Below are 57,671 nucleotides of genomic sequence, written 5' to 3'. Positions count from 1 at the left end.
TCGCTGCGTTGGTGGCGGTGCGGTTGAACCCGCAATCTCGTCCATGGCTGTTGTTCGGTCATTGTGGCGCCGAGCCGGGGCATCGGCATGTGCTGGAAGCGCTGGGTGCTGAACCGCTACTGGATCTCGGTTTGCGCCTGGGCGAGGGCAGTGGTGCAGCGTTGGCCGTGCCGTTGCTGCGTCTGGCCTGCGACCTCCATGGCCAGATGGCGACTTTCGCCGAAGCCGCCGTTGCGGACCGTCCGGCATGACCTTGCGGCTTGATCTGTTGCGTCACGGGGAAACCGAACTCGGCGGCGGCTTGCGCGGCAGTCTCGACGATGCGTTGACTGACACGGGCTGGGCGCAGATGCGCGGGGCCGTCATCGAACAAGGTCCGTGGGACCGTCTGGTCAGTTCGCCGTTGCAGCGTTGCGCGCGGTTTGCCAACGAACTCGGTGCGCAATTGGGTTTGCCGGTGCAGCTGGAAAAAGATCTGCAGGAGCTGCATTTCGGTGCCTGGGAAGGGCAAAGTGCCTTGGCGCTGATGGAGACCGACGCCCAAGCGTTGGGCCAGTTCTGGGCTGACCCTTATTCGTTCACGCCGCCTCAGGGCGAGCCCGTCGTGGACTTTTCGGCGCGGGTATTGGCGGCAGTCCAGCGTCTGCACGCGACTTATGCGGGGGAGCGGGTGTTGTTGATCAGTCACGGAGGCGTCATGCGTTTGTTGCTGGCTCAGGCCCGGGGACTACCGCGCGAGCAATTGCTCAATGTTGAAGTCGGGCACGGCGCGTTGTTTTCGCTGGCGGTCGAGGCAGACGGTTTGTTTCGGGAAGCGATCTGAAGATGCTGCCCTTCTGGATTGCCTTGCAGTTCCTGAGCAGCCTGCCGATTCGTCTGCCGGGCATGCCGGCACTGCAGGAACTCGGGCGGTCGCTGCTTTTCTATCCGCTGGTGGGCCTGCTGTTTGGTGTGATTTTGTGGGCGATGAGCGGGCTTTTGCTCGGTACGCCACTGTTGCTTCACGCCGCATTGTTGCTGACGATTTGGGTGTCGCTCAGCGGCGCTTTACACCTCGATGGCCTTGCTGACAGCGCCGACGCATGGCTCGGAGGATTCGGTGATCGAGAGCGCACCCTGACGATCATGAAGGACCCGCGAAGCGGGCCGATTGCCGTGGTGACAATGGTGCTGGTGTTGCTGCTCAAGTTCGCTGCGTTGCTGGCATTGATCGAACAGCATCAAGGCATTGTCCTGATCATCGTTCCGCTGATAGGTCGCGCCGCATTGCTCGGGTTGTTCCTGACCACGCCTTATGTGCGTGCAGGCGGATTGGGGCAGGCGCTGGCCGATCATTTGCCCCGGTTGGCCGGTAAGCGTGTGCTGGCGCTCAGTGCGTTGGCCTGCGTACTGATTGCGGGTTTGAGTGGCGTTGTTGCGGTGGTGCTGGCTGCGCTGGTGTTTGTCTGGCTGCGACAGGTGATGTTGCGGCGATTGGGTGGGGCGACGGGGGATACGGCGGGAGCGATGCTGGAGCTGCTTGAGGTCGCAGTGTTGGTCGGCATGGTGTTGATCTGAGACTGACGTGCTGGCCGTTTTGTAGGCACTGTCGGGTGAAACGAGGTTGGGGTCTTTCTATCCCAACCTCATGTGTAACTTGATTTAACTGACTCGCGGGTATATACACGCATCATGCTCGACTCCCAATGTTTATGTATCAACCTGCGTCGCGCCGCTCGTGGCGTCAGCAGGCATTACGACGGCGCTCTCGATGGCTTCGGGATCAACGTCGCCCAGTATTCTCTTCTGTGCAATCTGCAGCGCCTCGATCAGCCGAGTATTTCCACTTTGGCTGAAGCCATGGGCCTTGATCGCAGCACGTTGGGGCGCAACCTTCGGGTGCTCGAGGGGGAAGGCCTGGTGATGCTGGTTGAGGGCGAGGACATGCGCAATCGCATCGTCCGGCTCACCGATGCCGGGGCTGAGCGCCTCGCAGCGGCCCTTCCGGCCTGGGAAGCGGCACAGCAGCGACTGGTTGATCGTCTGGGCGCCGAGAAGCGTGAAGTCTTGCTGAAATTGCTGGATGAACTGGCTTGAGGCCAGTTTGTTCAGTCTTAAGCGGGTATATACCCGCGACCGGAGAACAAGAATGACATCGATGTGGCGTACGTGTGGTTGGGTTCTGTTGGGGAGTGCGCTGATCCTGGCGTTATCGCTGGGCGTGCGGCACGGCTTCGGGCTGTTTCTCGCGCCGATGAGTGCCGAGTTCGGCTGGGGGCGTGAAACGTTCGCCTTCGCCATTGCCTTGCAGAATTTGATCTGGGGGCTCGCGCAGCCTTTCACCGGCGCCCTGGCTGATCGGTTTGGTGCGGCGAAGGTGGTGCTCATCGGCGGCATTTTGTACGCGGTGGGTCTGGTGTGCATGGGGCTGTCCGACTCGGCAGTGACCTTGTCCCTGAGTGCCGGGTTACTGATTGGTATCGGTCTCTCGGGCACGTCTTTCTCGGTGATTCTCGGCGTGGTCGGGCGCGCGGTGCCACCAGAGAAGCGCAGTATGGGCATGGGCATCGCCAGTGCTGCCGGCTCCTTCGGTCAGTTCGCCATGTTGCCGGGTACCCTCGGATTGATCGGCTGGCTTGGCTGGTCCGCGGCATTGTTGGTGCTGGGGCTGCTGGTGGCGCTGATCGTGCCGCTGGTGAGCATGCTCAAGGACAAACCGCTGCCGACGTTGGGTCATGAGCAAAGCCTCACTGAAGCGCTCCGCGAGGCCTGTTCCCATTCCGGTTTCTGGCTATTGGCGTTTGGCTTTTTTGTCTGTGGTTTCCAGGTCGTATTCATCGGCGTGCACCTGCCGGCCTATCTGGTGGACCAGCACCTGCCTGCCACCGTCGGCACTACGGTGTTGGCGCTCATCGGGCTGTTCAATATTTTCGGTACCTACACTGCCGGATGGCTGGGTGGACGGATGTCCAAACCCCGTTTGCTGACCGGTTTGTACCTGTTGCGGGCCGTGGTGATCGGGCTGTTCCTGTGGGCGCCGGTGACCACGACGTCCGCGTACCTGTTCGGCATGGCGATGGGGTTTCTGTGGCTGTCGACCGTTCCGTTGACCAACGGCACCGTGGCCACCTTGTTTGGTGTGCGAAACCTGTCCATGCTCGGAGGGATTGTTTTCCTCTTTCACCAATTGGGCTCCTTCCTCGGAGGCTGGTTGGGCGGGGTGGTGTATGACCGGACCGGGAGCTATGACTTGATCTGGCAGGTAGCGATTCTCTTGAGCCTGTTGGCTGCAGCGCTGAATTGGCCCGTACGTGAGCAGCCGGTGGCGCGCCTGCAAACCCAGCTGAGTGCGCTATGAACAGGCTCTGGCCACGCATACTCCTGGTGGGCGCTGGCGCGTTGCTGCTGGCACTGGTGTGGTGGGGTTGGCATCAGGGTGGGCTGGCGCTGATGCAGTTGGGCATGGGCGCTTGCTAGCAGGGCGTCAGGACGAGTAACTTCGTCCTGACGATCTTCTCAAGGATGCACGGTTATGCAGATGCGCTGGCTTGCAGTTCCCGCGTTACTGGTTGCGTTTTGTGGTGTGGCCCAAGCGGCGGAATGTCCGGAACTGTTGCAAGGTTCGTTGCCGAAACTGCGTGCCAAGGAATCAATCGACCTGTGCCAGCGCTTTGCCGGCAAGCCGTTGGTGGTGGTCAATACCGCGAGCTTTTGTGGGTTCGCCCCGCAATTCAAAAGCCTTGAGGCGTTGAATCAGCGTTACAAGGCGCAAGGCCTGGAGGTAATCGGCGTTCCTTCCAATGACTTCAAGCAAGAGTCCAAGGACGGTGCCGAGACCGCCAAGGTCTGCTACGTGAATTACGGCGTGACGTTCACCATGACCGAACCGCAGAACGTCCGTGGCGCCGATGCGACTCATCTGTTCAAAGTGCTCGCCGAACAGACCAGCGCCCCGAAGTGGAATTTCTACAAGTATGTGGTCGATCGCCAAGGCAAGGTGATCGCCAATTTCTCCAGCCTGACCAAGCCCGATGATCCGGAATTCATTGCCGCCGTGGAGAAAGCCCTGGCTTCGCAACCCTGATTGCCACCCACTAAAAAGCCCCGCCTCTGAACCAGAGAGCGGGGCTTTTTTGATTCAGGTAGGCGAGCCGTTCAGGTTCGCCGTGAATCATCAGAAACGGTAGGTTGCACCCACACCGAAACCGTTCGCCCAGTTTTCGTACTTGGCGTTGTAAGTCTGGCCACGGTCGTTGCTGTTGTTGACCTTGACCGCCTCTTCACGCAGGTACGAGTACGCCACGTCGATGGTCAGGTCGTCGGTCGGGCTCCAGCCAGCGCCCAGGCTGAAAATCTTGCGATCGCCAGTCGGGATGCGTGGGGAGCGGTCTTCGTTGTTGGTCGGTGCCTGGTCGAAGGACAGGCCGGTACGCAGTACCCATTGCTTGTTCAACTGGTAGGACGCGCCGATGGCGTGAGCCCAGGTGTCGTGCCAGTTCTGTTCTTCGGTGATGGTCCCGAATTGACCATTGAGGACCGCTGGAACGCCGCTGTTTTCAACGGTGATCTCTTTCAGGCGGCTCCAGCGAGTCCAGGTGCTGCCTGCGTAGAGGGTCCACTGGTCATCCAGCTTGTGCGTGACCGAGAAGTCCACCGACTCAGGCGTCGTCAGGTCCAGGGAGGCATCGTACTTCTGGCTAGGGTTCTGACCGATCAGGCCCAGGACGTTGTAATTGACCTTGGTGTTGCCTTCGAGCTTGTACTTCACTTTCGAGTGGTAAGTCAGGCCGAGGCGGGTGCTGTCGGTGGCTTGAACCAGCACGCCGATGTTGTAGCCCAGCGCGGTGTCGTCACCCTTGATCTTGACTTCGCCATCTGGCGCGGCCTGGGTGATCGACAGGTTCGATTCCAGCTTGCCGTCGATACGGTTGATGGTCGGACCGAAACCGATGGACACCTTGTCGTTGAAGGCGTAGCTGACAGTCGGTTGCAGGGTCACGATTTTAACGTCGCTCTTGCTGCCGAAGTAACGGCCAGCGAAGCCTTGCTCATAGTCGGTCACCAGGCCGAACGGAGCGTAGATGCCCACACCGACTGCCCAATGGTCGTCGATTGGCTTGACGTAGTAGCCCATAGGTACGGCGATGAAGGGCACCATGTCGCCTTTGTTGCTGCCGCTGTTCGGGCTGGAGCTGGCGTTGCTGATATCGGTGTGTGCGTCGAGCATTGCAGCGCCGCCGGTGACTTGTTCGCGCTTGATGCGCGACATGCCGGCAGGGTTGCCAAAAATGGTGCTTGCGTCATCGGCAGAGGAAGATCGCCCGGCAAAACCTGTACCCATCCCGCTGATACTTTGTTCGTTGATGGCAAAGCCAGCTGCAAAGATCTGGGTGGATGCCAAGGTAACGGCGAGGCTAAGGGTGGTTTTGAGCATTACTTTTTTCATTATTAGAACTCCTGGTGATCACCGGGGCGAAAATTACCAACATTTTCGTCCCAGCGCTATAGGCTGTATCGCTTGAGTTAGAGCGGTTTTGTAGGACAATCCGACCGGATTCGCGACCTGTTGTGCGATCTTTTGAAATGGGCGGATCAGCAGGCGACCTGATTCAAAGTTGAAACACAGGTTTGCCAGGCGCAGGTGAAGTCTCTCAGACGGCCTTGGGGCTGGAAGGTCTGGCGCCAGATTCGGGCCATTCCCAGCAGGTCGTCTGCTTCGGGGAGCGAGGTGTTTTGTTCTTCGACCAGCAGCCAGGCGATGGCAGTGGCGTAACGCAGGTTGACGGTCAATTCCAGGTGCGGGCTGCTCAGGAAAGCGTGTTGACTCGCCAATCCTCTTACCAGGCTGGCGCGTTCCGGATCCAGAGCCAGGTAATGGTCCCAGAGCGCCTGATGACGGGGTTCGGCGATTCGGTAGAGGCCATGGCCGCGGCGGTCATGAAGGGCGGATCCAAGGGCAGACTGGCTGGCGGCTATGCCCAGCAACAGGGATTCGGCAGTTGCGCTATGACGTCCGAGGTAGAGCAGGGTCGGACGGATCACATAACGGCACAGTTCGCTGGCAGCGATACCCATAAAGCCCTCGAAACATGAAGTGGGCGGCGATGCCTGAAGGGGCCTTGGCAGCAGTGAGTCGACTCAGGCTCGCCGGAAGCGGATCACGCCGCTTGAGTTGAAGTGTAGTGTCATATTCGCGCTGTAAAGGACTGTTTTTAAAATATTTCCGGCGGCGAGTTATAACCGTTATATCGGTTAGTACTTAGGCCCAGGCGGCAGAAAGGGAAATATCAGGCAATAAAAAGCCCCGCTATTGAAGCAGGGCTTTTGAGGTTTTCAGCCTTTCTGGCGTATCAGGCAACCAGTGCCTGACGAGTACGATCGATCACGGCCTGCAGCGGTTCTGCGCTGGAGTATTGATCGGGGTACAGGCGTTCGCTGTGACGAGCGATGCCGTGTTCGTTCACCAGAGTGAAGCTGAAGCAGCCTTTGCGAGCGGCCATGATCAGGCAGTTCATTGGTGCAAAAGCGTTGGTTAAGGTGCGAATTGCATCTTGGGTGTGGATTTGAGTAGTCATTATTGGGTGTTCCTACAAGCGACACGGATAAGAGCCGTGCAAAATTAAAACGTTCCAGTGACGACGACCACCGTTGGTCGAACGAAGAACCCGACTGGAACAAAGCAGCCAGTTTGAAGCGCTGATAATTGGCGCGCTTGGGCTGGCAGGTAGGTACTTAGGAGGGCAGGCAACACATCAAGGGCAAAGGTTCTGGGCCCGGGGTGAAGATCCTGATCAATTTGCAGGCTGGTTCGGTCAGAGTAAGTGAGCTTGGCAACACCCTTTGCTTTTGATTCAAAGGCTGTGTTGACACAAGGTTTACCTGGAAACCATCGAGGTGGTCGATCCCGCTTGTTCGGTGGAGGCTTCCTTTGGGAAGGCTGACCGGGGGGATTTGTTCGACCAGAATTGACTTTCAGCTTGGTACTAACGCCGCGGATACTAACGGATTGAATTTGAGAATGGAAGTGTGTTAGCAAAAAAGATTGCCATTGGCGCATTGAAAAGGGGCAGGCGGACGCTGATTTGCGTGATTGCGCAGGCCCATAGCCCATCATCCGACGGCTGGTGCGTCGTTTTGCAGCCAGCTTGAATCAGCATGACGCACGGTAAACCGAGGGTTATCCCCAGCATTATCCATCAAAATGCGTCAAAAAAGCGCACCGATATAACCGCCTTGCAGGTACTTGTGCACATTAGTTGCGAACGTTGTCACCCCGCTGTCATCTGGCCTTCAAACGCAGTGGGTGCCTGTAACCAAAATTTAAGTCAATGAAAAACATCGCTTTTTTTTACTGGTGAAAAAATCGTCAGTTTGACTGCGAGCCCCATTCCACAGGGGTTTGCGAGAGTTCAAGGGCGGTTGTCCACTGACTTATCCACAGCTTCTGTGGATTGTCCCGAGCGCTTGCTCTAGGACGGGCGTGCCGGGTTTTTTTAGGCTTTACCTGTAAGAAAAAAAGAGTAGAGTGGCGCGCCTTCCGATCTGCCCTACAGTGTTTTATGAAGTTTCGTTCAGTATCAGTTTCCGTAACCACTCCACCCACAGCTGTTACCCCACCCAAACGCTTTTCAATGCGTGTGGCCGAGTGGTTACTGGACAGCCCGCGCCTTAGTGAAAACACCAACGTCAAACATTTTGCCGGACGCCTGCTCAAGCAACCGGCGCGTGAAGGTATCGTGGCGGCGCAAAGCCGCCTCGGCCAGTTGATGTGCCGGGAATGTGGCAACGCCCGGGACCGCCGTATAGGCCAGGACCTGTTGCGCCAGGCGGCACGGGCAGGTGATCGACGCGCCCAGCGCGAGCTAGGCCTGGTTGAAGACTGAGCTGTCCAAGACCTGACGCCTTGGTTAACCTTCAGGCTTTATCGAATTAGCAGGAGTGGCTATGGCTATGGACTTGACCAGCATATTGCTTGGTCTGGCAGGAGCGGCATTGCCATTATTGGTACTGGCCTGGCAACTGCAGCGTCGCGCGAGCAGCCTTCAGTCAGAGGTAGCACTGCTGCAAGAGCGCTTGTCCACAGCCCAGCTGGCGCAGGATGGATTGAACGCCCAGCTCGACGCCTGTCGCGATGAAATCGGTGATTTGAGTCAGGTCAACACCCTGCGGCAATCGGATCTGGCGGCTTTGCGTCGTGAAGTCGAGCTGCTGCAGATCGAACGCGATGACGCACGCGACGCATCGCACGCGTGGAATATCGAACGTGCCGGCAAAGAGGCTGATTTGCGCCGCCTCGACGCGCAGACCGCTTCGCTCAACGCCGAGCTGCGGGAGCAGCGGGAAAGCCACCAGCAGCGTCTCAATGACTTGCAAGGCTCGCGAGACGAGCTACGTGCGCAGTTTGCCGAGTTGGCGGGCAAGATTTTCGATGAGCGTGAGCAGCGTTTTGCCGAATCCAGCCAGCAACGCCTCGGTCAATTGCTTGATCCTCTGAAAGAACGCATTCAGTCCTTTGAAAAACGCGTCGAGGAAAGCTACCAGGCAGAAGCGAGAGAGCGTTTCTCCCTGGCCAAAGAGCTCGAGCGCCTGCAGCAGTTGAATCTGCGGTTGAGCGACGAGGCCACGAACCTTACCCGCGCTCTGAAGGGTCAGAAGACTCAAGGCAACTGGGGCGAGCTGATTCTTGAGCGCGTGCTGGAGCACGCAGGACTGGAAAAGGGCCGGGAGTACCAGACTCAGGTCAATCTGAAAGGCCCGGACGGCGAGCGCTTCCAGCCCGACGTGATCATTTATCTGCCGGGTGACAAGCAGGTGGTGGTCGACTCCAAGGTCAGTCTTACGGCCTATCAGCAATACGTGGCGGCCGAAGACGATGCCATCGGCCAGATCGCCATCAAGCAACACGTGCTGTCCCTGCGCAATCACGTGAAAGGCTTGGCGGGCAAGGATTACAAGCGGCTGGATGGCTTGCACAGCCTGGATTTCGTCCTGCTTTTTGTGCCGATAGAAGCGGCATTTTCCGCGGCACTGCAGTCCGAGCCAACGCTGTTTCAGGAAGCGTTCGACCGCAATATCGTGATCGTCAGCCCGACCACCTTGCTCGCCACGCTGCGCGTCATCGACAGTCTGTGGAAGCAGGAGCGCCAGAGCCAGAACGCCCGGGAAATTGCCGAGCGGGCGGGTTGGCTGTACGACAAATTCGTGTTGTTCATTCAGGATCTGGATGAAGTCGGCAATCGCCTGCAGCAGTTGGACAAAGCCTACAGTTCGGCGCGTAACAAGCTGACAGAGGGCCGTGGCAACCTGGTGAGTCGCAGTGAACAGCTCAAGTTGCTGGGCGCACGGGCGAGCAAAAGTCTGCCGGCTGATTTGCTGGAGCGGGCGATGACGGATGTGGATGGGTTGGCGGAGTTGCCAGAATAAAGATCAAAAGATCGTCCGGTCGCGGCCCGAGCCTTCGGACGATCTTTTAGGGCTTACAACGGCAGATGCCGACTCAATAACGCTCGAAGCGCCGCCGGCTTCACTGGTTTCGCCAGGTAATCCAGCCCCGCCGCATGCACCTGCGCCACCGTCTCCGGCCGCCCATCAGCGCTGATCACTACGCCCGGCACCGGCTCGCCCAGGCGGGTTCGCAGCCACGCCATCAGGTCCGTCCCGGTTTCACCATCATCCAGGTGATAATCCACCAGCGCCAACTGCGGTCGTACGCCTTCATTGAGCAGCGCCGCGCATTCTTCACGATTGCGCGCCGTCCACACTTGGCAACCCCACCGGGTCAGCAAACTGTTCATGCCGATCAAGATGCTGTCTTCATTGTCGATACACAGCACCTGGGCCCCGCTGAGCAATTTACCGTTGAGTTCGGCGACCTTGACGGGCATTGCCGTTTGCGTGCGGGCCAACGGCACGCGGACGCTGAACACGCTGCCGCGTCCCGGCCACGATCGTACTTGTAAGGTATGTCCCAGAACGCGGCATAAGCCGTCAGCGATCGCCAGCCCGAGCCCAAGGCCTTTCTCGGCACGCGTCTGGTGACTGTCGAGGCGTTTGAACTCTTCGAAAATCACCTTTTGCTTGTCTTCCGGGATGCCCGGCCCGCGGTCCCACACTTCCAGGCTCAGCTCGCCTTTGTGTCGCCGAACACCTAGCAACACCGGCCCTTTGGCGTAGCGAAAGGCGTTGGTGAGGAAGTTTTGCAGAATTCGCCTCAGCAATTTGCTGTCGCTTTCGACACGCAGCGAACTGCCTCTGACGCGGAATTTCAAACCTTGATCCCGAGCCAGCGCTTTGAATTCCGCACTCAGAATGTCGAAGAGCTCGTTAAGCACAAACGGTTTTGAATCGGGATTTATCTTGCCGTTTTCCAGGCGGGAAATGTCCAGAAGGTCGCTGATCAGGTCTTCGGCCGAACGTAGCGAGGTGTCGAGGTGTTGCACCAGTTTCTGGGCCTCTGCGGACAAGCCGTCGTCCTGATGGGAAAGGGCGGCTGAAAACAGTCGAGCAGCGTTCAGGGGTTGCATCAAGTCATGGCTGACGGCGGCCAGAAACCGGGTTTTCGACTGGTTAGCGGACTCGGCGGTGCCTTTGGCTTCGGTCAGCGCTACGTTCAATTGCGACAGTTCATGAGTACGTTCGGTGACGCGACGCTCCAGGCCTTCATTGGCCTCGGTCAGTGCCTGCTCGGCCTCGCGAAACGCGGTGATGTCGGTGAAGCTCATAACGAATCCGCCACCCGGCATCGGGTTACCGATCAGCTCGATCACCCGCCCATTCGGAAACAGTCTTTCAGACGTGTGGGCGCGGCCCTGGCGCATCCAGTGCAGGCGCCGGGCGACGTGCACTTCGGCTTCCCCTGGGCCGCACAGGCCACGCTCGGCGTTGTGGCGAATGATGTCAGCGATGGGGCGACCGACGCTGATCAAGCCGTCCGGATAGTTGAACAGTTCAAGGTAGCGACGATTCCACGCCACCAGTTTGAGCGACTGGTCGACCACGCTGATGCCTTGGGTAATGTTCTCGATCGCGCCTTGCAGCAATGCGCGGTTGAATTGCAGGACTTCAGAGGCTTCGTCGGCGATTCGCACGACATCCTCGAGCTGCATTTCCCGACCTTCAATGGCCGCCTTCACCACGGCGCGCGTCGATGAAGCGCCCAGTACACCAGCCAGCAAGCGTTCGGTGTGGGCGATCCACTCGCCGTCGGCATTCTGGTTCGGATTGAAGCCTTTGCCTTGGCGATAGGCGAAACGGATGAAGCTCTGACGAGCGCGTTCCTCACCGACAAAGCGTGCCGCGAGTTGCAGCAAGTCGTTTATCTGCACGGCCAGCATGGAGCGTGCGCTTGGGCGTGCGCTGATTTCCTGTCCGATAAAACGACCGGCCTGCCAGTGTTCCGATACTCGCGTGCGCGACAGCACCGAGACCCAGGCGAACAGCGTGAAGTTGGCCGCCAGCGATAACACCACGCCCTGGGTCAGCGGAGTCAGTGGCAGGTTCAGCGGGTTGCTGTGCAGCCACGCCAATCCAGGGAAGGTGTTGAGCGACCAACCCAGGCTGTGGGCGGCAATGGGCAGGATCAGGGTGTAGAACCAGAGAAATGTCCCGGCGGCGAGGCCGGCGAACACACCTCGGCGGTTGGCCTGTTTCCAGTACAGCGCGCCAAGCATGGCCGGGGCCAGTTGGGTCACGGCAGCGAAGGCGATCTGGCCAATGGTCGCCAGGCTCGCGGTAGAGCCCAGCAAGCGATAGCTGACATACGCCAGGAGCAGAATCACCACGATGCTGACGCGGCGCACCGACAGCATCCACTGACGGAATACTTCGAACGGACGCTCGGCGTTGTTGCGGCGCAATAGCCAGGGCAACAGCATGTCGTTGGACACCATGGTCGACAGCGCAACGCTGGCGACGATCACCATGCCGGTCGCGGCCGAGGCGCCACCAATAAACGCCAGGAGCGCCAGCGCAGGGTGGGACTGCGCCAGCGGCAGGCTGATAACGAACGAGTCTGGCAGCACCGAGCTGGGCAGCAACATCTGACCTGCCAGGGCGATGGGTACGACAAACAGAGCCGCGAGTGCCAGGTAGGCGGGAAACACCCATTTCGCCAGGCGCAAGTCCTGAGGCTCGATGTTCTCGACCACGGTCACATGGAATTGCCGGGGCAGGCAGATAATCGCCATCATCGCCACACCGGTTTGAACCACCATGGACGGCCAGTTGATCGTTTCCTTCCAGTATTGCTCCAGCCGCGGGGCAAGCATGGCCTGATTGAACAAGTCGTCAAATCCGTCGTAGAGGCCGTAGGTCACGAATGCACCGACGGCAAGAAAAGCGAAGAGCTTGACCAGCGACTCGAACGCGATCGCCAACACCATGCCCCGGTGGTGCTCCGTGGCATCGAGGTTGCGGGTACCGAACACGATGGTAAACAGCGCAAGCACCAGCGACACGATCAGCGCCGTGTCCTGCGCGCGCACGCCCATCGCGTCAGCACCAGCGCCGATCAACAAATTCACGCCGAGCACGATGCCTTTGAGTTGCAAAGCGATGTAGGGCAAAACGCCGACGAGGCAAATCAGCGCAACGACCACGGCCAGCGACTGGGATTTGCCGTAGCGTGCCGCGATAAAGTCGGCGATGGAGGTGATGTTCTCCTGTTTGCTGATCATCACCATTTTCTGCAGAACCCAGGGGGCGCAGACCAGCAACAGAATCGGCCCGAGATAGATCGGCAGGAATGACCAGAGTTGTTCGGCGGCCTGGCCCACAGCACCGAAAAAAGTCCAGCTGGTGCAGTAAACCGCCAGCGACAGGCTGTACACCCAGGCACGCACGCGCGGTGGCAACGGCGCGGCGCGGCGGTCACCGTAGAAGGCGATAGCGAACATGATGGCCATATAGGCCAGGGCGACGGCGGCGATCAGCCCGCTGGACAGCGACATGAGAACTCCAGACAAAAGACACCCGGGACTCCAGCCCGGTCAGACAGTCTCGCACGATGTCGGGGGTTCGTCAGTGTCGACCAAGGTCGTGGCGTGGCGGGGTGTCGCAGGGTAGACAGGCCGGTAGATTTTCTGCTGTTTTTGCAGGCCTCATCGCGAGCGAGCTCGGCTCCCACAAGGAATGAGTTAACGCTGAAGATACCTGTGGGAGCCGAGCCTGGTCCGGGCGGCTTTCCGACGATGACGTCGTCACTGATCCAGCGCGATCTCGAGCAACGTGTGCAACTCCTCAACCTCCAGCGCCTTCTCGGAAAACAGAATGCGAAACACCGTCGGCGCCGCCACCAGGTTGATCAGCCGGTCAACGCTCGGCTTCGGCACATCGGGGTAGCGATCCAGAATCGTCTGCAACTGCGCGCCAATGATCGTCACACAGTAACCGGGTGTCAGGCTGGATTGAACATCGCGCAGCATGTTGCGACCGGGTTCGGAACTCATCTCGTCCAGATACTGCTCGGCCCACGCCCGCACATCACCGCGCAAGCTGCCGGTGTTGGCGGGCTCGCCATCCGGCTGCATACGCGCCAGGGCAACGTCGGCCAGCAACACGGACAAATCACCCCAGCGTCGATAAATGGTTGACGGGGTAACCCCTGCACGGGCAGCGATCTGCGGCACGGTCACGGTTGAGCGCTCCTGTTCTTCCAGGAGTTCGCGGACCGCCGAGTGAATCGACTCTTGCACCCGGGCGCTGCGGCCGCCGGGGCGTAAACCTTCTTTAATAGCCATGCATCGGACCTTAACACAAAGAATTTGCTTTAAGGGCTGGTCAGTAGCACACTCCGCAAAAGCAAAATATTAGCTTTTGCGGAGACAGTCCATGCCCAGCTCAGCCTCACAAAAGACCAGCCTGTGGTTTCTGGCGTTTACCTTACTCAGTTTTCTGGCGGCATCCACCGCGCCGACGCCCCTCTATCACTTGTACCAGGAACATCTGCAGTTTTCGGCTGCGACGCTGACAGTTATTTTCGGTGTCTACGCCATCAGTTTGCTGGTGGCGCTGCTGACCGTCGGTTCGCTGTCGGACTTCCTCGGACGAAAACCGGTCATTTTCGCCGCGGTTTTGCTGAACATGCTAGCGATGTTGCTGTTTATCAATGCCGACAGTGTTGCGTGGCTGATCGCCGCCAGGGTGCTGCAGGGATTTGCCACCGGGATGGCGACAGCGGTGCTGAGTGCGGCGCTGCTGGACACTGATCGTCAGCAAGGCCCCTTGGTCAATAGCGTTGCGCCACTGCTGGGGATGGCAATGGGTGCAATGGGGTGCGGCTTGCTGGCCGAATTCGCGCCACTGCCGTTGCAGCTCACCTATTGGGTGCTGCTGGCGCTGTTCGTAATGCAGGCCCTGTACGTGTGGCGGCTGCCGGAAAGCGTCAGTCGGCAACCGGGTGCCTTGGCTTCGCTGCGCCCGACCTTGCACGTTCCGACTCAGGCCCGGCGTGCGCTATGGCGAGTGTTGCCCATCGACATCGCCGTGTGGGCGCTGGGTGGTTTTTACGCCTCGCTGGCACCGTCGCTGGTGCGCACCGCCACCGGATCGACTTCGAACCTGATCGGTGGTGCAACGGTCGCCGCATTGACGGTCACGGGCGCCCTGATGATCTACACCTTGCGTAACCGTCCTGCCGACAAGGTTCTGCAGTTGGGCGCCAGCCTGTTGCCGGTGGGCGTCGCTTTGATCTTGATCGCCGTACACAGTGCGAGCCTGTCGCTGTTTTTTGTGGGGACGCTGGTGGCGGGTTGTGGCTTCGGCGCTGGTTTTCTGGGGGCATTGCGCAGTGTCGTGCCGCTGGCACTGCCCCATGAACGAGCGGGGTTGATGTCGGCGTTTTATGTGCTCAGTTATCTGGCGTTCTGCTTGCCATCGTTGTTGGCGGGCAACCTGACGCGGACCTTCGGTCTGGTGGCAACCACTGATGGGTATGGCGCTGTGCTGATTATTCTGTCGGTGGGCGCACTGCTCACGTTAATGCGCCAGCGCTCGTATATCTGTAAAACAGATAACAGTTAGAGATATTACCCGTTATATAGATATTCGATTCGGTTCTACCATGGCTTCCACCTCACCAGAGGACAGGAGACCGCCATGACATGCACCCAGGCCAAAACCGGCATCAAACCTTTCAGCCACCTTCAACACCCGCGCGAAGTGATTCGCCAATTCACCCCGAACTGGTTCGCCGCCACCATGGGTACCGGCGTTCTGGCGTTAGCGTTGGCGCAGGTCCCTGTGGCCATCCCCGGCTTGCACACCCTCGCCGAAGCGCTGTGGCTGTTCAATATTTTTCTGTTCGTGCTGTTCACCGCCCTCTACGCGGCGCGCTGGACATTGTTCTTCGATGAGGCACGGCGGATCTTCGGGCATTCAACGGTATCGATGTTCTTCGGCACCATTCCCATGGGGCTGGCAACGATCATTAACGGTTTTCTGGTGTTCGGCCTGCCGCGATGGGGCGATGGCGTGATTCAAATCGCCGAGGTGTTGTGGTGGCTGGATGTGGCGATGTCCCTGGCGTGCGGCGTGTTGATCCCTTACATGATGTTCACGCGCCAGGAACACAGCATTGACCAGATGACGGCGGTCTGGCTGTTGCCGGTGGTCGCTGCGGAAGTTGCGGCGGCCAGCGGGGGCTTGCTCGCACCGCATCTGGTCGACGCCCATTCGCAGCTGGTGATGCTGGTGACCAGCTACGTCCTTTGGGCGTTTTCCCTGCCGGTAGCCTTCAGCATTCTGACGATCCTGTTGCTGCGCATGGCGCTGCATAAATTGCCCCACGAAAACATGGCCGCTTCGAGCTGGCTCGCGCTGGGTCCCATTGGCACGGGAGCGCTCGGGATGTTGCTGCTGGGCGCCGATGCACCGGCGATTTTCGCAGCCAACGGTTTGCCGGGTATCGGTGAAGTCGCTGCCGGGCTGGGGCTGGTAGCGGGCATTACGCTTTGGGGATTCGGTCTGTGGTGGATGCTGATAGCCGTGCTGATCACCGTCCGTTACCTGCGGGCCGGTATTCCTTTCAATCTGGGCTGGTGGGGCTTTACCTTTCCGCTGGGCGTGTATTCGCTGGCGACGTTGAAACTGGCTAGCACTTTGAATCTGGCGTTCTTCGAGGTTTTCGGATGCGTGCTGGTGGGCTTGCTGACGCTCATGTGGCTGATCGTCAGCAAACGTACGGTGCGGGGAGCCTGGCGAGGGGAGTTGTTTGTCTCGCCTTGTATCGCAGGATTGAAGAAATAACCGGCGAAGATTAGGTAATGTGTGGCCTGGATCGAGCTTCGGCATTCCAATGTCTGTATCCACGCCACTCTTTACTGCAAAAGGGACACACGGAAGATGAGCCACCCCTCACAGTTCACCTTGCTTCGCACCCGACGTTTCCTGCCTTTTTTTGTGACCCAGTCGCTTGGGGCGTTCAACGACAACATCTTCAAGCAGTCACTGATCCTCGCCATTCTCTACAAACTGACCATCGACGGTGATCGTTCGATTTGGGTCAATCTCTGTGCATTACTGTTCATCCTCCCGTTCTTCCTGTTTTCGGCGCTGGCTGGTCAGTTCGGCGAGAAATTCGCCAAGGACGCATTGATCCGTCTGATCAAACTTGGGGAAATCGCCATCATGGCGGTCGGTGCAGTCGGGTTCATGTTCGATCATCTGTCGCTGATGCTGGTGGCGCTGTTCGCCATGGGCACTCATTCGGCGCTGTTCGGGCCGGTGAAGTACTCGATACTGCCCCAGGCCTTGCGTGAGGAAGAACTGGTCGGCGGCAATGGACTGGTCGAGATGGGAACATTCCTGGCGATCCTCGCCGGAACCATCGGCGCCGGCATCATGATGTCGTCCTCTCATTACGCTCCCATCGTTTCTACCGCGATTATTGGCATCGCCGTACTCGGCTATCTCGCCAGCCGCAGCATTCCTCGCGCGGCAGCCTCAACGCCGAACATGCGCCTGAACTGGAACATTTTCAGTGAATCCTGGGCCACCTTGAAGCTTGGCCTCGGGCAGACGCCAGCGGTGTCGCGCTCCATTGTCGGTAACTCGTGGTTCTGGTTCGTCGGGGCGATTTATCTGACGCAGATCCCGGCGTATGCCAAGGAATGGATGCACGGCGACGAAACCGTGGTGACCCTGATTTTGACGGTGTTCTCGGTGGGTATCGCGCTCGGTTCGATGCTCTGCGAGAAGCTCTCGGGCCGTAAGGTGGAGATCGGCCTGGTGCCGTTCGGCTCGTTCGGCCTGACGGTTTTCGGTCTGCTGTTATGGTGGCATTCCGGTGGAATCCCGGACAGCGTCGCGGGCCACGGCTGGATCGAAGTGCTGGGGTTCGGGCACACCTGGCTGGTGCTGTTCGACATTCTCGGTCTGGGTGTATTCGGCGGTTTCTACATCGTGCCGCTTTACGCTTTGATCCAGTCCCGTACTGCCGAGAACGAAAGGGCGCGCGTGATAGCCGCCAACAATATTCTCAACGCGCTGTTCATGGTGGTCTCGGCGATTGTGTCCATCGTGCTGCTGAGCATGGCCAAGCTGTCGATCCCCCAGCTGTTCCTGGTGGTGTCACTGCTGAACATCGGCGTGAATGCCTACATTTTCAGCATTGTTCCCGAGTTCACCATGCGTTTCATGATCTGGCTGCTGAGCCACTCCATGTACCGGGTCGAGCACCGAAATCTGCAGCTGATTCCCGACGAAGGCGCCGCGTTGCTGGTCTGCAACCATGTGTCGTTCGTCGATGCGTTGCTCATTGGCGGTGCGGTGCGTCGGCCGATTCGCTTTGTGATGTATTACAAGATCTACAACCTGCCGGTGCTGAACTTTATCTTCCGCACGGCGGGTACGATCCCGATCGCGGGGCGTCAGGAAGACATTCAGATCTACGAAAAGGCTTTCAAGCGGATCGCTCAATACCTCAAAGATGGTGAGTTGGTGTGTATCTTTCCCGAGGGCAAGCTGACTACGGATGGCGAGATCAACGAGTTCAGGGGCGGGTTGACGCGGATTCTCGAAGAGACACCGGTGCCGGTGATTCCGTTGGCGTTGCAGGGGTTGTGGGGGAGTTTTTTCAGCCGCGATCCGGACAAAGGTGTGTTTCGTCGGCTGTGGTCGCGGGTGACGCTGGTCGCTGGGCCGGCAGTGCCGGTTGAAGCTGCGGAACCAGCCAAATTGCAAGGCCTGGTGGGGGCATTACGCGGCGCTGTGCGCTGATTCATTCTTACGCGGGCCGCCCTGCACGCGTGCCCGCTGGGGGATTCAGCCCGCCATCGCCAACCGGTTGCGTCCCTCGCGCTTGGCCACGTACAGCGCACTGTCGGCGCGGCGCAACAGGCTTTCGGCCGACTCGCCAGGCAACAAGGTTGAACAACCAAGGCTGACCGTCAGTTCGACCGACTTGCCGTCGGCCGAATACTCTTTGGCCTGCGTCGCAAATCGCAGTCGTTCGCCCACCAGGGCTGCGGCTTCACGCCCGGTGTTGGACAGCAGGATCAAAAACTCTTCACCGCCGAAACGGAACACCATGTCTACGTTGCGCAGTTGGCTTTTGATCGCGGCGGCGACGGCTTTGAGGACCTCATCACCGGCACTGTGACCATGGTCGTCATTGATGCGTTTGAAGTGATCGATGTCCAGCATCAACAGCGATAAAGGCTGCAGGTGACGGCGCGACATGTCGATTTCCCGTTGCAACGTCTGGTCCATGGCGATGCGGTTACCGGTATCAGTCAGCGGATCGCGTAACGCGCTTTGGGTGGCGGCCCGATAAAGCAAAGTGTTGCGCATCGGGAACAGCAGTGCAGACAACAGGGACTCGAGATGGCCCTGTTCCTGATCGCTGAAACGCTGGTTGCGGCGAAAAACCAATTCTCCCAGATGCTCACCTTCATGGCTGAGGCTGTAACTGATCGAATGGTGACCGCGCTGGCCGAATTCCAGGCGCAGATCGGTGGCCTTGTGTTCGTAGCTCAAGGCGTCGAGCGGTACCAATCGTTGAATTTCGCGGAAAAAGAGACCGAGTATGCGTTGCGGCTCAAGGCTGGTCTGAAGTTGCAGGCAGAGCTGTTGACGCAACTGCGCAAGGCTGACCGGTCTTTCCAGAATAGGGGGCTGCTGTCCAAAGCCCAGGCGTTGCAATTTCGCGCTATCGAAGTCAATCGCGTTGGTCTGGGATGGTGATTTCATATGGCATGCGCCCCTAAGCAGCAAGACAGTCTTACAAGCTGGGTGAGAGCGGCGTTGGGCAGCGCATCATACTGGTCCATCAGTCCCGTAGGACGTTTGAATCAAGTCTAGTCCGCTTTTGGCGACGATTATTAACCTATCGACTTACGCATCGCCCGATGTGCCTTCACTCGGCGTGTCTGAGCAAAATTAGAGCGAAAGTCGTGCCATTCAGTTCAGTCGATTTAAAAGCTTTTGAAATCAATAGGCTGAGAATTTGACAGGGCAGTTTTGGCGAATTAGGTGACGGTTGTTTGACGAAGAACTCGTGCATTTGCGACGGCTGTTACGCACCGCGACGGGAAGCCGCCGCGATACGTAGGGCGACGCACGGTGTTACTGGGCGTTGAATGCCTGACCGTTGACGCCAGTGCTGTCCGGCCCCATCAGGTAGAGGTAGACCGGCATGATCTCCTCGGGTGTCGGGTTGTTCAGCGGATTTTCACCAGGGTAAGCCTGGGCGCGCATGCTGGTGCGGGTTGCGCCGGGGTTGATGCTGTTGGAACGCATCGGGGCGACGGTATCGACCTCGTCAGCGAGGGTTTGCATCAGGCCTTCGGTGGCGAACTTGGAGACGCCATAAGCCCCCCAATACGCCCGGCCTTTACGTCCTACACTGCTGGACGTGAACACCACCGATGCATCCGCAGACAGCTTGAGCAGTGGCAAGAGGGTGCTGGTGAGCATGAACATGGCGTTGACGTTGACGTGCATGACACGCATGAAATTTTCGCCGGACAACTGTTCGATCGGCGTACGCGGACCAATGATCGACGCGTTGTGCAGCAAGCCATCGAGGTGACCGAATTCGGTTTCGATCATCGCTGCCAGCTCATCGTATTGATGGGGCAGGGCGGTTTCGAGGTTGAACGGGATCACGGCCGGTTGCGCATGGCCGGCGGCTTCGATTTCGTCGTAGACCTGAGTCAGGTTGGCTTCCGTCTTACCCAGCAGCAACACGGTGGCGCCGTGAGCGGCGTAGGTTTTTGCAGCTGCAGCGCCGATGCCACGGCCAGCGCCGGTGACCAGAATCACCCGGCCTTTGAGCAGGTCGGGACGGGCGGAATAATCAAACATAAAAAACCTCAACAAATCAGAATGCGGGCAGTTGCGATCGGAGCGCGATCCCTGTGGGAGCCTGGCTTGCCAGCGATGACGTTTATAAGTTCGCTATCGCCGGCAAGCCGTGCTCCTGTAAAAAAGGTCGGTTTAGCAGCTGCAAAGAGCGCTATCCAGCACCTTGCGCAACTCCAGCGGATGATCAACTACCACATCTGCGCCCCAGTGCCGCGGGTTGTCGTCTGGATGGATGTAGCCATAGGTCACGGCAGCCGTTTTGGTGCCGGCATCGCGCCCGGACTCGATATCGCGCAGGTCGTCACCCACAAACAACACGCTCGCCGGATCCAGGTCGAGCATCTTGCAGGCGAGGATCAGCGGTTCCGGATCCGGCTTGCTGTTCTTCACGTGGTCAGGGCAGATCAACAACGCCGAACGCTCGGCCAAACCCAGTTGCTGCATGATCGGCTCGGCGAACCGCAGGGGCTTGTTGGTGACCACTCCCCAGATCAAGTTGGCTTTTTCGATATCGGCCAGCAGTTCACCCATGCCGTCGAACAATTTGCTGTGAACGGCACACCCTTTGACGTAGCGATCCAGGAACTCCAGGCGCAGCTCCTCGAAGCCAGGCGATTCCGGGTCCATGGAAAAGGTCACTGCGACCATCGCCTTGGCGCCACCGGAAATCTCGTCGCGAATGTGTTTGTCGTTCATCGGCGGCATGCCGCGGTCGGCACGCATCGCCTGACAAATGGCGATAAAGTCCGGCGCGGTGTCGAGCAGCGTGCCGTCCATGTCAAAAAGGACTGCTCTGATACGCATCGGCTTACTCCTCGCGCAGGGTCTGGATCATGTAGTTGACGTCCACATCGGAGGCCAGTTTGTAGTGCTTGGTCAGCGGGTTGTAAGTCAGCCCGATGATGTCCTTGACGGTCAGGCCGGCCATGCGGCTCCAGGCACCGAGCTCCGAAGGGCGGATGAATTTCTTGAAATCATGGGTGCCGCGCGGCAGCAGCTTCATGATGTATTCAGCGCCAACAATGGCGAACAGATAGGCTTTCGGATTGCGGTTGATCGTGGAGAAGAACACCTGGCCGCCCGGCTTGACCATCTTGTAGCAAGCGCGGATCACGGAGGACGGATCCGGCACGTGTTCGAGCATTTCCAGGCAAGTGACCACGTCGAACTGCTCGGGCATTTCTTCCGCCAAGGCTTCGGCGGTGATCTGCCGGTACTCGACCGTCACACCCGACTCCAGTTGGTGCAGCTGCGCCACCGCCAGCGGCGCTTCGCCCATGTCGATGCCCATGACGGTCGCGCCGCGCTGGGCCATGGCCTCGCTCAGAATGCCGCCGCCGCAACCGACGTCGAGGACTTTCTTGCCAGCCAGTTGTACCCGTTCGTCAATCCAGTTGACCCGCAGCGGGTTGATATCGTGCAGGGGTTTGAACTCGCTCTCGCGGTCCCACCAGCGATGGGCCAGGGCTTCGAATTTGGCGATTTCGGCGTAGTCGACGTTGCTCATGGTTCAGTCCTCTAAAACTTGAAAAATCCTGTTGCCCCGGCAGGTGCCCCGGGGTGCTTACGATTCGGTATGGCCGCTGATCCGTTGGCCCCAGGCCTTGGCGGTAGCGCACAACTGTTCTTCATCCAGACGGGTCAAGCGACGGTCGTCGAGCAGTTGCTTGCCGGCCACCCATAGGTGTTTTACGCAATCGCGGCCGGTGGCATATATAAGCTGTGAAACCGGGTCATAGACGGGTTGCTGGGCCAGGCCGGACAGGTCAAAGGCGACAATGTCCGCGGCCTTGCCGACTTCCAGCGATCCTACCTCGGCCTCGATCCCCATTGACCGGGCGCCGTTCAACGTGGCCATGCGCAATGCGCGGTGCGCGTCGAGTGCGGTGGCAGAGCCTGCGACGGCTTTGGCCAGCAACGCGGCGGTGCGGGTTTCGCCCAGCAAATCCAGATCATTGTTACTGGCGGCGCCATCGGTGCCGATGGCCACATTGACGCCGGCCTGCCACAGACGCTCGACCGGGCAAAAGCCGCTGGCCAGTTTCAGGTTCGACTCCGGGCAGTGAATAACGTTGGTGTTGCTTTCTACCAGCAATGCCAGGTCGTCTTCGCTGATCTGAGTCATGTGCACCGCCTGGAAGCGCGGTCCCAGCAAGCCCAGGCGGCCGAGACGAGCAAGCGGACGTTCACCGGTCTGGTCGACCGCCTGTTGCACTTCGAATGCAGTCTCGTGGACGTGCATGTGAATCGAAGCGTCCAGTTCTTCAGCGATCACCCGGATCTTCTCCAGGTTTTCGTCGCACACGGTGTAGGGCGCATGCGGGCCGAAGGTGATCCTGATGCGTTCGTGGTGCTTGAGGTCGCCGAACAATTCCACGCCCTGACGAATGGCTTCATCCGCCGTGCTGGCGCCTGGAATGGGAAAGTCGAGGATCGGAATCGCGATTTGTGCGCGAATGCCACTGTTGTGCACGCGCTCGCTGGCAACCTTCGGGAAGAAGTACATGTCAGAGAAACAGGTAATACCGCCTTTGATCTGCTCGGCGATCGCCAGGTCGGTACCGTCACGCACGAACGCTTCGTCGACCCACTTGGCTTCAGCCGGCCAGATGTGGTTTTCCAGCCAGGTCATCAGTGGCAGGTCGTCAGCCAGGCCGCGGAACAGTGTCATTGCCGCATGACCGTGCGCATTGATCAGGCCGGGGCAGACCAGCATGTCCGGCAGTTCGCGCACTTCGGTCGCATCAAGCTTGAGTGCGGTGGCGCGTGGGCCGATAAAAACGATGCGCCCGTCGCGGATGCCAAGGGCGTGCTCCTTGAGGACAACGCCTGCGGGTTCGACAGGTACCAACCAGGTCGGCAGCAGCAACAGGTCGAGCGCAGCGGCAGTGTTCGGCATCGAAGATCGGTTCCAGTGCTTTTGTAAAGGATGGCGAAGTATACCCGAGCGTCTTCGCCGGGGGCTCGCTATAATCGGCGGCTTTGTTACTGAGTACGGGGTGTGGGATGCGCGATCGACTGTTGGCTGCGGAGAAGGTAAAGGCCATCGATTGGCGTGATGGCGCCCTGTACCTGCTGGATCAGCGCGTATTACCGTTCGAGGAAACCTGGATTGCCTGCACCAGCGCCGCCGGTGTGGCCGAGGCCATTCGCTCGATGGTGGTGCGGGGTGCTCCGGCCATTGGCATCAGCGTCGCCTACGGCATGGTACTGGCAGCCCGCGCCCGGTTTGCCGAAGGAGGCGACTGGCAGGCGGCGCTGGAAGCTGATTTCGCACTGCTGGCGGACTCCCGGCCAACGGCGGTCAATCTGTTCTGGGCGCTGGGCCGCATGCGCGATCGCCTGGAGCGCCTGAAGAATCACGCCGATCCACTGGCAGTGCTGGAAGCCGAGGCAATCGCCATTCATGAAAGCGATCGGGAAGCCAACCTGACCATGGCGCAGCTGGGCGTGGACCTGATTCGCAAGCATCAGGGCAACGCTCAGGCGATTCTGACTCACTGCAACACCGGCGCGCTGGCCACTGGCGGCTTCGGCACCGCATTGGGGGTGATTCGCGGGGCGTTCATCGAAGGTATGGTCGAGCGCGTGTACGCCGATGAAACCCGCCCATGGCTTCAAGGCTCGCGCTTGACCGCGTGGGAGTTGGCCAACGAAGGCATTCCCGTCACGGTCAATGCCGACTCTGCTGCAGCCCACATCATGAAAACCAAGGGCATTACCTGGGTGATCGTGGGCGCCGACCGGATCACCGCCAATGGCGACGTGGCCAACAAGATCGGTACCTATCAGCTGGCAGTAAACGCCATGCACCACGGCGTGCGCTTCATGGTCGTGGCCCCGAGTTCAACCATCGACATGAACCTGGCCAGTGGCGACGACATTCCCATTGAAGAGCGCGATGGCCGCGAGTTGCTGGAAGTGGGCGGCAAGCGCGTCGGTGCGGACGTGGATGCGTTCAATCCGGTATTCGACGTGACCCCTGCGGACCTGATCGATGTCATCGTCACCGAAAAAGGCATCGTCGAGCGGCCAGACACCGCGAAAATGGCGCAGTTGATGTGCCGCAAGCGTCTGCATTGATTTCCGTAGCGTCTGAAAGGACTTCATCGCCAGCAGGCTGGCTCCCACAGGGTTTGTGATCGACTTAGATCTAATGTGGGAGCCAGCCTGCTGGCGATTGGGGGCTGAAAGTCAATAAACAACCTTAATTCGGTCGCCAATTCGGCATTCGCAGTAGCTCTAAGCTTCTCTGATCCCCTTCAAGCCTGTCACCGGTCAACTAACTATGCTCCATGCGCATCAGAGGGATAGGTGCGTGGCGGCTCTTGTGATAACATCCGGCGTTTTCCGAGGCAGTCCCGCGGGGTTGTCTTTACTGCGCAAATCCATGGCACAACTCGTTGATTTGTCGTAAGTCGGTGTATGGCACTCCAGCCTGCAGCGGCGAGCTTCGTTCGTCCCATATGGATGTGACGAGGTTTCACCAGAAAAAGGAATCAGGCTTCTCATGGGCGAACTGGCCAAAGAAATCCTCCCGGTCAATATCGAAGACGAGCTGAAGCAGTCCTACCTCGACTACGCAATGAGCGTAATTGTCGGGCGGGCACTGCCGGATGCGCGCGATGGCTTGAAGCCCGTGCACCGGCGTGTGCTGTTCGCGATGAGCGAGCTGGGCAACGACTTCAACAAGCCGTACAAGAAATCTGCCCGTGTTGTCGGTGACGTGATCGGTAAGTATCACCCGCACGGTGATACCGCGGTGTACGACACCATCGTTCGTATGGCGCAGCCTTTCTCGCTGCGTTACCTGCTGGTAGACGGGCAGGGCAACTTCGGTTCGGTGGACGGCGACAACGCTGCGGCCATGCGATACACCGAAGTGCGCATGACCAAGCTGGCGCACGAGCTGCTGGCTGACCTGCACAAAGAAACCGTGGACTGGGTGCCGAACTACGACGGCACTGAAATGATCCCGGCGGTCATGCCGACCCGTATTCCCAACCTGTTGGTCAACGGCTCCAGCGGCATCGCCGTGGGCATGGCCACCAACATCCCGCCGCACAACCTCGGTGAAGTCATCGATGGTTGCCTGGCACTCATCGACAACCCCGAGTTGACCATCGATGAGCTGATGCAATACATCCCCGGTCCGGACTTCCCGACCGCTGCGATCATCAACGGTCGTGCCGGCATCATTGAAGCCTACCGTACCGGTCGCGGCCGCATTTACATGCGCGCCCGCTCGACGATCGAAGACATCGACAAGGTCGGTGGTCGTCAGCAGATCGTCATCACCGAACTCCCTTACCAGCTGAACAAGGCCCGTCTGATCGAGAAGATCGCCGAGCTGGTCAAAGAGAAGAAGCTGGAAGGCATCACTGAATTGCGCGACGAGTCCGACAAGGACGGTATGCGCGTCGTGATCGAACTGCGTCGTGGCGAAGTGCCTGAGGTGATCCTCAACAACCTCTACGCCCAGACCCAGCTGCAAGCGGTGTTCGGCATCAACATCGTTGCGCTGATCGACGGCCGTCCGCGGATCCTGAACCTCAAGGACCTGCTGGAAGCCTTCGTTCGCCACCGTCGTGAAGTGGTGACCCGTCGTACCGTGTTCGAACTGCGTAAGGCGCGCGAACGGGGTCACATCCTTGAAGGTCAAGCGGTCGCCCTGTCGAACATTGATCCGGTCATTGCCCTGATCAAGGCTTCGCCGACGCCGTCGGAAGCCAAGGAAGCGCTGATCAAGACTGCGTGGGAATCTTCCGCTGTGGTCGCGATGGTCGAGCGCGCTGGTGCCGACTCTTGCCGTCCAGAGACCCTGGACCCGCAATACGGTCTGCGCGAAGGCAAGTACTTCCTGTCGCCAGAGCAGGCGCAAGCCATTCTCGAACTGCGTCTGCACCGCCTGACCGGTCTGGAACACGAGAAGCTGCTGGCCGAGTATCAAGAGATCCTCAACCAGATCGGCGAGCTGATCCGCATCCTCAACAGCGCCACGCGCCTGATGGAAGTGATCCGCGAAGAGCTGGAAGTGATTCGCGCCGAATACGGCGATGTGCGCCGCACCGAAATTCTTGATGCCCGTCTCGACCTGACCCTGGGTGACATGATCCCGGAAGAAGAGCGCGTCGTGACCATCTCCCACGGTGGCTATGCCAAGACCCAGCCATTGGCTGCGTACCAGGCTCAGCGTCGTGGCGGTAAAGGCAAGTCGGCGACCGGCGTCAAGGATGAGGACTACATCGCTCACCTGCTGGTCGCCAACAGTCACACCACGCTCTTGCTGTTCTCCAGCAAAGGCAAGGTGTACTGGCTGAAAACCTACGAAATCCCGGAAGCCTCCCGCGCTGCCCGTGGTCGTCCGCTGGTCAACCTGCTGCCGCTGGACAGTGATGAATACATCACCACCATGCTGCCGGTCGAGGAGTACACCGAAGGTCACTTCATCTTCATGGCCACCGCCAAAGGCACCGTGAAGAAGACCCCGCTGGAATCCTTCAGCCGTCAACGCAGCGTCGGTCTGATCGCGCTGGAGCTGGACGAAGGTGACGTACTGATTTCTGCCGCCATTACCGATGGCGAGCGCGAAGTCATGCTGTTCTCCGACGGCGGTAAAGTGACTCGCTTCAAGGAAACCGACGTTCGCGCCATGGGCCGTACTGCTCGCGGTGTTCGCGGCATGCGTCTGCCAGAAGGCCAGAAGCTGATTTCCATGCTGATCCCCGAAGAAGGCAGCGAAATCCTCACCGCTTCGGCGCGTGGTTATGGCAAGCGCACGGCGATCAGCGAGTTCCCTGAGTACAAGCGTGGCGGTCAGGGCGTTATCGCCATGGTCAGCAACGACCGTAACGGCCGTCTGGTCGGTGCAGTCCAGGTGCTTGATGGCGAGGAGATCATGCTGATTTCCGACCAGGGCACTCTGGTTCGTACCCGTGTCGACGAAGTGTCGAGCCTGGGCCGTAATACTCAGGGCGTGACCCTGATCAAGTTGGCCAGCGATGAAACGCTGGTTGGTCTGGAGCGGGTTCAGGAACCGTCGGAAGTTGAAGGCGAAGAGCTGGAAGACGGTGAAGAGGGTGAAGAGGGTGCAGTGTTCGACGGTGATGTCGTGATCGACGACAACGTTGCCGAAGACCAGCAACTCGACGCCGCAGCCGACGAAGAACCGCAGGAATAAGCGGACAAGCAGGGGGCGGATGAGAATTCGCCCCCTTGTTGTTTGTCCGAACGGAAATATCGACACCCACGAAGATCTTGTGTGAAACGGCTTTTGTGGGAGCCGGGCTTGCCCGCGATGCAGACGCCGCGGTGCGTCTTCAGTGCCGAGGTGATGCAATCGCAGCGGTGCGGCGATCCGACAAGCCAGCTCTCACAAAACTTGCTCCAGCCGAGATCGGTGTCGATTGATGTTGTGATTTATTGCGTGATTACCACCAAATCAGAGCGAGATTGGATGTGAGCAAGAGAGCCTATAACTTCTGTGCCGGTCCTGCGGCGCTTCCCGAAGCTGTCCTGAAGCGCGCTCAGGGTGAACTCCTTGATTGGCACGGCAAGGGCCTGTCGGTCATGGAAATGAGCCATCGCAGCGATGAGTTCGTGTCCATTGCCACCAAGGCCGAGCAGGATCTGCGTGATCTGCTCAATATCCCCTCCAATTATAAAGTGCTGTTCCTGCAGGGCGGTGCCAGCCAGCAATTTGCTCAGATCCCTCTGAACCTGTTGCCGGAAGATGGTACGGCCGACTATATCGATACCGGTATCTGGTCGCAGAAAGCCATCGAAGAAGCGTCGCGCTACGGTCACGTCAGTGTTGCCGGTACCGCCAAGCCCTACGACTATTTTGCAATTCCCGGTCAGAACGAATGGAAGCTGTCGAAAGACGCGGCCTACGTTCACTACGCGCCGAACGAAACCATCGGCGGCCTGGAATTCCAGTGGGTCCCGGAAACCGGTGACGTCCCGCTGGTCGCCGACATGTCCTCGGACATCCTTTCGCGTCCAATCGATGTGTCGCGCTTCGGCATGATCTACGCCGGCGCACAGAAGAACATCGGCCCTAGCGGCATCGTGGTTAACATCGTTCGCGAAGACCTGCTGGGTCGCGCCCGTTCCCTGTGCCCGACCATGCTCGATTACAAGGTCGCGGCCGATAACGGCTCGATGTACAACACCCCGCCAACCCTGGCCTGGTACTTGTCCGGTCTGGTATTCGAGTGGCTGAAAGAGCAGGGTGGTGTTGAAGCCATCGGCAAGCTCAATGAAGTGAAGCAGCGCACGCTGTACGAATTCATCGACGCCAGCGGCCTGTACAGCAACCCGATCAACAAGTCGGACCGCTCGTGGATGAACGTGCCGTTCCGCCTGGCGGACGACCGTCTGGACAAGCCGTTCCTGGCCGGTGCCGAAGCGCGTGGCCTGTTGAACCTCAAGGGTCACCGTTCCGTAGGCGGCATGCGCGCCTCCATCTATAACGCCGTGGACATCGTTGCGGTCAACGCACTGATTTCGTACATGGCAGAGTTCGAGAAGGAACACGGCTAATGTCTGAGCAAGAACTCAAGGCACTGCGCGTTCGCATTGATGCTCTGGACACCAAGGTCCTGGAGCTGATCAGTGAGCGCGCGCGCTGCGCCCAGGAAGTTGCGCGGGTAAAGATGGCCTCGCTGGCCGAAGGCGAAGTGCCGGTGTTCTATCGTCCCGAGCGTGAAGCTCAGGTGCTCAAACGAGTGATGGAGCGCAACCAGGGGCCGCTGGGCAACGAAGAGATGGCGCGGCTGTTCCGCGAAATCATGTCTTCGTGCCTGGCACTCGAGCAGCCGCTGAAAGTGGCTTACCTCGGCCCGGAAGGTACCTTTACTCAAGCGGCGGCCATGAAGCACTTTGGCCACGCAGTGATCAGCAAGCCGATGGCAGCAATCGACGAAGTCTTCCGTGAAGTCGCGGCGGGTGCGGTGAATTTTGGCGTGGTTCCGGTGGAAAACTCCACCGAAGGCGCGGTCAACCACACCCTCGACAGCTTCCTTGAACATGACATGGTCATTTGTGGCGAAGTCGAGCTGCGGATTCACCATCACCTGCTGGTGGGCGAAAACACCAAGACCGACAGCATCAGCCGCATCTATTCCCATGCCCAGTCACTGGCCCAGTGCCGCAAGTGGCTGGACGCCCATTATCCGAATGTCGAGCGTGTGGCGGTTTCCAGCAACGCCGAAGCGGCCAAGCGGGTCAAGGGTGAGTGGAATTCGGCAGCGATTGCCGGCGACATGGCGGCCAGTCTTTACGGGTTGACCCGTCTGGCCGAGAAAATCGAGGATCGCCCGGATAACTCCACGCGATTCCTGATGATCGGCAGCCAGGAAGTGCCGCCGACCGGCGACGACAAGACTTCGATCATTGTCTCCATGAGCAACAAGCCCGGCGCGCTTCACGAGTTGCTGGTGCCTTTCCACGACAATGGCATCGACCTGACTCGCATCGAGACGCGTCCTTCGCGCAGCGGTAAATGGACCTACGTGTTCTTTATCGACTTCGTCGGCCACCACCGCGATCCATTGATCAAAGGTGTATTGGAAAAGATCAGTCAGGAAGCGGTAGCACTCAAAGTGCTCGGTTCCTACCCGAAAGCAGTTCTTTAAGGGCGACAGCAAAATGAGTGGTGACTTCCTCGCTCTGGCACAGCCGGGCGTGCAACAACTTTCGCCTTACGTCCCGGGCAAACCCGTGGACGAACTGGCGCGTGAGCTGGATATCGATCCGGCCAGCATCGTCAAACTGGCGAGTAACGAAAATCCGCTGGGTGCCAGTCCCAAGGCTCTGGCTGCGATTCGTGAAGAGCTGGCCGAGCTGACCCGTTATCCGGACGGCAACGGTTTTGCGCTTAAAACCCTGCTGGCCGAGCAGTGCCGCGTCGAGCTGAATCAAGTGACGCTGGGTAACGGTTCCAACGACATTCTGGAGCTGGTCGCCCGCGCCTATCTGGCGCCCGGCTTGAACGCAGTGTTCAGTGAGCACGCGTTCGCGGTGTATCCAATCGTGACCCAGGCGGTGGGTGCTGATGCGCGTGTGATTCCGGCTAAAGAATGGGGGCATGACCTTTCGACCATGCTCGCGGCAATCGACGCCAACACCCGCGTGATCTTTATCGCCAACCCGAACAATCCAACCGGGACCTGGTTCGGTGCCGAAGCACTGGACGAGTTCCTGCAGGATGTACCGGAGCACGTCCTGGTGGTGCTGGACGAGGCGTACATCGAATACGCCGAAGGCAGTGACCTGCCGGACGGTCTGGACTATCTGGCGGCTTACCCGAACCTGCTGGTTTCGCGCACATTCTCCAAAGCTTATGGCCTGGCAGCGCTGCGCGTGGGTTATGGCTTGTCTACCGCCGTGGTGGCAGACGTGCTGAACCGTGTGCGACAACCCTTTAACGTCAACAGTCTGGCCCTGGCTGCTGCCTGTGCCGCGCTGCAAGATACCGATTACCTGGCTGAAAGCCGTCGTCTGAACGAAGCGGGCATGCAGCAACTGGAAGCGGGCTTCCGCGAACTGGGACTGAGCTGGATTGAGTCCAAAGGTAACTTCATCTGCGTCGACCTGGGGCGTGTCGCTGCTCCGGTGTTCCAGGGCTTGCTGCGCGAGGGCGTGATCGTGCGTCCGGTGGCGAACTACGGAATGCCCAACCACCTGCGCATCACCATCGGCCTGCCGGCGGAAAACAGCCGCTTCCTCGAGGCGCTGACCAAGGTTCTGGCTCGTGGTTGATGTCACTGCACTGCAATCTGCTGAACCTATGATCGGTCGCCTGGTGGTGGTCGGTCTGGGATTGATCGGCGGTTCGTTTGCCAAGGGTTTGCGTGAAAGTGGTGTTTGTCGGGAAGTGGTCGGTGTCGATCTCGATCCGCAATCGCGCAAGCTGGCGGTTGAGTTGGGTGTGGTGGATCGCTGTGAAGAAGACCTGGCCGTTGCATGCCAGGGCGCAGACGTCATTCAGTTGGCCGTGCCGATCCTGGCCATGGAAAAAATGCTCGGCCGTTTGGCGGGTATGGACCTGGGGCAAGCGATTCTTACGGACGTCGGCAGTGCCAAGGGCAACGTCGTGCGCGCGGCCACCGAAGCGTTTGGCGGCATGCCGGCGCGCTTCGTTCCGGGACATCCGATTGCCGGTTCCGAGCAGAGCGGGGTGGAAGCCTCCAATGCCGACTTGTTCCGTCGCCATAAAGTGATTCTGACGCCGCTGGAGCAAACCGATCCGGCAGCCCTGGCAGTGGTCGACCGGTTGTGGCGCGCACTGGGTGCCGATGTCGAGCACATGCAGGTCGAGCGCCACGATGAAGTGCTGGCGGCGACCAGCCATTTGCCGCACTTGCTGGCGTTCGGTTTGGTCGATTCGTTGGCCAAGCGCAATGAAAATCTTGAGATCTTCCGTTACGCTGCCGGCGGTTTCCGCGATTTCACAAGAATCGCCGGAAGCGATCCGGTGATGTGGCACGACATCTTCCTCGCCAACCGCGAAGCTGTCCTGCGCACACTCGATACATTTCGCAGCGACCTCGACGCCTTGCGCGACGCGGTCGATGCAGGGGATGGGCACCAATTGTTGGGCGTCTTCACTCGCGCCCGGGTTGCTCGCGAACATTTCAGTAAAATCCTGGCCCGCCGGGCTTATGTGGACGCTATGAACTCCAACGACCTGATTTTCCTGGGACAACCTGGTGGCCGCCTGACTGGGCGGATTCGTGTACCGGGTGACAAATCGATTTCCCACCGCTCGATCATGCTGGGTTCCCTGGCCGAAGGCGTCACTGAAGTCGAAGGCTTCCTTGAGGGCGAAGACGCGCTGGCGACCTTGCAAGCGTTCCGCGACATGGGCGTCGTGATCGAAGGTCCGCACCACGGTCGCGTGACTATCCATGGCGTCGGGCTGCATGGCCTGAAGCCTGCGCCGGGCCCGATCTATCTGGGCAACTCCGGCACGTCGATGCGTCTGCTGTCCGGCCTTTTGGCTGCGCAGAACTTCGACAGCACCCTGACCGGTGATGCCTCGCTGTCCAAGCGCCCGATGAACCGAGTGGCCAACCCGCTGCGGGAAATGGGTGCGGTCATCGAGACTGCTGCTGAAGGTCGTCCACCGATGGTCATTCGCGGTGGCAACAAGCTTAAAGGCGTGACTTACACCATGCCGATGGCCAGCGCCCAGGTGAAATCCTGCCTGCTGCTGGCGGGTCTGTATGCCGAGGGCAAGACTACCGTCACCGAGCCGGCGCCAACCCGCGACCATACCGAACGCATGCTGCGTGGCTTCGGTTATCCGGTGACCGTCGACGGCGCTACGGCGTCGGTCGAGTCCGGTCATAAGCTCACCGCGACCCACATTGAAGTACCGGGCGACATCTCGTCGTCGGCGTTCTTCCTGGTGGCGGCTTCGATTGCTGAAGGTTCGGAGCTGGTGCTCGAGCACGTCGGCATCAACCCGACGCGTACCGGCGTGATCGATATTCTTCGCCTGATGGGCGCTGATATCACCCTGGAAAACGAGCGTGAAGTCGGTGGCGAACCTGTGGCTGACCTGTGCGTTCGTGCAGCTAAACTGAAAGGTATCGAGATTCCGGAAGAGCTGGTTCCGCTGGCGATCGACGAATTCCCGGTATTGTTCGTCGCTGCTGCTTGCGCCGAAGGCCGTACCATCCTGCGTGGCGCCGAAGAGCTGCGCGTCAAGGAATCGGACCGTATCCAGGTGATGGCGGATGGTTTGCTGGCGCTTGGTGTCAAATGCGAACCGACCCCGGACGGCATCATTATTGATGGCGGCCTGATCGGCGGCGGCGAAGTGCACGGTCACGGCGATCACCGGATTGCCATGGCATTCAGCGTTGCTTCGCTGCGAGCTACCGCGCCGATCCGCATCCATGATTGTGCGAACGTCGCGACGTCGTTTCCCAACTTCCTCGCGCTATGCGCTCAGGTCGGCATCCGCGTTGCTCAAGAGGCTCAGTCGTGAACATCAAGCCACCGGTCATCACCATCGACGGCCCAAGCGGGTCAGGCAAAGGCACTATTGCCGGTATTCTGGCCAAGCGTCTTGGCTGGTGCCTGCTGGACTCCGGTGCGTTGTACCGTTTGCTGGCATTCGCCGCCCGCAATCATGGTGTTGACCTGACGAACGAAGAGTCGTTGAAGCTGTTGGCGGCTCATCTGGACGTGCAGTTCGTCGGCGCGACGGAAGGTCATCCGCAACGAATCATCCTCGAAGGTGATGACGTCACTGATGATTTGCGCAATGAGCAGGTCGGCGCGTGGGCCTCGCAAGTGGCCGCGTTGCCGGCTGTGCGCGACGCTTTACTGCAGCGCCAGCGGGCGTTTCAGGAGGCTCCGGGCCTGGTGGCCGATGGGCGCGACATGGGCACCGTGGTTTTTCCGGATGCGCCGCTGAAGATATTCCTCACTGCCAGTGCCGAGGAGCGTGCGCGCCGTCGATACTTGCAGTTGAAGGGCAAAGTCGATGGTGTTAGTCTGTCGAGTCTGCTAGATGAGATACGTGTCCGCGATGAGCGTGACACCCAGCGAGCGGTAGCCCCGCTCAAGCCGGCGGCTGACGCCATACAGCTGGATTCCACGGAATTATCCATCGATCAGGTGCTGGAACGCATCATGAGTGAGATCGCCATTCGCGATATCGCCGGGTGACCAAGAAGCCTCGCAGGGGACCAGTCATAGTCCTGCGTTGTTTCTTTAAATGAACATAACCCACGTCGTCTGGGATGTGGAGATGGGCGTATCCTTCGCCCTTATTCAACAGGAATTAAAATGAGCGAAAGCTTTGCGGAACTCTTTGAAGAAAGCCTAAAAACCCTGAACCTTCAGGCAGGCTCCATCATCACCGGTGTTATCGTTGATATCGATTACCAAGCTCGCTGGGTAACCGTTCACGCTGGCCTGAAGTCTGAAGCACTCATCCCGCTTGAGCAGTTCTACAACGACGCTGGCGATCTGACTATCAATGTCGGTGACGAAGTTCACGTTGCTCTGGACTCGGTTGAAGACGGCTTTGGTGAAACCAAGCTGTCCCGTGAAAAAGCCAAGCGCGCTGAATGCTGGATTGTTCTGGAAGCAGCCTTCGCAGCCGAAGAAGTGGTCAAGGGCGTTATCAACGGTAAGGTTAAAGGCGGCTTCACAGTCGACGTTAACGGCATCCGTGCGTTCCTGCCAGGTTCTCTGGTTGACGTTCGTCCAGTGCGCGACACCACGCACCTGGAAGGCAAAGAGCTGGAATTCAAGGTCATCAAACTCGACCAGAAACGCAACAACGTTGTCGTTTCCCGTCGTAGCGTCCTCGAAGCCGAGAACTCCGCTGAGCGTGAAGCTCTGCTGGAATCCCTGCAGGAAGGTCAACAAGTCAAAGGTATCGTCAAAAACCTCACCGATTACGGCGCATTCGTCGATCTGGGTGGCGTCGATGGCCTGCTGCACATTACCGACATGGCTTGGAAGCGTATCAAGCATCCTTCCGAAATCGTCAACGTTGGCGACGAGATCGATGTCAAGGTTCTGAAATACGATCGCGAACGCAATCGTGTTTCCCTGGGCCTGAAGCAACTGGGCGAAGATCCATGGGTTGCTATCAAAGCCCGTTACCCAGAAAGCACTCGCGTTACCGCTCGTGTAACCAACCTGACCGACTACGGCTGCTTCGCTGAGCTGGAAGAAGGCGTTGAAGGTCTGGTACACGTTTCCGAAATGGACTGGACCAACAAGAACATCCACCCTTCGAAAGTCGTACAAGTCGGCGACGAAGTGGAAGTTATGGTTCTGGACATCGACGAAGAGCGTCGTCGTATCTCCCTCGGCATCAAGCAGTGCAAATCTAACCCATGGGAAGATTTCTCTGGCCAGTTCAACAAGGGCGATAAAATCTCCGGCACCATCAAGTCGATCACCGATTTCGGTATCTTCATTGGTCTGGACGGCGGCATCGACGGTCTGGTTCACCTGTCCGACATCTCCTGGAACGAAGTGGGCGAAGAAGCCGTTCGCCGCTTCAAGAAGGGCGACGAGCTGGACACCGTTATCCTGTCGGTTGACCCAGAGCGCGAGCGTATCTCCCTGGGTATCAAGCAACTGGAAAGCGATCCGTTCTCCGAGTACGTTCAAGAGAACGACAAAGGCGCAATCGTTAAAGGCATCGTGAAAGAAGTTGACGCTAAAGGCGCCATCATCACTCTGGCCGACGATATCGAAGCGACTCTGAAAGCCTCCGAAATCAGCCGTGACCGCGTTGAAGACGCGCGCAACGTTCTGAAAGAAGGCCAGGAAGTAGAAGCCAAGATCATCAGCGTTGACCGCAAGAGCCGTGTAATCCAGCTCTCCATCAAGTCGAAAGACGATGCTGAAGAGAAAGAAGCAATCCAGAGCCTGCGCGACAAGCCAGCGACTTCGGAACCTGCTGCTGGTCCTACCACTCTGGGCGACCTGTTGCGTGCACAAATGGAAAAACAGAACTAAGTTCTGTCAGACCATAGAAAAAGGGCGACTTCGGTCGCCCTTTTTTGTGCCCGGAATTTGGCAAAGACACCCATGGTCGTGAATCAATCAAACACCGAGCACCTGTAGGAGCTGCCGCAGGCTGCGATCTTTTGATCTTTTACTTTGTTGCCTAACATTCCGCCTTGAACCAATCCCCTGCCAAAACTGTCCCTTTCTTTAACAGGATCAATTGCTTATTTGCAGCTACGCTAGAGCTTAGGGTGCACGCGCCCTCCGGTAGGGTGCCCGACAATAAGGAAGTGAATGAACAAGCTCATGGTCGCCATTGTGGTTTTGGTATTGGCAGGTTGTACCACAAGTGCCAAGACTCATGCCGTTCGTGGAGTCAGTGGCATAGAGATTGATTGCTCGGGGCTGGGCTCCGGGTGGGAGAAATGTCAAAAGCGTGCAGTCAAGGAGTGCAAGGGGGTAGGCTACAAGGTTGTTGCAAGGTCCGATGATGCCAAAGATGAGGATGAATTCCCCTTCGGCTTTAATCCTGCGGGGTATCTGACCCGCACTATGCTGGTTATCTGTCGGTAGTGGATGAAGGAACTATCTGACGCCTGAAGCGCTGAAAACAAGCGAGTTAAGCCTGTTGAATATATGTCGAGGCCTGGACTGTTCAAATAGCTCCGAGCGTGCTAAAACCTTTGAAGCGCTGATCTAGCTGCTTGAAAAAGAAGGGAAAAATATGACGAAGTCGGAGTTGATCGAACGAATTGTCACCCATCAAGGGCTGCTCTCATCCAAGGATGTGGAGCTGGCCATCAAGACCATGCTTGAACAAATGTCCCAATGCCTGGCCACTGGCGATCGTATCGAGATCCGTGGTTTTGGTAGCTTCTCCTTGCACTACCGCGCACCGCGTGTAGGGCGTAATCCAAAGACCGGGCAGTCGGTTAGCCTGGACGGGAAGTTCGTTCCTCATTTCAAGCCGGGGAAGGAGCTTCGGGATCGGGTTAATGAGGATGAGGAGGAGGGGCTTGACGCCCTTTGAGTTCTGAGGAGTTTGCGATGCGTAACTTGAAGCGTGCACTGCTCGCCGTATTTGCCCTGTTGTTGGTTTTGGTAATACTGGCGTTTGTGCTCGAGAATCAACAGGCTGTTGCCTTGCTGTTTTTTGGCTGGTCTGGGCCGGAGTTGCCCGTAGCGTTGTTGATGATTCTTGCGCTCCTTGTGGGGATGGTGATCGGGCCAATTTTGGGTTTGTTGCTCGGTCGTAGGACTATGCGTTCCCGTAAGTACGTTGGCTGATTGCGGTTAGCGCCAGAAAACGAACTGAGCTTTACCCACTGCTTGTCTACATCCATTAGTAAAACCGTCATTAAGCTGTAAAATGCTTCGCTTGTCCGAAAGCGGCTAGTTCCGATGTCGGGCAGACTGACTCTGTCAGAAGCCTCGGGTCTTTGCAGGCTTCTGCATTCATGGATTAGACAGTGCACGGTTCGCTGCCCTGTCAGAAACTCAAGGGTATGGTTTCGCGTGAAAATTCTAGTAACCGGCGGCGCCGGATTTATCGGTTCGGCGGTCATCCGTAATATCATCTCCAACACAGCCGATTCTGTCGTTAACGTCGATAAGCTGACTTATGCGGGTAACCTTGAGTCATTGGCAGAAGTGAGCCAAAGCTCGCGTTACTCTTTTGAGCTCGTTGATATATGTGACCGTAGTCAGGTAGACCGTGTACTGCGTGAGCATCAACCAGATGCCATTATGCACCTGGCGGCAGAATCCCACGTGGATCGATCAATCTCCGGCCCCACTGAATTCATTCAGACCAACATAATCGGCACCTATACCCTGCTGGAAGCCGCACGCCATTATTGGGCGGCGCTGGACGACGGGCGAAAAGCCGCGTTTCGCTTCCATCATATTTCTACTGATGAAGTCTACGGAGACCTCGAAGGTCCGGAAGATCTTTTCACTGAAACCACGCCTTATCAGCCAAGTTCGCCATACTCCGCGAGCAAGGCCAGTTCAGATCATCTGGTTCGCGCCTGGGCTCGCACCTATGGCTTGCCAACTCTCGTGACCAATTGCTCGAACAACTACGGCCCGTGCCATTTCCCTGAGAAGTTGATCCCACTGATCATCCTCAATGCGCTGGAGGGCAAGCAGCTGCCAGTTTATGGCAAGGGTAATCAGGTTCGTGACTGGCTGTATGTCGAGGATCACGCTCGAGCGTTGTACAAAGTCGTCACCGAAGGTGTGATTGGCGAGACGTACAATATTGGTGGCCATAACGAAAAGCAAAACATCGAAGTCGTGCATACCTTGTGCGTGTTACTCGATGAGCTGCGTCCAGATTCCGCGCACCGTCCGCACGCTAGCCTGATCACCTACGTTCAGGATCGTCCTGGTCATGACCAGCGCTACGCGATCGACGCTAGCAAGATCCAGCGCGAGCTGGGCTGGACTCCGGAAGAAACCTTCGAAACCGGTATTCGTAAAACGGTCGAATGGTATCTCGACAACACCGAGTGGGTAGAACACGTCAAAAGTGGTAGCTATCAGCAGTGGATCGATCAGAACTACGCGGATCGTTCGAACAAAGCATGAAAATCCTTCTTTTGGGTAAAAATGGCCAAGTGGGATGGGAGCTACAACGCTCCCTCGCGCCGTTGGGCGAGCTGATTGCGTTGGATCGTCATTCGCAAGATGGTTTGTCGGGTGACTTGTCTGATCTCGACGCCTTACGAGCGACAATCCGCGAAGTCAGACCAGACGTCATCGTCAATGCTGCGGCCTACACAGCGGTCGACAAGGCTGAATCAGAAACCGAACTGGCCGACCGAGTAAACGGTCAGGCCAGCCAGGTTATGGCGGAGGAAGCCGCGGCTTTGAACGCGTGGCTCGTCCATTATTCAACCGACTATGTCTTCAATGGCCAGGGCAGCACACCCTGGCAAGAAACAGACGCAGTTGCTCCAGTGAATCATTACGGTGCCAGCAAGCTGGCGGGTGAGCAGGCTATAACTGCCTCTGGATGCAAGCATCTTATCTTCCGCACCAGCTGGGTCTACGCCGCTCGAGGTAACAACTTTGCCAAGACCATGCTGCGTCTGGCAAAAGACCGCGAAACATTAAACGTTATTGCCGACCAGATCGGAGCGCCGACCGGTGCTGATCTAATTGCAGACGTGACAGCGCTGGCCATTCAGAAGGTTGTTCATCAACCTGAGCTGGCAGGTCTTTACCATTTGGCTGCTGGTGGAGAGGTTTCCTGGCATGGCTATGCCAGTCATGTGATCGAATTCGCGAAGGCTAATGCGCAAGAGCTAGCCGTCGAGTCGGTTGTTCCAATTGAGACAACTGCATATCCGACGCCTGCACGACGCCCACTTAATTCACGGCTGAACACTCAGAAGCTACGTGATAATTTTTCTTTACACTTGCCGGATTGGCAAAGTGGTGTAACCCGAATGCTTAGGGAAGTTTTGAACAAATGACTACGACAAATCGTAAAGGCATCATCCTCGCCGGCGGCTCAGGTACTCGATTGCACCCGCTGACCCTAGGGGTTTCCAAGCAGATGTTGCCGATCTACGACAAGCCGATGATCTTCTATCCGCTGTCTGTGCTGATGTTGGCCGGCATGCGTGAAATTCTGATCATTTCTACGCCTGAAGATTTGCCATGCTTTCGCAAGTTGCTCGGCGATGGCAGCCAGTACGGCATCCAGTTGACCTATGCCGAACAACCAAGTCCAGACGGCTTGGCGCAAGCGTTCATCATTGGCGAAGAGTTCATCGGCAAGGATCCATGCTGCTTGATCCTCGGTGACAATATTTTCTATGGTCAGCACTTCTCGGACAATCTTCGTTCGGCCAGTACCCAGCAAGTCGGCGCGACTGTATTCGGTTATCACGTGTCGGATCCGGAGCGTTTCGGAGTCGTAGAGTTCGATGCAACTGGCAAAGCCCTTAGCATTGAAGAGAAGCCGCTCAAGCCAAAATCCAACTATGCGGTAACAGGCTTATATTTCTACGATAACGACGTCGTTGAAATTGCCAAGAACATCAAACCCTCCGAGCGCGGTGAGCTCGAAATCACTGACGTCAACCGTGCTTACCTCGAGCGCAAGACGCTGAAGGTTGAAATGCTCGGTCGTGGCTTCGCTTGGCTGGATACCGGTACCCATGATTCCTTGCTGGAAGCTAGTCACTTTGTGCATACCATTGAGCAGCGCCAAGGGCTGAAAGTGGCTTGTCTGGAAGAGATTGCTTACAACAGCGGCTGGATTACTGCAGAGCAGCTTGGAGCTCAAGCAGAAGCCTTGCAGAAGACGGGATATGGTCAGTACCTGAAAAAGTTGATGGCTTCACCCTCACATTAAAAAGAGCATCAGAGGTGCGTTTTATTATACAGCGAATTTCTATCTATACGGTTCGCCTGTCTGTAGTGGTAATACGTATTGAGACATGCTGAAAAAAGAAAAAGCCAAACGTCGGCTTTCTGATAAACGAATAGGTTGATTTTTATATGGCGAATACTCCGGCATCCACCCAACGAACTAATGAGATCGACCTCTTTGAACTGGTTGCAGGGTTGTGGGCTCAGAAAGCTCTTATCATCAGCGTCGCATTGGTCGGAGCTTTGTGTGCAGCGGGTTATGCTTATTTTAGCAAACCTGTGTATGAGGCACGTGTATACCTGCAGCCACCTACATTAAACGGGATCGCTGATTTTAACTATGGTCGAACGGTAGGTGCAGAGCTGACACCATTTAAGATTGAAGACGTATATGAGGTTTTTACACGGAATTTGCAGAGTGAATCATTACGACGTGCTTTCTTCAATGAGGTCTATCTCCCTTCTTTGTCACCGTCCGAGCGCATTGGCTCTCAGGATTTGTTGTACGCAGATTTTTCGAAAGACTTGTCAATAGGCTTGCCGACCAAAGACCAGCCGGACCGTTATTCCGTAACCGCTAGAGGCCAAGATCCAGCTCGAGCAGCTTTGTATGTGAGAGACTTTGCCGCTAGAGCGGGGGCTCTAGCGGAAAAAGAAATGATCAGCAACGCTACTCGTGAAGCTGAAGTGCGTGCACGTAATCTTGGTCAACAAATTACTACGCTGCAAGAAACCGAGAACAGAATCCGTCAGGACTCCATTTCACGATTGAGCGAGGCATTGGCAATCGCTGAGGCGATTGGTCTACAGAATCCACCAATCATTTCCGGTAACCTTTCAGCTGAAGTATCCGCAGCGATGGATGGACAGCTGACGTATATGCGCGGTAGTAAAGCGCTGAAGGCTGAGATTCAGAATCTCGAAGCCCGTAAGTCTGATGACCCGTTCATACGCGCGTTGAGGGGATTGCAAATTAAACAAAGTTTTTATAATGATTTAAAAGTAAATCCCGGCACTGTGTCGGTCTATCGACAGGATGGCCCTATCGAGCAGCCAGATAGCCCCATTAAACCCAGAAAAAATCTGATGATCTTACTAGGGCTTTTGTTGGGCGGTGTGCTAGGTTTTATTATCGCGATGATTCGATATTTTGTCCTCATTAGAAAAAATGTTGCTTAACTCTGAGTCTTTCGCCTACTTAGCAGCTGAGCGAGGAAAAAAGTGTTTTGGAAGGGTGTTTCCAAATCACAGTCAGACCTGGACCGTATTGGCGGTGCAGGTCTTTCCTGGTAAGTAGCTATCACGGTTTCCTTCGAGTACTTCTAAATTTCATAGAAGAAATGAGACTTGAATATCGAACCATTGAAACCACCTCCATCAACTACTCTGAATGTATGAAAAAGCAGAGTCATTATTGGATATTCGCTAATGCACAATTTCATGAGAGTGAATTGAATGACCGACTATTCATAGTGATGTTCGGTGTAAACAATAGAACTTGTACAGCAGTAGATGTTAATCCGGACGCGTCGAATGATTAATTTTATTTTAGTTTTTTTTGCCAACGTTTTTTTTAGTGCCCCCTCTATAATTCTAGTAGTGGCGACCTCCCATCTTGGGGGTTTCAATGATGCGGCGATGCTTGGAGCTGCATTCTCTATTTGTGCTCCTATACAACTGTTTTTTTCCATGCAGCATAATGTGTCTATTTTGAGTGGAAAATTAAGTTTCAAAGAGTCGTTGAGTACGAGAGTCCGGCTAGTTGTGCCGTTTCTGCTCTTTGGGCTTCTCGGTTCGATTGTCTTCTCCTCGCAAATAGTATTTTGGTTTTTCCTTTATAGATGTGCTGAATTTTTATACGAGCCAGTACTTTGCGAGGGGATACGAGCAGGCAAGTATCGAAGTGTTTTTATCGCGTCATTATTACGATGTGCCCTTTTTTCAGTAATTGTCTTTAGCTCTCTATACTTTGGGGCTGATTTGCACGTTGCGCTGTTGATAGTTGGGGTTGTGTTCTCTCTTCTGACATTAAAGTTTGCCTACATTGCTTTTAACGAAGCAGTGCCGTCATGGGGAGGGTTTGTATTGGGCGCGGCCGCTTTTTTTTCTAGCGTTATCGTGAACATACCGCGATATTTTGTTGTGGGAGCTGATGCACCGTTTGCAGGCTTCTATTCAAGCATGTTGACGTTGGTTTTGGGAGGAGGTTTGTTGTATGGGGCTTTTAATAACTACTTCTTTCCAAGATTTATTGCGTCGGGGAATATTGGAGTTATGAAGTTTTTGAATATGTCTTTGGTAGTGTTTCTTGGTGGTATGTTGTTGTCATATGGTTTGTTTTCGGGAACGGTATTTTCGAAGCTGTTCTTGGCGACATTCTTAGGAGATAAGTATCTGGTTTATTTTCAGTTTGTTATGGGGTTTGCTTGTTTTTATTTTGTGATGTACTTCCATGCTGCGCTAAATTTCATATTCGTGTTTCTGTGTTTGTCAAAAACGTATATGGTGTCACTTATCGCATACGGCGTTTGTATGGCAGTATTCATTTTCTTTGGACTTGAATATTATAAGGCGGAATATAGTCATTTAATTTGGATGGTTGTTTGTTTTGGAGTGATTTATGCCGGAGCTTGTTATTTTTTTCTCAGGGTTAAGCTGGTAGGAGGGCAGTGCAAATGATGTTTTTGAGTGTGTTTTTGATTTTTGCACTTTCGATATTTGATGGGCGTGCCTCTTATTTTGGTGTGGCACTTTTTTTATTGGTTGGCGTGGTTCAGGTCTGTTTTTTCTCATCTACTATTAGCGCGAGAAAGCTAAACTCGCAGCAATTTTTTGTTTTCATATTACCTTTGTTTATTTTTTTTTCCTGGTGTTACGGGGTTGTGATCGGTTTGCTAAATGGCGTGAATGTCAGCTACGTGTTTACTAACTTTGCTGGTCTTGCATTGTACGTGATTTTTTATCTTTTCTATTTTTCTGTCGGGATAAAAGTATCCAAAAAAGCTCTATTTTTCTCCGCGATATGTAGTGCTGGTTTTGCGTTTTATTCGGTGTATAGCGCTTTCGCTGTGGTTGGTGGTGGGGGCGATTCAAGTGGAATCGGACTCGCGGATCTTAGAACACTTTATTCAAGTGCTTTCCTCTACGTCGTTCCATTTTTGTTTATCTGTCTGGTGTCTTTGTTTTTGCAGACGGACAACAAATTTGGATTTTCTGGATATGTAAGGGCATTTTTTTGGTTGGCTGTGTTCAGCTTTACATTAATTGTTCCCGCTATGTCTAAAGGATTTATTCTTGTTTTTCTCATCATGTTCATGTTTATCTTTCTTGCTGGCTATTCATCAGCGTTACGCCATTTAGCGATCGGGCGAAATTTATTTATAATGACGCTAGTTGTCATAGCGGTGAGCATAGCATTATTGTTGTTTACTAATTTGTATGAGGTTATTTTATTTAGTTTTTCATCGGGGGAAGGTAGTAATTCCGTCAGAAGTGAACAGTTTGATTATTTGGTGTCTGAGTGGAACTTTACGGGCGCCGGTTTGGGAAGTTCGTTGGATTCTGGCTATAAGCGTGATGAGACGGGATATGGCTTTGAGTTAACTTACGTAAATTTAGTCAACAAGTTAGGCGTGTTCAGCCTTCCATTGTTCCTGTCGTATGCATCAACTATTTTTTACGGTTTAAAGTTTTTCTTTCTCGATGGTAAGCGTGTGTCAGGGGCTTGGGTACTAGGGTCAATGGCGTTTCTGATCCCCGGTGCGGGTAACCCCTTGCTATTGGCTCCTGTGTTTGTGTTCATGCATTTTCTAGCTATAATGCTGATAATAACTGAGCTCTGCCCCGATGGTAATACTGATGAGGGCAATGAAACTGAGTCTGGCGCGGTAGGCTCTTGAGAATACATATGGTAGGGGTAGTTGCGAGTTTTGAGATTTTTTCGAGTGTTAACTAGGAATAAATATGTGTTCGGTTAGCGTTTGTATCGCCACCTATAACGGTGCCGAGTTCATAAGAGATCAGTTGAGATCTATACTCGAACAGATCCCTGAAGACTCTGAGGTTTTGGTAGGTGATGATGGGTCCACAGATGAAACTCTTCTCATTGTCGAAGCGTTTCACGATGCTCGAATAAAAATTATCAGAAATACTATGAATCTCGGGTACATAGGAAATTTTGAAAATTTGATAGCAGTCGCTACGGGAGAGTATATATTCTTGAGTGATCAAGATGATTTATGGCCTCCAGGTAGAGTCGAGAAAATGATCTCGGCAATGAAGTCTTCCGAAAGTTTGATGGTGGTAGGGTCAATGGAGTCGTTCGTCGATTCAGTTGACAGTCGAAAATATTTTTGTGGTTTTGACCAGGCTAGAAATCGCACTCCTGTCAGGAATTTTCTTGATATATTCGCTGGTCGTAGTGTGCCGTATTTTGGCTGTGCCATGTTGTTGTCGAAGAAGATCAAACCCTACTTAATACCATTTTACTCAAAAGTCGTTAGCCATGATATATGGATAGCTTTTGTGGCAAATAGACGCAACTCTGTCTTCCACTTGAGCGACGTTGTTACATTGAGACGTGTCCATGGTAGAAATCTGACCAATAATAATCGTGGTTTGTTCGATAAAGTAAGAACCCGGTTTGTCTGGTTGGTTGCTATTTTTCATATTATTTAATAAAGAGGATAAGCCGTGTTTGACAATAAGACGCTAATGATAACTGGTGGTACAGGTTCTTTTGGCAACGCTGTGCTCAAACGATTTTTAGATACCGACATCAACGAAATTCGTATTTTCAGCCGCGATGAGAAAAAGCAAGATGACATGCGCAAGCGCTATGCCAGTCCAAAGCTGAAATTTTACATTGGCGACGTTCGGGATTATCAGAGCATATTGAACGCTAGTCGCGGTGTGGACTTTATTTTTCATGCCGCAGCGCTCAAACAGGTTCCGTCCTGCGAGTTTCACCCAATGGAGGCTGTCAAAACCAATGTTCTTGGTACTGAGAATGTTCTTGAGGCGGCGATCCAGAATCAAGTCAGGCGGGTAGTTTGTCTGAGCACTGACAAGGCTGTGTACCCGATCAATGCCATGGGTATTTCCAAAGCCATGATGGAAAAGGTCATGGTTGCCAAATCCCGTAACGTGGATGAGGCCAAGACAGTGATTTGTGGCACGCGCTACGGTAATGTCATGGCTTCGCGTGGGTCCGTTATTCCTTTGTTCATTGGTCAGATTCGTGCTGGCCAACCGCTGTCGATTACAGACCCAAGCATGACACGCTTTATGATGACTCTCGCGGATGCGGTCGATCTGGTTCTGTATGCTTTTGAGCATGGCAACAACGGGGATCTCTTCGTTCAGAAGGCTCCCGCCGCGACTGTTGAGACTCTTGCGCTCGCCCTCACTTCCATGCTTGGGCAGCCTGAACATCCTATTCAGATTATCGGCACACGGCACGGTGAGAAGCTTTACGAGGCGCTTTTGAGCCGGGAAGAAATGGCGTGCGCAGAGGACATGGGCGATTACTTCCGAGTGCCACCAGATCTTCGGGATCTGAATTACAGTAAATTTGTCGAGCAGGGCGAAGAAAAAATTTCTACCATGGTGGACTACAACTCGCATAACACTGAACGCTTGGACGTTCAGGGGATGCAAAATCTGTTGCTGAAACTTGACTTCATGCGTGCAATTCAGCGCGGCGAATTTGCAACACCCGAGGAATAAAGCATGAAAGTATTGATCACCGGTGCGAATGGATTTGTTGGTAAGAACCTTATAGCTCATCTGCATGAGCGAAAAGACATCGAGATGCTGCGATTCTGTCGCGAAGATAATATCGCCAGTCTGCATTCGCTCGTATCTGAGGTGGATTTCGTTTTCCACTTGGCCGGTGTCAATCGCCCTCGGGATATTGAAGAGTTCAAGGTTGGTAATGCTGATCTTACTCAGGCGTTATGCAGCGCGGTCGCTGCGAGTGGGCGTAAAATTCCAATAATCTACACCTCATCAATTCAGGCAGAGTTGGGCAATGCTTACGGGGACAGTAAGCGTGAAGCAGAAGATGCTCTGCTGAATCTTTCCAATACATTCGGCAGTCGTGTGCATTTGTACAGGCTACCAAACGTATTTGGAAAGTGGGCCCGACCTAATTACAATTCGGCCGTCGCGACGTTTTGTTATAATGTAGCAAACAATTTGCCTGTCACTATTAACGACGCAAACGCTAAAATTTCTCTTGTCTACATTGACGACGTCATAAGCAGTTTTATATCTGTAATGGATGGAAGGCTGTCTGGTAATCCTTTTGTAAATATAGAACCTAATTACTCGATAGCTGTTGGCGATCTCTCGGCACAAATTTATGCCTTTAAGGAAAGTCGGCAGTCGATGATCGCCGAGCGCGTCGGCACTGGCCTTGTTCGAGCTTTGTATTCGACCTACCTCAGTTACTTACGGCCCGAAGAGTTTACTTACGAGGTTCCCAAGTACGGAGATGCTCGCGGCGTATTTGTAGAGATGCTGAAAACCCAAGATTCCGGTCAGTTTTCTTACTTCACTGCGCACCCGGGTATTACTCGGGGTGGTCATTATCATCATACGAAAACAGAAAAATTTCTGGTCATTTCCGGCAAGGCATGCTTCCGATTTCGCCACATAACCTCGGGTGAATTCTATGAATTATTCACCGATGGGGAAACACCTAAAGTCGTAGAGACTGTGCCCGGCTGGAGTCATGACATTACCAACGTTGGCGAAAGTGAGATGATCGTCATGCTGTGGGCGAACGAGATTTTTGATCGTGAGCTTCCGGACACCTACACTATGCCAGTGGCCACCGAAGCCTGATCGTATTTTGGAATGAGAATTACAATGAAAAAGTTGAAAGTCGTCACTGTAGTAGGCACCCGTCCTGAAATCATTCGCTTGTCGCGTGTCATCATTGCGCTGGACAAGTATTGCGATCATGTACTGGTCCACACAGGTCAAAATTACGATTACGAGTTGAACGAAATATTTTTTCAGGACCTCGGGATACGAAAACCGGACCATTTTCTTAACGCCGCGGGCAGTAGTGGTGCAGAGACGATAGGGAATGTGATTATTAGCGTCGACCGCGTCTTGGCCGAGATCGAACCAGAAGCTCTATTGGTGTTGGGAGACACGAATAGCTGCATGGCAGTCATTCCTGCTAAACGCCGCAAGATCCCGACCTTTCATATGGAAGCGGGTAATCGTTGTTTCGACATGCGCGTTCCTGAAGAAATCAACCGTCGTATTGTTGATCACACCGCGGATATCAATTTGACTTACAGTACGATTGCTCGGGATTATTTATTGCGCGAAGGTCTTTCGCCTGACATGGTCATTAAGACCGGTAGTCCGATGTTTGAAGTGCTCAATTATTATCGTGATGGCATCGAAGCGTCGGATGTTCTGACTCGTTTAGGCCTGGAGAAGGGCAAGTTTTTTGTTGTCAGTGCACACCGCGAAGAAAATATCGACTCCGATAAAAACTTTGGCAAGCTAGTCGAGGTGATGAATTCGGTGGCCGAGCAGTATGGCTATCCCGTGATTGTTTCAACCCACCCACGTACCCAGAAGCGAGTAGATGCCATGGGTGCAAAGTTCCACGAAAATGTTCGCTTGCTCAAACCACTGGGATTCAAGGATTACAATAAGTTGCAACTTGACTCCAAGGCAGTTCTTTCTGACAGCGGTACGATCAATGAAGAGTCCTCCATTCTTAACTTCCCTGCGCTAAATATCCGGGAAGCTCATGAGCGCCCAGAGGGCATGGAAGAGGCCGCGGTAATGATGGTAGGTCTCGAGGTCGAGAGGGTGATGCAGGGCTTGCAAGTACTGGAAAGCCAGGCTCGTGGCGAAGAGCGTACGCTGCGACTTGTAGCGGACTACAGCATGCCTAATGTAGCTGAGAAAGTAGTTAGAATCATTCACAGCTATCGTGATTATGTCATGCGGACTGTTTGGAGAAGGTACTAATACGAATGGCTATTCGTGTTTTATTGTTCACTCAGTGGTTTGAACCTGAGCCGACATTCAAGGGGCTTGTTTTTGCTCGTGAGTTGGTAGCACAAGGTTTTGAAGTCGAGGTTGTCACCGGGTTTCCGAACTATCCCGGTGGTAAGTTATACCCTGGCTATAAGATCAAAGCCTTGCAGCGCGAAGTCATCGACGGCGTCCACGTGACGCGTGTACCACTTTACCCTAGTCATGGGCAGAGTGGAGTCGGCCGACTTTTAAATTACATCAGCTTTGCGGCTAGTATTTTGCTATATGGCCTGTTTCGAGCGAAAAAACCGGATGTCATTTATGCATACCATCCGCCATTGACGGTTGGTATTGCGGCCGCGCTGGTTCGTTTTTTCCGGCGTGTGCCTGTGGTATACGATGTTCAAGATATGTGGCCTGACACGCTCAAGGCCACAGGCATGTTTTCCAACGAAAGGCTCCTAAAAGTTGTTTCTCGCGTCTGCGATTGGGTATACGGTCACGTAGACCAGGTTGTCGTGTTGTCACCCGGTTTCAAACGGCTATTGATCCAGCGGGGAGTGCCTTCGCAAAAAATCGATGTCATCTACAACTGGTGTGCCGAAGATTTGGTTCGCTCAACGTCGAGTAATCCCCCCGCCAACTTTCCAGTGACTTCGGCGTTTCGAATTCTGTTCGCTGGTAATATGGGTAAGGCGCAATCTCTTGATACAGTCATTGCAACGGCACAATTGTTGCGAGAAAAAGCTTGTAAAGTAGCGTTTATTTTTTTGGGAGGGGGAGTTGAAGCCACCAGGCTGGAGGCACTCGCGAAAAGCGAGCAACTCGATAATGTGTTCTTTCTGCCCGCTGTCCCGATGACCGAGGTGGGAGCCTATCTGGCTAGCGCCGATGCGTTGCTTGTGCATTTAAAAAAGGACCCGTTGTTCACCATTACTATTCCGTCTAAAACCCAGGCGTATATGGCGGCCGGTAAGCCAATATTAATGGCGGTAGATGGTGATGCCGCGGATCTTGTGCGCGACGCCGGATGTGGAGTTGTCAGCGAGTCAGACAATCCCCAGGCGCTTGCGGATGCAGTCCAGGCCTTAATAGATGTTTCTGAAAAAGGTCATAGGGAAATGGCTGAAAACGGATTAGCCTTCTATCACAGAGAGCTTTCCCTTCATGTCGGTGCCAAGCGTTTTGGTGAGCACTTCAAGCGTTTGTCGAAATGAACGCCAAGGCTTTCGCCCCAACAATATTTTTCAAGGACCTCTGATGTCAAAACGCTTCTTCGATATTGTGGCCTCGGTAGCCGGGTTGATTCTCTTGTCCCCCGTGATCGCGATAGTCGCCTACCTGATTCGCAAGCGATTGGGGTCACCGATTTTGTTTCGCCAAGTCAGACCGGGGCTTGATGGTAAACCCTTTGAAATGGTTAAGTTTCGCACAATGCGAGATGCGTTTGACGCCAACGGCAATCCCTTACCTGATTCTGAGCGGATGACAGATTTTGGCAGATTTCTTCGATCCAGCAGTTTGGATGAGTTGCCTGAATTGTGGAACGTCATCAAAGGGGATATGAGTTTGGTAGGGCCTCGCCCACTATTGATGGAGTATTTGCCTCTGTACGATGAAGTGCAGATTCGCAGACATAATGCGCGGCCCGGGGTTACCGGATGGGCACAAATAAATGGTCGTAATGCGTTGTCTTGGGAAGAGAAATTCAAGCTTGATGTTTGGTATGTAGACAATCAATCGCTTTGGCTCGACCTGAAAATAATTTTCCTCACCATCAAAAAAGTTTTGATCAGGGATGGGATCAGTGCAGAAGGTGAAGTAACAATGACTAGGTTCACCGGGTCAAAAAAATGAGAGGTAATGAATTATTGACGCGAGTGAGCATCTAACCATCCTGCATTACGCGGCAGAGCGTTTGTAAATGGCAAGACGTTAAAATATTGCGAACGATGGTGTGGGCACAATTCTGAACCTAGGTTGTACCATTACGACTGTTCGTCGGGCGTGTGGACAGGTCAGGTCAGGTGCTCAATTGCCCGGTGCAGAAATCGTCGCCAACGGTACCTGGATCGGTATGGTACCTGTCTGGGGCTAGAGCCGCGGTGATCTGCGATATCTCTGATAATATGACTGTCGCAGAGTACCCGCATCGATAGATGCGAAGATCCTGAGTGATTGGCATCGGAATCGCGTGACTGATTGGCTGTCGTCGATTGCCGACGGTTCATTATTAATTATGGCTGGCAGGTAAAAACCGTGTTGAATACCCCATTTTCTCCTTGGCCTTCGTTCACTGAGGAAGAGGCCGATGCCGTTCGCGACGTGGTCCTTTCTAATAAGGTCAACTACTGGACTGGGCAGGAATGCCGCGAGTTTGAGAAAGAATTCGCCACGTGGGCAGGCACCAAATATTCCGTCGCTTTGGCGAATGGCACTGTCGCACTTGACCTTGCATTGGTTGCGCTGGGTATTGGAATGGGAGACGAAGTGATCGTCACGCCTCGGACCTTCCTCGCCTCGGTTTCCAGTATTGTTAATGCCGGTGCTATCCCGGTTTTCGCCGAGGTCGATCGCGATACCCAGAACATTACTGCTCAGACAATTCAGTCCGTTTTGACCCCTCGTACTCGGGGTATTATTTGTGTGCATTTGGCTGGCTGGCCGTGTGATATGGATCCGATCATGGAGTTGGCTGCGCTTCATGATATCAAGGTCATCGAAGATTGCGCCCAGGCACATGGCGCGAAGTACAAGGGACGCCCTGTAGGGTCTATTGGTCATATAGGTGCCTGGTCGTTTTGCCAGGACAAAATCATGACAACCGGGGGGGAGGGTGGGATGGTTACCACCAATAACCGCGATCTCTGGTTGAAAATGTGGGCATTTAAGGATCATGGCAAGAGTTGGGAGGCCATTTACGAACGAGACCATCAACCAGGCTTCCGCTGGTTGCATGAGAGTTTCGGTACGAACTGGCGGATGCTGGAAGTGCAAGGGGTCATAGGGCGGATACAACTTCGTCGCATGGCACAGTGGCGTGTTCAACGAATCAATCACGCGGAACGTATTTGGTCGAAGGCTCGTGAGCTTAAAGGTCTGCGTGTCCCAGTGGTTTCCGAAGACCTCGAACACGCTGCCTATAAATGTTATGTGTTTGTAGAGCCGCAGCACTTGAAGGCTGAATGGAACCGAGATCGTATCCTGTCCGAGATTTCTGCTCTTGGGGTTCCATGTTTTTCGGGTTCTTGTTCTGAGGTTTACCTGGAAAAAGCGTTCGATGATACGGGCTGGCGCCCGGAAATACGCCTCCCCATTGCGAAAGAACTGGGGGAGACAAGCTTGATGTTCTTGGTGCATCCAACATTGACCGACACCGAAATAGAAAAGACTTGCGAGACGATTCGCATTGTCATGCAGCAAGCTGTGAAACCGTAGCCTGTTTGTGACCTCACAACTCCTTGAGGCGTGAGTCAGTTCTTGCAGGTGGGAAAGGGCACGAAATGTCGCTTGACATTGGCACTATCTGCCCCCTTCTCATCACGGTTTCAGTATTTTCAGCAGCATGAATAGGGGGCTGTATTCTTTGCCTTCGCCCATGATGTGATCTGGTTCACTTGTGGTGCTACCGGTATCAATGTTCTAAATCAGGTCAGTTATTTACACGTTACGAGTGCGTCGCAGACGTACACTCGTCAACATGAGCAATAGGTCAGCGGTTCGAGGTGTACGACGGGGTTATGGATAAATTGCGCAAACTGTTGCTTGGACTGCCACGGCGTCAAAAACGGCTCCTTCAGGTTGCGGTCGACGTCGTTCTCGTATGGGCCGCATTGTGGTTGGCATTTCTGGTTCGCCTTGGTGTTGATGACATGGTTAATCCATTGATCGTCCATTCCTGGCTTTTCTTATGCCTCCCGCTGGTCACAATTCCCTTGTTTATCCGGTTTGGTATGTATCGAGCTGTAATGCGGTACTTCGGCAACGATGCACTTATCGCGATTATCAAGGCGGTCAGTTTGTCGTCATTAATTCTTGGCGTAGTTGTTTATTGGTACAGTAATCACCAAAACGTAGTCCCTCGCTCGATCATTTTCAACTTCTGGTGGTTGAGCCTGATTATGATCGGTGGACTTCGCTTGGCCATGCGCCAGTACTTTTTGGGCGACTGGTTCAGTGCGGCTCAGCACGTTCCATTTACCAACCGGGACGATGGCCTGCCAAAAGTTGCCATTTATGGGGCGGGCTCTGCCGGTAACCAGTTGGTCGCTGCCTTGCGCATGGGGCGAATCATGCGCCCGGTTGCATTTATCGATGACGATAGCGGCATTGCCGATAGAGTCATTTCCGGATTGCAGGTTTATAAACCCAAGCATATCCAGCAGATGATCGATAGCACCGGGGCTCAGGAAATCCTGTTGGCCATCCCGTCCACTAACCGGGGGCGGCGCCGCGAGATCCTCGGGTTTCTCGAAGGATTCCCACTCCACGTTCGAAGCGTTCCCGGTTTTATGGACCTGGCCAGTGGACGGGTAAAGGTCGATGATATTCAGGAAGTAGATATTGCGGACCTTCTGGGCAGGGATGCAGTACCGGCCCGGAGTGACTTGCTTGAACACTGTATCAAGGGGCAATCTGTGCTTGTTACTGGGGCAGGAGGGTCAATCGGTTCAGAGTTATGTCGACAGATTCTTGCTTTGAAACCAACGACACTGCTGCTGTTTGAGCACAGTGAATTCAATCTTTATAGCATCATGTGCGAACTAGAACAGCGGATTGCCAGGGAGTCATTGTCATTACGTTTACTTCCCATTCTCGGTTCTGTGCGTAATCCGGAGAAGTTGCTGGATGTGATGAGAACTTGGCATGTTGACACTGTTTACCACGCCGCCGCGTATAAACACGTCCCGATGGTAGAGCACAACATTGCCGAGGGAGTTTTGAACAATGTTATTGGTACGCTCAACACCGCCCAAGCTGCGCTAAAAGCAGGCGTTACGAATTTTGTACTGATCTCGACAGATAAGGCGGTTCGACCCACCAATGTCATGGGCAGCACAAAGCGCCTGGCCGAACTAACCCTTCAAGCACTCAGTCGAGAACTGGCCCCGGTGCTGTATGGTGATACCTCTAATATATCGCATGTAAATAAGACGCGTTTCACTATGGTCCGTTTTGGTAATGTCTTGGGTTCGTCTGGCTCGGTCATACCGTTGTTTCACAAGCAGATAAAGTCCGGGGGGCCGCTGACCGTTACCCATCCGAAGATCACCCGCTATTTCATGACCATTCCAGAGGCTGCGCAACTGGTCATTCAAGCAGGTTCCATGGGGCAGGGCGGTGATGTTTTTGTGCTGGATATGGGCGAGCCCGTGAGGATAGTCGAGCTTGCAGAAAAGATGATCCATTTGTCCGGTCTGAGCGTTCGCTCGGAAAAAAACCAGCATGGGGACATCGCTATCGAGTTCACCGGATTGCGTCCGGGTGAGAAACTCTACGAAGAACTGCTAATCGGCGATAACGTGGCGGCCACTCAGCATCCGATGATCATGACTGCTAACGAGGATCACCTGTCTTGGGATTTACTCAAGGTCAAATTGACCGAATTGGTCGCTGCGGTGGATCAGGATGACTATGCGCGCGTCCGTCAACTCCTGCGCGACACGGTCAGCGGCTACACCCCAGACGGAGAAATTGTCGACTGGATCTACCAGCAACGCCGCCTCGAACCCTGATTCCTTTACATCGAGTATCCGGCACAACTGCAATTACCATATCATCGCCTGAATTTGAACGGCGGTTTTGGACGGTTGATCACCCTATGCAGTCAGCACCAGCAACGATCACTGATCTGTGATTGTCTGCAGCGCAGCGCAGGCGCACTGCGACGTGTTCAAGAAGCCAGGTTGGGACGCAGTAAGCCTATCCCGGATTAGGCTGCACGCCAGTGGGCATCAACTCAACAGTGGGCTGACGCCAACTGCTGCCGATGAAAAACTTGATGCCCTTACAGAACTGCAAGTTTCGACGGACGTCAGGCTACCACTGCCGTCTGAGCCGTCCCAGACCTTACTCAGCAATACGAAACTCCGGTGCTGGCTGTATCTATGACTAAGACCCGATCAGCTCGTTTAGTTATTGCCTGGCAGAGCCTTTTTATGCGGCGAGCCTGATCAAACGAGCTGGACTGAGGGGTTCTTACACACCGCCTATTAAAGCCTTTATGATTCAATGTATGGAAAAATGGTAGTCCCCGGAACCGGCCTCATAGACCGAATATCCTGGCTCGGTACGGACGAAGTTCGCGCCGTCGCTTTGAACGGTCCTTCCCTTGTCTGGTACCCAGATTTCCGCGCTTGTGTTCACTGGGATGCTGACAAAAAGCTCTTCTTGATCACTTCCTTTCCAGCGCACGGCAATAGTCCCGTAACCCGATCTAAAGCGAGCATTGGCCGAACGCACCTCGCTTCCAGGCACAGGTTTGACGACAAACCTTCGAAAGCCAGGTGCCATGGGACGAATACCGACAATGTTCTGGTACATCCATTCTCCGATCGACCCGTAGCCGTAGTGGTTGAATGAGGTCATAGCCTTGTTTTGAAAGCCGCCATCTGGCCGGATTCCGTCCCAACACTCCCACATCGTGGTAGCGCCTTTGCTTATCTGATCGCCCCAGGACGGATAACTATTTTGCAGCAGTAGGCGGTACGCTGCGTCGGCATACCCTGTTTCCGATAGTGCATGTAGCAGACGTGGTGGGCCGAGGAATCTGGTAGACAGATGCCAGTTCCTACCATCGATCAATTGAACCGCAAGTGCGTAGGCCGTTCGCATGTCAGACTTTGATCTGCCATCTAGAGGGACAAACTCACGGTTAATGCATTTCGAATATTCGAATAAAAATCTGCATATCGACGGGAATACTTATTAAGCGAGCGCACAACTTATTCAAGGGTGTGAGCGCTTTCAACGAAGAATGCTGTCGCCATCAGATCTTTTGAAGTCTCTTCATCGAAGTTAACCCAGTCACCGTGAACGTTACTGGACAAACTTAGTCCGAACTCGCTTTTTCGAGATGCGACAACCAGTTATCCATTGCGTTTACGTTTGGCGCGGATATGCGCAGGTTTTCACGCTCATAAAAAGTCTGTGGTGCCGATTTAGCGGAATATCAAATGTTTATGATAGCGGGGCGATGTAATATCAGTCCTTATTCAGAGGCTACTTGATGAATTGCAATTAGATTTCTTATTCTATCAAAGCGATAGAATTGGTTGGAGACTTAAAGCAAACTTGAGGTCTCCAGAGAATTCGGTGAAGCAATCGTGACGTTTCTTTTTTCAGCGAAAACTCTCCACTGCCGAAGTACACAAATGCGTGAGGTGCTTAAGGTGGGTGTTCAAAAAATGGTTGCAGAAAGAGGGTGACGTTCAGACTTCGCTCGTCGACGTTCCTCAAAATGTGTTTAGTGACTATATTTCTTGGAAATGCGCTTTACCTCTACCTAGCGCATAGATGCTTTGCGGTCATTCGATCAGGGAGTGGAGGCGACGTTGAGTCTTGCACGCAAAGCTGCTTGTGCAGGTCTCCAGTGCTTCATTTTCATCAGTTCCGTTGAGTCCTATGGCGAGAGTGCTGCGTGCTGTGATGCTTACACTAAGCCGGATGTCCACAGTGCCTGTGGAACCTTATGGTGTAACCCAGATTGGACCCGAAGAACTGTTGGGTGACCTTGCCATCGAAAACGGGAGGGATGTCGTGATTATTAGGCCGTCGCTGGTGTGTGAGTCTAGAGTCAGGGTTGACTTTTGGAGTATAATGCATGAGTTTGATCAAGAAATTCAGTTGCCTTTCGGGATGATTGATAATCCTTGTTGTTTTGTCGCATAGGAAAATCAGGTGGATTTAGTTTTCACATTTATTGGTCACCTAGGGGCTGCCAACAGAGCATATCTGTTCGGTAATGATGAAGATTTTTCCAAAACCCAATTGCGACGCAAAACAGCGTATGTCTTAACCGAAAAGGCTCGTCTTTTGCCAACACGTCCCATTTTTGTTGGTGGAGCCGAAGGGTTTCTGGGCGGAAACGTTTTTTTTTCATATCGTTTATTTGGCGTTTTACATGTGGACTTCGAAAAAATACGATCAATGCTGAGATGGTTACCGCTGTGCTCTATTGATGAAGCGTTGAAGATCACCGCGCAGTATTTTCAGCAAGGAAAAAAACTATGATGTATTGGTGGTTGATTCCTGTAGTGACGAGTTGTTCTTTAATGTTAACCGCTGTTTTTCGAAACTACGCCTTGGCTAGAAGCATTGTGGATATTCCCAACGCTCGTAGTTCTCATTTAATATCTACACCGCGGGGTGGTGGCGTTGCAATTGTCATCACCTTTTTGTTGGTTCTTTCCTTTCTTTCCTGGGTTGAATTGGTGGATTTGCCACTATTAATCGCCATCGGTGGTGCAGGGGGCGTGGTCGCTATTATCGGTTTCATGGATGATTACAACCATATAGCTGTACCATGGCGATTGTCAGCGCATTTCTGCGCGGCTGTCTGGTCATTGTTCTGGCTGGGAGGTTTTCCTCCCATCATTACCTTCGGATTTGTCGTGGATCCAGGTTGGCTGGGGCTCATTCTGGGAGCGTTCTATCTCGTTTGGATGCTCAATCTGTACAATTTTATGGACGGGATCGATGGAATTGCCAGTATTGAGGCGATTTCGGTATGTTCGGGGGCGTGTCTCCTGTATTGGCTGATGGGGTTAGAGCACTTGATTTGGGCTCCCGGCATGCTAGCGCTGGCAGTTAGTGGGTTTCTGTTCTGGAATTTTCCCAAGGCCCGTATTTTTATGGGGGACGCAGGAAGCGGCTTCTTGGGACTCGTGTTTGGTATCATCTCCATTCAGGCAGCATGGGTTGCACCGCAGTTGTTGTGGGCTTGGCTTATTTTGTTAGGCGTGTTTATTGTTGACGCAACCTTTACGTTAATTCGTCGCTTGGTCCGCGGGGATAAATTTTACGAAGCGCATCGTAGTCATGTGTATCAAATTGCATCACGTAGGTATGGAACGCATATAGCAGTCTCTCTTGCTGTTGGAATGATCAATCTTGTCTGGCTCCTGCCCATTGCGCTCTGCGTGACTTACTTTCGATTGGACGGTGTATTGGCGCTTGTAGTCGCCTATACACCTCTCCTGATACTGGCAATCAAATTTCAATCGGATGGAATCGAAAAAGAACCAATCTGTCAGTAACTGCTTTATTTTATTCAGCATTGGTTGCATTTGCAGAGGCACACTGATCAGTCACGGCGTTGGGAGCGATTCGAGATGTATGAAGGAGTTTTGGGTAAATTGAGAAAACTGTTACTTAAGCTTCCGCGCCGTCAGAAACGGCTCATTCAAATTGCAGCCGACATTTTTCTCGTTTGGGCAGCGTTGTGGTTGGCATTTTTGGTTCGCCTCGGCACTGATGACATGGTCAACCCACTGATCGCC

Annotated in this window: 51 protein-coding genes (2 of these 51 only partly in view); 40 read left to right on the top strand and 11 right to left on the bottom strand. The window is 54.9% G+C overall.

All coding sequences use genetic code 11. The features are described from left to right. The 7 genes from cobT to H7698_RS03555 all read left to right on the top strand — a co-directional run. A protein-coding gene (gene cobT, locus H7698_RS03580) for a nicotinate-nucleotide--dimethylbenzimidazole phosphoribosyltransferase (protein WP_194690609.1) crosses the window boundary here: on the top strand, positions 1 to 251 show its 3' portion. The gene continues 805 nt to the left of window position 1, outside the view; only the last 251 of its 1,056 coding nucleotides appear in the window; the start codon falls outside the window, past its left edge; it ends in the stop codon at positions 249 to 251. Continuing rightward, positions 248 to 823, top strand: a complete 576-nt coding sequence (cobC, locus tag H7698_RS03575) for an alpha-ribazole phosphatase family protein (protein WP_194690608.1) — start codon at positions 248 to 250, stop codon at positions 821 to 823. Before cobT ends, cobC begins: the two co-directional genes overlap by 4 nt. A 2-nt stretch (positions 824 to 825) precedes the next feature. Then, the gene (locus H7698_RS03570; protein WP_194690607.1) at positions 826 to 1,557 is read left to right on the top strand and encodes an adenosylcobinamide-GDP ribazoletransferase; all 732 of its coding nucleotides are present in this window, start codon (positions 826 to 828) and stop codon (positions 1,555 to 1,557) included. 114 nt (positions 1,558 to 1,671) lie between these two features. Next, positions 1,672 to 2,076: a MarR family winged helix-turn-helix transcriptional regulator gene (locus tag H7698_RS03565; RefSeq protein ID WP_162436087.1), complete on the top strand. Its 405-nt coding sequence runs from the start codon at positions 1,672 to 1,674 to the stop codon at positions 2,074 to 2,076. 52 nt (positions 2,077 to 2,128) lie between these two features. After that, positions 2,129 to 3,337 carry an MFS transporter gene (locus tag H7698_RS03560; RefSeq protein ID WP_194690606.1) on the top strand — a complete coding sequence of 403 codons (1,209 nt, stop codon included), beginning with the start codon at positions 2,129 to 2,131 and terminating at the stop codon, positions 3,335 to 3,337. Further along, positions 3,334 to 3,456: a hypothetical protein gene (locus H7698_RS31595; RefSeq protein WP_268932883.1), complete on the top strand. Its 123-nt coding sequence runs from the start codon at positions 3,334 to 3,336 to the stop codon at positions 3,454 to 3,456. Before H7698_RS03560 ends, H7698_RS31595 begins: the two co-directional genes overlap by 4 nt. 55 nt (positions 3,457 to 3,511) lie before the next feature. After that, complete coding sequence (locus H7698_RS03555; protein WP_162436089.1) at positions 3,512 to 4,063, top strand: glutathione peroxidase; 552 nt, start codon at positions 3,512 to 3,514, stop codon at positions 4,061 to 4,063. A 90-nt stretch (positions 4,064 to 4,153) separates the two neighbouring features. On the opposite strand, the gene H7698_RS03550 is transcribed toward H7698_RS03555, so the two are convergent. The 3 genes from H7698_RS03550 to H7698_RS03540 form a co-directional block, all read right to left on the bottom strand. After that, a complete protein-coding gene (locus H7698_RS03550; protein WP_194690605.1) occupies positions 4,154 to 5,425 on the bottom strand; it encodes an OmpP1/FadL family transporter in 1,272 nt (423 codons plus the stop codon). A 146-nt stretch (positions 5,426 to 5,571) separates the two neighbouring features. Then, positions 5,572 to 6,054, bottom strand: a complete 483-nt coding sequence (locus tag H7698_RS03545; RefSeq protein ID WP_194690604.1) for a hypothetical protein — start codon at positions 6,052 to 6,054, stop codon at positions 5,572 to 5,574. Positions 6,055 to 6,329: 275 nt separating this feature from the next. Then, on the bottom strand, positions 6,330 to 6,554 hold the full coding sequence (locus tag H7698_RS03540) for a hypothetical protein (protein ID WP_162436092.1): 225 nt from the start codon (positions 6,552 to 6,554) through the stop codon (positions 6,330 to 6,332). 984 nt (positions 6,555 to 7,538) lie between these two features. Between H7698_RS03540 and H7698_RS03535 the strand changes: the two genes are divergently transcribed. Both H7698_RS03535 and rmuC read left to right on the top strand, forming a co-directional pair. Further along, on the top strand, positions 7,539 to 7,862 hold the full coding sequence (locus H7698_RS03535) for a sel1 repeat family protein (RefSeq protein ID WP_162436093.1): 324 nt from the start codon (positions 7,539 to 7,541) through the stop codon (positions 7,860 to 7,862). A gap of 175 nt (positions 7,863 to 8,037) precedes the next feature. Then, a complete protein-coding gene (rmuC, locus tag H7698_RS03530; RefSeq protein ID WP_178114271.1) occupies positions 8,038 to 9,402 on the top strand; it encodes a DNA recombination protein RmuC in 1,365 nt (454 codons plus the stop codon). Between the two features lie 53 nt (positions 9,403 to 9,455). On the opposite strand, the gene H7698_RS03525 is transcribed toward rmuC, so the two are convergent. Both H7698_RS03525 and H7698_RS03520 read right to left on the bottom strand, forming a co-directional pair. Then, complete coding sequence (locus H7698_RS03525; protein ID WP_194690603.1) at positions 9,456 to 12,926, bottom strand: hybrid sensor histidine kinase/response regulator; 3,471 nt, start codon at positions 12,924 to 12,926, stop codon at positions 9,456 to 9,458. 249 nt (positions 12,927 to 13,175) lie between these two features. Then, positions 13,176 to 13,715 carry a TetR/AcrR family transcriptional regulator gene (locus H7698_RS03520; RefSeq protein WP_162436096.1) on the bottom strand — a complete coding sequence of 180 codons (540 nt, stop codon included), beginning with the start codon at positions 13,713 to 13,715 and terminating at the stop codon, positions 13,176 to 13,178. Positions 13,716 to 13,806: 91 nt separating this feature from the next. Here H7698_RS03520 and H7698_RS03515 point away from each other — a divergent pair, with 91 nt between their 5' ends. The 3 genes from H7698_RS03515 (at position 13,807) to H7698_RS03505 (ending at position 18,192) form a co-directional block, all read left to right on the top strand. Then, positions 13,807 to 14,997 (top strand): MFS transporter, encoded by a 1,191-nt coding sequence (locus tag H7698_RS03515; protein ID WP_194690602.1) that lies wholly within the window; start codon positions 13,807 to 13,809, stop codon positions 14,995 to 14,997. Positions 14,998 to 15,072: 75 nt separating this feature from the next. Next, a complete protein-coding gene (locus tag H7698_RS03510; RefSeq protein WP_194690601.1) occupies positions 15,073 to 16,221 on the top strand; it encodes a TDT family transporter in 1,149 nt (382 codons plus the stop codon). A gap of 96 nt (positions 16,222 to 16,317) precedes the next feature. After that, complete coding sequence (locus tag H7698_RS03505; protein WP_194690600.1) at positions 16,318 to 18,192, top strand: MFS transporter; 1,875 nt, start codon at positions 16,318 to 16,320, stop codon at positions 18,190 to 18,192. A gap of 45 nt (positions 18,193 to 18,237) precedes the next feature. On the opposite strand, the gene H7698_RS03500 is transcribed toward H7698_RS03505, so the two are convergent. The 5 genes from H7698_RS03500 to H7698_RS03480 form a co-directional block, all read right to left on the bottom strand. Beyond that, positions 18,238 to 19,164 carry a GGDEF domain-containing protein gene (locus H7698_RS03500; RefSeq protein WP_194690599.1) on the bottom strand — a complete coding sequence of 309 codons (927 nt, stop codon included), beginning with the start codon at positions 19,162 to 19,164 and terminating at the stop codon, positions 18,238 to 18,240. A 375-nt stretch (positions 19,165 to 19,539) separates the two neighbouring features. Further along, entirely contained in the window at positions 19,540 to 20,280 is a 741-nt protein-coding gene (locus tag H7698_RS03495) for a YciK family oxidoreductase (RefSeq protein WP_162436101.1), read from the bottom strand. 132 nt (positions 20,281 to 20,412) lie between these two features. Continuing rightward, on the bottom strand, positions 20,413 to 21,084 hold the full coding sequence (gene mupP, locus H7698_RS03490; RefSeq protein ID WP_162436102.1) for an N-acetylmuramic acid 6-phosphate phosphatase MupP: 672 nt from the start codon (positions 21,082 to 21,084) through the stop codon (positions 20,413 to 20,415). 4 nt (positions 21,085 to 21,088) lie between these two features. After that, the gene (gene ubiG, locus H7698_RS03485) at positions 21,089 to 21,787 is read right to left on the bottom strand and encodes a bifunctional 2-polyprenyl-6-hydroxyphenol methylase/3-demethylubiquinol 3-O-methyltransferase UbiG (protein WP_162436103.1); all 699 of its coding nucleotides are present in this window, start codon (positions 21,785 to 21,787) and stop codon (positions 21,089 to 21,091) included. 57 nt (positions 21,788 to 21,844) lie between these two features. Then, a complete protein-coding gene (locus H7698_RS03480) occupies positions 21,845 to 23,179 on the bottom strand; it encodes a TRZ/ATZ family hydrolase (protein ID WP_194690598.1) in 1,335 nt (444 codons plus the stop codon). Positions 23,180 to 23,286: 107 nt separating this feature from the next. Between H7698_RS03480 and mtnA the strand changes: the two genes are divergently transcribed. The 25 genes from mtnA (at position 23,287) to H7698_RS03355 (ending at position 53,906) form a co-directional block, all read left to right on the top strand. Next, positions 23,287 to 24,363, top strand: coding sequence for an S-methyl-5-thioribose-1-phosphate isomerase (mtnA, locus tag H7698_RS03475; protein ID WP_162436105.1), 1,077 nt, complete (start codon positions 23,287 to 23,289; stop codon positions 24,361 to 24,363). 427 nt (positions 24,364 to 24,790) lie between these two features. Then, positions 24,791 to 27,460, top strand: a complete 2,670-nt coding sequence (gene gyrA / locus H7698_RS03470) for a DNA gyrase subunit A (RefSeq protein WP_194690597.1) — start codon at positions 24,791 to 24,793, stop codon at positions 27,458 to 27,460. A 278-nt stretch (positions 27,461 to 27,738) separates the two neighbouring features. Then, a complete protein-coding gene (serC, locus tag H7698_RS03465) occupies positions 27,739 to 28,824 on the top strand; it encodes a 3-phosphoserine/phosphohydroxythreonine transaminase (RefSeq protein ID WP_194690596.1) in 1,086 nt (361 codons plus the stop codon). Beyond that, positions 28,824 to 29,918 (top strand): prephenate dehydratase, encoded by a 1,095-nt coding sequence (gene pheA, locus H7698_RS03460; RefSeq protein WP_162436108.1) that lies wholly within the window; start codon positions 28,824 to 28,826, stop codon positions 29,916 to 29,918. The genes serC and pheA overlap by 1 nt, the downstream gene beginning before the upstream one ends. Before the next feature lie 13 nt (positions 29,919 to 29,931). Next, positions 29,932 to 31,044: a histidinol-phosphate transaminase gene (gene hisC, locus H7698_RS03455; protein WP_194690595.1), complete on the top strand. Its 1,113-nt coding sequence runs from the start codon at positions 29,932 to 29,934 to the stop codon at positions 31,042 to 31,044. A gap of 28 nt (positions 31,045 to 31,072) precedes the next feature. Beyond that, positions 31,073 to 33,280, top strand: a complete 2,208-nt coding sequence (locus H7698_RS03450; RefSeq protein WP_235992719.1) for a bifunctional prephenate dehydrogenase/3-phosphoshikimate 1-carboxyvinyltransferase — start codon at positions 31,073 to 31,075, stop codon at positions 33,278 to 33,280. Then, the gene (cmk, locus tag H7698_RS03445) at positions 33,277 to 33,966 is read left to right on the top strand and encodes a (d)CMP kinase (RefSeq protein ID WP_084322379.1); all 690 of its coding nucleotides are present in this window, start codon (positions 33,277 to 33,279) and stop codon (positions 33,964 to 33,966) included. The genes H7698_RS03450 and cmk overlap by 4 nt, the downstream gene beginning before the upstream one ends. Positions 33,967 to 34,086: 120 nt before the next feature. Next, positions 34,087 to 35,781: a 30S ribosomal protein S1 gene (rpsA, locus tag H7698_RS03440; RefSeq protein WP_162436111.1), complete on the top strand. Its 1,695-nt coding sequence runs from the start codon at positions 34,087 to 34,089 to the stop codon at positions 35,779 to 35,781. A gap of 285 nt (positions 35,782 to 36,066) precedes the next feature. Next, a complete protein-coding gene (locus H7698_RS03435) occupies positions 36,067 to 36,345 on the top strand; it encodes a hypothetical protein (protein WP_194690593.1) in 279 nt (92 codons plus the stop codon). Between the two features lie 151 nt (positions 36,346 to 36,496). Continuing rightward, entirely contained in the window at positions 36,497 to 36,802 is a 306-nt protein-coding gene (ihfB, locus tag H7698_RS03430) for an integration host factor subunit beta (protein ID WP_194690592.1), read from the top strand. A gap of 17 nt (positions 36,803 to 36,819) precedes the next feature. After that, the gene (locus tag H7698_RS03425) at positions 36,820 to 37,059 is read left to right on the top strand and encodes a LapA family protein (protein ID WP_194690590.1); all 240 of its coding nucleotides are present in this window, start codon (positions 36,820 to 36,822) and stop codon (positions 37,057 to 37,059) included. A gap of 228 nt (positions 37,060 to 37,287) precedes the next feature. Continuing rightward, positions 37,288 to 38,364, top strand: coding sequence for a dTDP-glucose 4,6-dehydratase (gene rfbB / locus H7698_RS03420; protein ID WP_194690589.1), 1,077 nt, complete (start codon positions 37,288 to 37,290; stop codon positions 38,362 to 38,364). Beyond that, a complete protein-coding gene (gene rfbD, locus H7698_RS03415; RefSeq protein ID WP_194690587.1) occupies positions 38,361 to 39,254 on the top strand; it encodes a dTDP-4-dehydrorhamnose reductase in 894 nt (297 codons plus the stop codon). The genes rfbB and rfbD overlap by 4 nt, the downstream gene beginning before the upstream one ends. After that, positions 39,251 to 40,141 (top strand): glucose-1-phosphate thymidylyltransferase RfbA, encoded by an 891-nt coding sequence (gene rfbA / locus H7698_RS03410; protein ID WP_194690586.1) that lies wholly within the window; start codon positions 39,251 to 39,253, stop codon positions 40,139 to 40,141. Before rfbD ends, rfbA begins: the two co-directional genes overlap by 4 nt. A 146-nt stretch (positions 40,142 to 40,287) precedes the next feature. Continuing rightward, positions 40,288 to 41,337 (top strand): LPS O-antigen chain length determinant protein WzzB, encoded by a 1,050-nt coding sequence (locus H7698_RS03405; RefSeq protein WP_194690584.1) that lies wholly within the window; start codon positions 40,288 to 40,290, stop codon positions 41,335 to 41,337. A 354-nt stretch (positions 41,338 to 41,691) separates the two neighbouring features. Further along, complete coding sequence (locus H7698_RS03400) at positions 41,692 to 42,837, top strand: hypothetical protein (RefSeq protein WP_194690583.1); 1,146 nt, start codon at positions 41,692 to 41,694, stop codon at positions 42,835 to 42,837. Next, the gene (locus H7698_RS03395) at positions 42,834 to 44,057 is read left to right on the top strand and encodes a hypothetical protein (RefSeq protein WP_194690582.1); all 1,224 of its coding nucleotides are present in this window, start codon (positions 42,834 to 42,836) and stop codon (positions 44,055 to 44,057) included. The genes H7698_RS03400 and H7698_RS03395 overlap by 4 nt, the downstream gene beginning before the upstream one ends. Before the next feature lie 64 nt (positions 44,058 to 44,121). Next, the gene (locus H7698_RS03390; RefSeq protein ID WP_194690581.1) at positions 44,122 to 44,835 is read left to right on the top strand and encodes a glycosyltransferase; all 714 of its coding nucleotides are present in this window, start codon (positions 44,122 to 44,124) and stop codon (positions 44,833 to 44,835) included. 15 nt (positions 44,836 to 44,850) lie between these two features. Continuing rightward, positions 44,851 to 45,885 carry a polysaccharide biosynthesis protein gene (locus H7698_RS03385; protein ID WP_194690580.1) on the top strand — a complete coding sequence of 345 codons (1,035 nt, stop codon included), beginning with the start codon at positions 44,851 to 44,853 and terminating at the stop codon, positions 45,883 to 45,885. A gap of 3 nt (positions 45,886 to 45,888) precedes the next feature. Then, a complete protein-coding gene (wbjC, locus tag H7698_RS03380) occupies positions 45,889 to 47,007 on the top strand; it encodes a UDP-2-acetamido-2,6-beta-L-arabino-hexul-4-ose reductase (RefSeq protein WP_194690579.1) in 1,119 nt (372 codons plus the stop codon). Positions 47,008 to 47,031: 24 nt separating this feature from the next. Further along, the gene (wecB, locus tag H7698_RS03375; RefSeq protein WP_194690578.1) at positions 47,032 to 48,162 is read left to right on the top strand and encodes a non-hydrolyzing UDP-N-acetylglucosamine 2-epimerase; all 1,131 of its coding nucleotides are present in this window, start codon (positions 47,032 to 47,034) and stop codon (positions 48,160 to 48,162) included. Between the two features lie 5 nt (positions 48,163 to 48,167). Beyond that, positions 48,168 to 49,388: a glycosyltransferase family 4 protein gene (locus H7698_RS03370; RefSeq protein ID WP_194690577.1), complete on the top strand. Its 1,221-nt coding sequence runs from the start codon at positions 48,168 to 48,170 to the stop codon at positions 49,386 to 49,388. A 43-nt stretch (positions 49,389 to 49,431) separates the two neighbouring features. Next, positions 49,432 to 50,028, top strand: a complete 597-nt coding sequence (locus H7698_RS03365; RefSeq protein WP_194690576.1) for a sugar transferase — start codon at positions 49,432 to 49,434, stop codon at positions 50,026 to 50,028. Between the two features lie 402 nt (positions 50,029 to 50,430). Beyond that, positions 50,431 to 51,609, top strand: a complete 1,179-nt coding sequence (locus H7698_RS03360) for a DegT/DnrJ/EryC1/StrS family aminotransferase (RefSeq protein WP_194690779.1) — start codon at positions 50,431 to 50,433, stop codon at positions 51,607 to 51,609. 302 nt (positions 51,610 to 51,911) lie between these two features. Continuing rightward, positions 51,912 to 53,906, top strand: coding sequence for a polysaccharide biosynthesis protein (locus H7698_RS03355; RefSeq protein WP_194690575.1), 1,995 nt, complete (start codon positions 51,912 to 51,914; stop codon positions 53,904 to 53,906). Between the two features lie 493 nt (positions 53,907 to 54,399). Here H7698_RS03355 and H7698_RS31590 read toward each other — a convergent pair whose 3' ends face one another. After that, a complete protein-coding gene (locus H7698_RS31590; protein WP_194690574.1) occupies positions 54,400 to 55,005 on the bottom strand; it encodes an alpha-L-rhamnosidase-related protein in 606 nt (201 codons plus the stop codon). 1,065 nt (positions 55,006 to 56,070) lie between these two features. Between H7698_RS31590 and H7698_RS03345 the strand changes: the two genes are divergently transcribed. From H7698_RS03345 to H7698_RS03335, 3 genes are all read left to right on the top strand, one after another. Beyond that, positions 56,071 to 56,403 carry a hypothetical protein gene (locus H7698_RS03345; protein ID WP_194690573.1) on the top strand — a complete coding sequence of 111 codons (333 nt, stop codon included), beginning with the start codon at positions 56,071 to 56,073 and terminating at the stop codon, positions 56,401 to 56,403. Further along, a complete protein-coding gene (locus H7698_RS03340) occupies positions 56,400 to 57,428 on the top strand; it encodes an MraY family glycosyltransferase (protein ID WP_194690572.1) in 1,029 nt (342 codons plus the stop codon). Before H7698_RS03345 ends, H7698_RS03340 begins: the two co-directional genes overlap by 4 nt. A gap of 75 nt (positions 57,429 to 57,503) precedes the next feature. After that, on the top strand, positions 57,504 to 57,671 hold the beginning of the coding sequence (locus tag H7698_RS03335) for a polysaccharide biosynthesis protein (RefSeq protein WP_194690571.1). Its footprint extends 1,842 nt past the window's final position; only the first 168 of its 2,010 coding nucleotides appear in the window; its start codon is at positions 57,504 to 57,506; its stop codon lies beyond the right edge, outside the window.

Origin of the sequence: Pseudomonas sp. p50(2008) (assembly GCF_015351605.1) — a bacterium.
Lineage (GTDB): Bacteria > Pseudomonadota > Gammaproteobacteria > Pseudomonadales > Pseudomonadaceae > Aquipseudomonas.
The sequence above is the reverse complement of the archived record's forward strand: the minus strand, read 5'-3'. Positions and strand labels throughout refer to the sequence as shown.

What these genes read in the sequence shown, in the direction of transcription:
- cobC (WP_194690608.1), top strand. Translation starts at nt 248, where the DNA reads ATGACCTTGCGGCTTGATCTGTTGCGTCACGGGGAAACCGAACTCGGC.
- H7698_RS03570 (WP_194690607.1), top strand. Translation starts at nt 826, where the DNA reads ATGCTGCCCTTCTGGATTGCCTTGCAGTTCCTGAGCAGCCTGCCGATT.
- H7698_RS03565 (WP_162436087.1), top strand. Translation starts at nt 1,672, where the DNA reads ATGCTCGACTCCCAATGTTTATGTATCAACCTGCGTCGCGCCGCTCGT.
- H7698_RS03560 (WP_194690606.1), top strand. Translation starts at nt 2,129, where the DNA reads ATGACATCGATGTGGCGTACGTGTGGTTGGGTTCTGTTGGGGAGTGCG.
- H7698_RS31595 (WP_268932883.1), top strand. Translation starts at nt 3,334, where the DNA reads ATGAACAGGCTCTGGCCACGCATACTCCTGGTGGGCGCTGGCGCGTTG.
- H7698_RS03555 (WP_162436089.1), top strand. Translation starts at nt 3,512, where the DNA reads ATGCAGATGCGCTGGCTTGCAGTTCCCGCGTTACTGGTTGCGTTTTGT.
- H7698_RS03550 (WP_194690605.1), bottom strand. Translation starts at nt 5,425, where the DNA reads ATGAAAAAAGTAATGCTCAAAACCACCCTTAGCCTCGCCGTTACCTTG.
- H7698_RS03545 (WP_194690604.1), bottom strand. Translation starts at nt 6,054, where the DNA reads ATGGGTATCGCTGCCAGCGAACTGTGCCGTTATGTGATCCGTCCGACC.
- H7698_RS03540 (WP_162436092.1), bottom strand. Translation starts at nt 6,554, where the DNA reads ATGACTACTCAAATCCACACCCAAGATGCAATTCGCACCTTAACCAAC.
- H7698_RS03535 (WP_162436093.1), top strand. Translation starts at nt 7,539, where the DNA reads ATGAAGTTTCGTTCAGTATCAGTTTCCGTAACCACTCCACCCACAGCT.
- H7698_RS03525 (WP_194690603.1), bottom strand. Translation starts at nt 12,926, where the DNA reads ATGTCGCTGTCCAGCGGGCTGATCGCCGCCGTCGCCCTGGCCTATATG.
- H7698_RS03520 (WP_162436096.1), bottom strand. Translation starts at nt 13,715, where the DNA reads ATGGCTATTAAAGAAGGTTTACGCCCCGGCGGCCGCAGCGCCCGGGTG.
- H7698_RS03515 (WP_194690602.1), top strand. Translation starts at nt 13,807, where the DNA reads ATGCCCAGCTCAGCCTCACAAAAGACCAGCCTGTGGTTTCTGGCGTTT.
- H7698_RS03510 (WP_194690601.1), top strand. Translation starts at nt 15,073, where the DNA reads ATGACATGCACCCAGGCCAAAACCGGCATCAAACCTTTCAGCCACCTT.
- H7698_RS03505 (WP_194690600.1), top strand. Translation starts at nt 16,318, where the DNA reads ATGAGCCACCCCTCACAGTTCACCTTGCTTCGCACCCGACGTTTCCTG.
- H7698_RS03500 (WP_194690599.1), bottom strand. Translation starts at nt 19,164, where the DNA reads ATGAAATCACCATCCCAGACCAACGCGATTGACTTCGATAGCGCGAAA.
- H7698_RS03495 (WP_162436101.1), bottom strand. Translation starts at nt 20,280, where the DNA reads ATGTTTGATTATTCCGCCCGTCCCGACCTGCTCAAAGGCCGGGTGATT.
- mupP (WP_162436102.1), bottom strand. Translation starts at nt 21,084, where the DNA reads ATGCGTATCAGAGCAGTCCTTTTTGACATGGACGGCACGCTGCTCGAC.
- ubiG (WP_162436103.1), bottom strand. Translation starts at nt 21,787, where the DNA reads ATGAGCAACGTCGACTACGCCGAAATCGCCAAATTCGAAGCCCTGGCC.
- H7698_RS03480 (WP_194690598.1), bottom strand. Translation starts at nt 23,179, where the DNA reads ATGCCGAACACTGCCGCTGCGCTCGACCTGTTGCTGCTGCCGACCTGG.
- mtnA (WP_162436105.1), top strand. Translation starts at nt 23,287, where the DNA reads ATGCGCGATCGACTGTTGGCTGCGGAGAAGGTAAAGGCCATCGATTGG.
- gyrA (WP_194690597.1), top strand. Translation starts at nt 24,791, where the DNA reads ATGGGCGAACTGGCCAAAGAAATCCTCCCGGTCAATATCGAAGACGAG.
- pheA (WP_162436108.1), top strand. Translation starts at nt 28,824, where the DNA reads ATGTCTGAGCAAGAACTCAAGGCACTGCGCGTTCGCATTGATGCTCTG.
- hisC (WP_194690595.1), top strand. Translation starts at nt 29,932, where the DNA reads ATGAGTGGTGACTTCCTCGCTCTGGCACAGCCGGGCGTGCAACAACTT.
- H7698_RS03450 (WP_235992719.1), top strand. Translation starts at nt 31,073, where the DNA reads ATGATCGGTCGCCTGGTGGTGGTCGGTCTGGGATTGATCGGCGGTTCG.
- rpsA (WP_162436111.1), top strand. Translation starts at nt 34,087, where the DNA reads ATGAGCGAAAGCTTTGCGGAACTCTTTGAAGAAAGCCTAAAAACCCTG.
- H7698_RS03435 (WP_194690593.1), top strand. Translation starts at nt 36,067, where the DNA reads ATGAACAAGCTCATGGTCGCCATTGTGGTTTTGGTATTGGCAGGTTGT.
- ihfB (WP_194690592.1), top strand. Translation starts at nt 36,497, where the DNA reads ATGACGAAGTCGGAGTTGATCGAACGAATTGTCACCCATCAAGGGCTG.
- H7698_RS03425 (WP_194690590.1), top strand. Translation starts at nt 36,820, where the DNA reads ATGCGTAACTTGAAGCGTGCACTGCTCGCCGTATTTGCCCTGTTGTTG.
- rfbD (WP_194690587.1), top strand. Translation starts at nt 38,361, where the DNA reads ATGAAAATCCTTCTTTTGGGTAAAAATGGCCAAGTGGGATGGGAGCTA.
- rfbA (WP_194690586.1), top strand. Translation starts at nt 39,251, where the DNA reads ATGACTACGACAAATCGTAAAGGCATCATCCTCGCCGGCGGCTCAGGT.
- H7698_RS03405 (WP_194690584.1), top strand. Translation starts at nt 40,288, where the DNA reads ATGGCGAATACTCCGGCATCCACCCAACGAACTAATGAGATCGACCTC.
- H7698_RS03400 (WP_194690583.1), top strand. Translation starts at nt 41,692, where the DNA reads ATGATTAATTTTATTTTAGTTTTTTTTGCCAACGTTTTTTTTAGTGCC.
- H7698_RS03395 (WP_194690582.1), top strand. Translation starts at nt 42,834, where the DNA reads ATGATGTTTTTGAGTGTGTTTTTGATTTTTGCACTTTCGATATTTGAT.
- H7698_RS03390 (WP_194690581.1), top strand. Translation starts at nt 44,122, where the DNA reads ATGTGTTCGGTTAGCGTTTGTATCGCCACCTATAACGGTGCCGAGTTC.
- wbjC (WP_194690579.1), top strand. Translation starts at nt 45,889, where the DNA reads ATGAAAGTATTGATCACCGGTGCGAATGGATTTGTTGGTAAGAACCTT.
- wecB (WP_194690578.1), top strand. Translation starts at nt 47,032, where the DNA reads ATGAAAAAGTTGAAAGTCGTCACTGTAGTAGGCACCCGTCCTGAAATC.
- H7698_RS03370 (WP_194690577.1), top strand. Translation starts at nt 48,168, where the DNA reads ATGGCTATTCGTGTTTTATTGTTCACTCAGTGGTTTGAACCTGAGCCG.
- H7698_RS03365 (WP_194690576.1), top strand. Translation starts at nt 49,432, where the DNA reads ATGTCAAAACGCTTCTTCGATATTGTGGCCTCGGTAGCCGGGTTGATT.
- H7698_RS03355 (WP_194690575.1), top strand. Translation starts at nt 51,912, where the DNA reads ATGGATAAATTGCGCAAACTGTTGCTTGGACTGCCACGGCGTCAAAAA.
- H7698_RS31590 (WP_194690574.1), bottom strand. Translation starts at nt 55,005, where the DNA reads ATGCGAACGGCCTACGCACTTGCGGTTCAATTGATCGATGGTAGGAAC.
- H7698_RS03340 (WP_194690572.1), top strand. Translation starts at nt 56,400, where the DNA reads ATGATGTATTGGTGGTTGATTCCTGTAGTGACGAGTTGTTCTTTAATG.